This window comes from Staphylococcus sp. HMSC036D05 (genome assembly GCF_001836225.1).
In the GTDB taxonomy this organism is placed as follows: domain Bacteria; phylum Bacillota; class Bacilli; order Staphylococcales; family Staphylococcaceae; genus Staphylococcus; species Staphylococcus caprae.
This window is the reverse complement of sequence record NZ_KV827781.1, coordinates 1,049,543-1,099,401: the sequence shown is the minus strand read 5'-3', so window position 1 is coordinate 1,099,401 and position 49,859 is coordinate 1,049,543. Positions and strand designations below refer to the sequence as shown.

At 33.5% G+C, this 49,859-nt stretch carries 47 protein-coding genes and 1 riboswitch; of the genes, 30 read left to right on the top strand and 17 right to left on the bottom strand.

The window, feature by feature from the left end:
* Positions 1 to 405 precede the first annotated feature (405 nt).
* The 4 genes from HMPREF2580_RS09825 to HMPREF2580_RS09810 form a co-directional block, all read right to left on the bottom strand.
* Complete coding sequence (locus HMPREF2580_RS09825) at positions 406 to 972, bottom strand: LOG family protein (protein WP_037541529.1); 567 nt, start codon at positions 970 to 972, stop codon at positions 406 to 408.
* Between the two features lie 13 nt (positions 973 to 985).
* Positions 986 to 1,432, bottom strand: a complete 447-nt coding sequence (locus HMPREF2580_RS09820) for a YaiI/YqxD family protein (protein WP_070832480.1) — start codon at positions 1,430 to 1,432, stop codon at positions 986 to 988.
* 6 nt (positions 1,433 to 1,438) lie between these two features.
* Entirely contained in the window at positions 1,439 to 2,125 is a 687-nt protein-coding gene (locus tag HMPREF2580_RS09815) for a hypothetical protein (protein ID WP_037541167.1), read from the bottom strand.
* Positions 2,126 to 2,379: 254 nt separating this feature from the next.
* A complete protein-coding gene (locus HMPREF2580_RS09810; protein WP_070832477.1) occupies positions 2,380 to 3,252 on the bottom strand; it encodes an undecaprenyl-diphosphate phosphatase in 873 nt (290 codons plus the stop codon).
* A 226-nt stretch (positions 3,253 to 3,478) separates the two neighbouring features.
* Here HMPREF2580_RS09810 and HMPREF2580_RS09805 point away from each other — a divergent pair, with 226 nt between their 5' ends.
* Together HMPREF2580_RS09805 and cydC are read left to right on the top strand one after the other, a co-directional pair.
* A complete protein-coding gene (locus HMPREF2580_RS09805; protein ID WP_070832474.1) occupies positions 3,479 to 5,107 on the top strand; it encodes an ABC transporter ATP-binding protein/permease in 1,629 nt (542 codons plus the stop codon).
* Positions 5,108 to 5,109: 2 nt separating this feature from the next.
* Positions 5,110 to 6,807: a thiol reductant ABC exporter subunit CydC gene (cydC, locus tag HMPREF2580_RS09800; protein WP_070832471.1), complete on the top strand. Its 1,698-nt coding sequence runs from the start codon at positions 5,110 to 5,112 to the stop codon at positions 6,805 to 6,807.
* Positions 6,808 to 6,948: 141 nt separating this feature from the next.
* On the opposite strand, the gene HMPREF2580_RS09795 is transcribed toward cydC, so the two are convergent.
* Positions 6,949 to 7,392 carry a global transcriptional regulator MgrA gene (locus HMPREF2580_RS09795; protein WP_070832468.1) on the bottom strand — a complete coding sequence of 148 codons (444 nt, stop codon included), beginning with the start codon at positions 7,390 to 7,392 and terminating at the stop codon, positions 6,949 to 6,951.
* A 224-nt stretch (positions 7,393 to 7,616) separates the two neighbouring features.
* On the opposite strand from HMPREF2580_RS09795, the gene HMPREF2580_RS09790 reads away from it, so the two are divergent.
* The 5 genes from HMPREF2580_RS09790 to HMPREF2580_RS09770 all read left to right on the top strand — a co-directional run bounded on the left by HMPREF2580_RS09790 (position 7,617) and on the right by HMPREF2580_RS09770 (position 13,405).
* Positions 7,617 to 8,543 carry a CobW family GTP-binding protein gene (locus tag HMPREF2580_RS09790; protein ID WP_070832465.1) on the top strand — a complete coding sequence of 309 codons (927 nt, stop codon included), beginning with the start codon at positions 7,617 to 7,619 and terminating at the stop codon, positions 8,541 to 8,543.
* A gap of 17 nt (positions 8,544 to 8,560) precedes the next feature.
* The gene (locus HMPREF2580_RS09785; protein ID WP_002441409.1) at positions 8,561 to 8,857 is read left to right on the top strand and encodes a hypothetical protein; all 297 of its coding nucleotides are present in this window, start codon (positions 8,561 to 8,563) and stop codon (positions 8,855 to 8,857) included.
* 135 nt (positions 8,858 to 8,992) lie between these two features.
* A complete protein-coding gene (mdh, locus tag HMPREF2580_RS09780) occupies positions 8,993 to 9,934 on the top strand; it encodes a malate dehydrogenase (protein WP_070832462.1) in 942 nt (313 codons plus the stop codon).
* A 203-nt stretch (positions 9,935 to 10,137) separates the two neighbouring features.
* Entirely contained in the window at positions 10,138 to 11,688 is a 1,551-nt protein-coding gene (locus tag HMPREF2580_RS09775; protein WP_070832460.1) for an SLC13 family permease, read from the top strand.
* 343 nt (positions 11,689 to 12,031) lie between these two features.
* Positions 12,032 to 13,405: a cryptochrome/photolyase family protein gene (locus HMPREF2580_RS09770; RefSeq protein ID WP_070832457.1), complete on the top strand. Its 1,374-nt coding sequence runs from the start codon at positions 12,032 to 12,034 to the stop codon at positions 13,403 to 13,405.
* A 76-nt stretch (positions 13,406 to 13,481) separates the two neighbouring features.
* Here HMPREF2580_RS09770 and HMPREF2580_RS09765 read toward each other — a convergent pair whose 3' ends face one another.
* The 3 genes from HMPREF2580_RS09765 to HMPREF2580_RS09755 all read right to left on the bottom strand — a co-directional run bounded on the left by HMPREF2580_RS09765 (position 13,482) and on the right by HMPREF2580_RS09755 (position 14,938).
* A complete protein-coding gene (locus tag HMPREF2580_RS09765; protein WP_002441417.1) occupies positions 13,482 to 13,760 on the bottom strand; it encodes a hypothetical protein in 279 nt (92 codons plus the stop codon).
* Complete coding sequence (locus HMPREF2580_RS09760; RefSeq protein ID WP_070832644.1) at positions 13,757 to 14,374, bottom strand: DUF1361 domain-containing protein; 618 nt, start codon at positions 14,372 to 14,374, stop codon at positions 13,757 to 13,759. The genes HMPREF2580_RS09765 and HMPREF2580_RS09760 overlap by 4 nt, the downstream gene beginning before the upstream one ends.
* 141 nt (positions 14,375 to 14,515) lie before the next feature.
* On the bottom strand, positions 14,516 to 14,938 hold the full coding sequence (locus HMPREF2580_RS09755) for a PPC domain-containing DNA-binding protein (RefSeq protein WP_070832454.1): 423 nt from the start codon (positions 14,936 to 14,938) through the stop codon (positions 14,516 to 14,518).
* A 246-nt stretch (positions 14,939 to 15,184) separates the two neighbouring features.
* Between HMPREF2580_RS09755 and norA the strand changes: the two genes are divergently transcribed.
* The 10 genes from norA to HMPREF2580_RS09705 all read left to right on the top strand — a co-directional run bounded on the left by norA (position 15,185) and on the right by HMPREF2580_RS09705 (position 27,076).
* Positions 15,185 to 16,354 (top strand): multidrug efflux MFS transporter NorA, encoded by a 1,170-nt coding sequence (gene norA / locus HMPREF2580_RS09750; RefSeq protein WP_002441422.1) that lies wholly within the window; start codon positions 15,185 to 15,187, stop codon positions 16,352 to 16,354.
* Between the two features lie 293 nt (positions 16,355 to 16,647).
* The gene (locus HMPREF2580_RS09745; protein ID WP_070832451.1) at positions 16,648 to 17,127 is read left to right on the top strand and encodes a hypothetical protein; all 480 of its coding nucleotides are present in this window, start codon (positions 16,648 to 16,650) and stop codon (positions 17,125 to 17,127) included.
* A 151-nt stretch (positions 17,128 to 17,278) separates the two neighbouring features.
* Positions 17,279 to 17,761 (top strand): Cys-tRNA(Pro) deacylase, encoded by a 483-nt coding sequence (gene ybaK, locus HMPREF2580_RS09740; protein ID WP_070832448.1) that lies wholly within the window; start codon positions 17,279 to 17,281, stop codon positions 17,759 to 17,761.
* Between the two features lie 215 nt (positions 17,762 to 17,976).
* On the top strand, positions 17,977 to 18,735 hold the full coding sequence (locus HMPREF2580_RS09735; RefSeq protein WP_070832445.1) for a DeoR/GlpR family DNA-binding transcription regulator: 759 nt from the start codon (positions 17,977 to 17,979) through the stop codon (positions 18,733 to 18,735).
* Positions 18,732 to 19,652: a 1-phosphofructokinase gene (gene pfkB / locus HMPREF2580_RS09730; protein WP_070832442.1), complete on the top strand. Its 921-nt coding sequence runs from the start codon at positions 18,732 to 18,734 to the stop codon at positions 19,650 to 19,652. Before HMPREF2580_RS09735 ends, pfkB begins: the two co-directional genes overlap by 4 nt.
* 5 nt (positions 19,653 to 19,657) lie before the next feature.
* The gene (locus HMPREF2580_RS09725; RefSeq protein WP_070832439.1) at positions 19,658 to 21,631 is read left to right on the top strand and encodes a PTS fructose transporter subunit IIABC; all 1,974 of its coding nucleotides are present in this window, start codon (positions 19,658 to 19,660) and stop codon (positions 21,629 to 21,631) included.
* A gap of 209 nt (positions 21,632 to 21,840) precedes the next feature.
* A complete protein-coding gene (nagA, locus tag HMPREF2580_RS09720) occupies positions 21,841 to 23,016 on the top strand; it encodes an N-acetylglucosamine-6-phosphate deacetylase (protein ID WP_070832436.1) in 1,176 nt (391 codons plus the stop codon).
* Between the two features lie 234 nt (positions 23,017 to 23,250).
* Complete coding sequence (locus tag HMPREF2580_RS09715) at positions 23,251 to 24,603, top strand: hemolysin family protein (RefSeq protein WP_070832433.1); 1,353 nt, start codon at positions 23,251 to 23,253, stop codon at positions 24,601 to 24,603.
* A gap of 304 nt (positions 24,604 to 24,907) precedes the next feature.
* Positions 24,908 to 25,747: an aldo/keto reductase gene (locus HMPREF2580_RS09710; protein ID WP_070832430.1), complete on the top strand. Its 840-nt coding sequence runs from the start codon at positions 24,908 to 24,910 to the stop codon at positions 25,745 to 25,747.
* Positions 25,748 to 25,966: 219 nt separating this feature from the next.
* A complete protein-coding gene (locus HMPREF2580_RS09705; protein ID WP_070832427.1) occupies positions 25,967 to 27,076 on the top strand; it encodes a glycosyltransferase family 2 protein in 1,110 nt (369 codons plus the stop codon).
* Positions 27,077 to 27,145: 69 nt separating this feature from the next.
* Here HMPREF2580_RS09705 and HMPREF2580_RS09700 read toward each other — a convergent pair whose 3' ends face one another.
* From HMPREF2580_RS09700 to queC, 8 genes are all read right to left on the bottom strand, one after another.
* Entirely contained in the window at positions 27,146 to 28,201 is a 1,056-nt protein-coding gene (locus HMPREF2580_RS09700; RefSeq protein WP_070832424.1) for a sensor histidine kinase, read from the bottom strand.
* Positions 28,202 to 28,203: 2 nt separating this feature from the next.
* On the bottom strand, positions 28,204 to 28,893 hold the full coding sequence (gene saeR / locus HMPREF2580_RS09695; protein ID WP_002441446.1) for a response regulator transcription factor SaeR: 690 nt from the start codon (positions 28,891 to 28,893) through the stop codon (positions 28,204 to 28,206).
* Positions 28,868 to 29,341 (bottom strand): DoxX family membrane protein, encoded by a 474-nt coding sequence (locus tag HMPREF2580_RS09690; RefSeq protein ID WP_070832421.1) that lies wholly within the window; start codon positions 29,339 to 29,341, stop codon positions 28,868 to 28,870. The genes saeR and HMPREF2580_RS09690 overlap by 26 nt, the downstream gene beginning before the upstream one ends.
* Positions 29,342 to 29,394: 53 nt before the next feature.
* Entirely contained in the window at positions 29,395 to 29,832 is a 438-nt protein-coding gene (locus HMPREF2580_RS09685; protein ID WP_070832418.1) for a DM13 domain-containing protein, read from the bottom strand.
* A 419-nt stretch (positions 29,833 to 30,251) separates the two neighbouring features.
* Complete coding sequence (locus tag HMPREF2580_RS09680) at positions 30,252 to 30,851, bottom strand: hypothetical protein (RefSeq protein ID WP_070832415.1); 600 nt, start codon at positions 30,849 to 30,851, stop codon at positions 30,252 to 30,254.
* A 96-nt stretch (positions 30,852 to 30,947) separates the two neighbouring features.
* On the bottom strand, positions 30,948 to 31,661 hold the full coding sequence (gene queE / locus HMPREF2580_RS09675) for a 7-carboxy-7-deazaguanine synthase QueE (protein ID WP_002441452.1): 714 nt from the start codon (positions 31,659 to 31,661) through the stop codon (positions 30,948 to 30,950).
* Positions 31,662 to 31,664: 3 nt separating this feature from the next.
* Entirely contained in the window at positions 31,665 to 32,084 is a 420-nt protein-coding gene (gene queD, locus HMPREF2580_RS09670; protein ID WP_070832412.1) for a 6-carboxytetrahydropterin synthase QueD, read from the bottom strand.
* A 1-nt stretch (position 32,085) separates the two neighbouring features.
* Positions 32,086 to 32,757, bottom strand: coding sequence for a 7-cyano-7-deazaguanine synthase QueC (queC, locus tag HMPREF2580_RS09665; protein WP_070832409.1), 672 nt, complete (start codon positions 32,755 to 32,757; stop codon positions 32,086 to 32,088).
* Positions 32,758 to 32,901: 144 nt separating this feature from the next.
* A riboswitch (PreQ1 riboswitch) is annotated at positions 32,902 to 32,948 on the bottom strand.
* A gap of 115 nt (positions 32,949 to 33,063) precedes the next feature.
* Here queC and HMPREF2580_RS09660 point away from each other — a divergent pair.
* The 7 genes from HMPREF2580_RS09660 (at position 33,064) to ltaS (ending at position 39,921) form a co-directional block, all read left to right on the top strand.
* Positions 33,064 to 33,651: an anthranilate synthase component II gene (locus tag HMPREF2580_RS09660; protein WP_070832405.1), complete on the top strand. Its 588-nt coding sequence runs from the start codon at positions 33,064 to 33,066 to the stop codon at positions 33,649 to 33,651.
* Positions 33,641 to 34,801 (top strand): aminodeoxychorismate synthase component I, encoded by a 1,161-nt coding sequence (gene pabB, locus HMPREF2580_RS09655; protein WP_070832401.1) that lies wholly within the window; start codon positions 33,641 to 33,643, stop codon positions 34,799 to 34,801. The genes HMPREF2580_RS09660 and pabB overlap by 11 nt, the downstream gene beginning before the upstream one ends.
* A 1-nt stretch (position 34,802) precedes the next feature.
* Positions 34,803 to 35,411 carry an aminotransferase class IV gene (locus HMPREF2580_RS09650; RefSeq protein ID WP_070832398.1) on the top strand — a complete coding sequence of 203 codons (609 nt, stop codon included), beginning with the start codon at positions 34,803 to 34,805 and terminating at the stop codon, positions 35,409 to 35,411.
* Between the two features lie 44 nt (positions 35,412 to 35,455).
* Positions 35,456 to 35,662: a hypothetical protein gene (locus HMPREF2580_RS12565; protein ID WP_037541174.1), complete on the top strand. Its 207-nt coding sequence runs from the start codon at positions 35,456 to 35,458 to the stop codon at positions 35,660 to 35,662.
* 18 nt (positions 35,663 to 35,680) lie between these two features.
* Complete coding sequence (locus HMPREF2580_RS09640) at positions 35,681 to 36,397, top strand: 5-oxoprolinase subunit B family protein (RefSeq protein ID WP_070832394.1); 717 nt, start codon at positions 35,681 to 35,683, stop codon at positions 36,395 to 36,397.
* Positions 36,375 to 37,379, top strand: coding sequence for a 5-oxoprolinase subunit C family protein (locus tag HMPREF2580_RS09635; protein WP_070832391.1), 1,005 nt, complete (start codon positions 36,375 to 36,377; stop codon positions 37,377 to 37,379). The genes HMPREF2580_RS09640 and HMPREF2580_RS09635 overlap by 23 nt, the downstream gene beginning before the upstream one ends.
* A gap of 601 nt (positions 37,380 to 37,980) precedes the next feature.
* On the top strand, positions 37,981 to 39,921 hold the full coding sequence (ltaS, locus tag HMPREF2580_RS09630) for a polyglycerol-phosphate lipoteichoic acid synthase LtaS (protein WP_070832388.1): 1,941 nt from the start codon (positions 37,981 to 37,983) through the stop codon (positions 39,919 to 39,921).
* A 182-nt stretch (positions 39,922 to 40,103) separates the two neighbouring features.
* Here ltaS and HMPREF2580_RS09625 read toward each other — a convergent pair whose 3' ends face one another.
* Positions 40,104 to 40,919, bottom strand: a complete 816-nt coding sequence (locus tag HMPREF2580_RS09625; RefSeq protein ID WP_070832385.1) for a ZIP family metal transporter — start codon at positions 40,917 to 40,919, stop codon at positions 40,104 to 40,106.
* A 121-nt stretch (positions 40,920 to 41,040) separates the two neighbouring features.
* Here HMPREF2580_RS09625 and HMPREF2580_RS09620 point away from each other — a divergent pair, with 121 nt between their 5' ends.
* The 6 genes from HMPREF2580_RS09620 to HMPREF2580_RS09595 all read left to right on the top strand — a co-directional run bounded on the left by HMPREF2580_RS09620 (position 41,041) and on the right by HMPREF2580_RS09595 (position 49,778).
* Positions 41,041 to 42,930: an ABC-F family ATP-binding cassette domain-containing protein gene (locus tag HMPREF2580_RS09620; RefSeq protein ID WP_176747480.1), complete on the top strand. Its 1,890-nt coding sequence runs from the start codon at positions 41,041 to 41,043 to the stop codon at positions 42,928 to 42,930.
* Between the two features lie 10 nt (positions 42,931 to 42,940).
* Complete coding sequence (recQ, locus tag HMPREF2580_RS09615; protein WP_141756876.1) at positions 42,941 to 44,722, top strand: DNA helicase RecQ; 1,782 nt, start codon at positions 42,941 to 42,943, stop codon at positions 44,720 to 44,722.
* A 305-nt stretch (positions 44,723 to 45,027) separates the two neighbouring features.
* Positions 45,028 to 46,005, top strand: coding sequence for an ABC transporter ATP-binding protein (locus HMPREF2580_RS09610; RefSeq protein ID WP_070832375.1), 978 nt, complete (start codon positions 45,028 to 45,030; stop codon positions 46,003 to 46,005).
* Complete coding sequence (locus HMPREF2580_RS09605; protein ID WP_002441471.1) at positions 45,998 to 47,512, top strand: ABC transporter permease/substrate-binding protein; 1,515 nt, start codon at positions 45,998 to 46,000, stop codon at positions 47,510 to 47,512. Before HMPREF2580_RS09610 ends, HMPREF2580_RS09605 begins: the two co-directional genes overlap by 8 nt.
* A gap of 142 nt (positions 47,513 to 47,654) precedes the next feature.
* A complete protein-coding gene (gene hisC, locus HMPREF2580_RS09600; protein ID WP_070832372.1) occupies positions 47,655 to 48,710 on the top strand; it encodes a histidinol-phosphate transaminase in 1,056 nt (351 codons plus the stop codon).
* 534 nt (positions 48,711 to 49,244) lie between these two features.
* On the top strand, positions 49,245 to 49,778 hold the full coding sequence (locus tag HMPREF2580_RS09595) for a 5' nucleotidase, NT5C type (RefSeq protein ID WP_070832369.1): 534 nt from the start codon (positions 49,245 to 49,247) through the stop codon (positions 49,776 to 49,778).
* Positions 49,779 to 49,859: the final 81 nt, after the last annotated feature.

The window sequence follows — 49,859 nt, the reverse complement described above, 5'->3', positions numbered from 1 at the left end:
ATACAGAATTCTAGAATTTAAGAATTCGTAGTATCGCCCCGGCAAGGATGACTAGAGTTGAAGAAAGCTTAGCATAAGCGCATTTTCAATTCAGACATCTACTGCCTATATAACCAACTCGTATAGAGATAAGGCTGGTATATTAATACTTCGTATTGTTTAGCTCCCTTGCCGCGGGCATGGCTTGAGCCTGTAGTCTCAAGACGCATGCTATTCCTGCAGGCGTGTCGCTCTCAATACTCCGTATTTTTCATGTGTAAAATCTTCACATACATGAACTCATTTGAGAAAATACGGCTTCTCGATAGATTAGAAGTTTCAAGCAATCTTTATATTTCGATTTACTCATATCTATATAAATAACGCATCTATAAGCGTGTTCAATTGCTTATAGATGCGTTTCATTTAATCGTATGTACGTACACCAAGAGGTTTATAGTTGTGTAAACCTTCTATCAATGCTTCTTTAGTATCAAACAGTGGTGCTAATTTTTTATATTTTTTATCAATAAATCCTTCTTTAATCATATGTTCAATTAAAGCTTGTAACGGTTCAAAGAAACCATTGAGATTGAAAACTCCGATAGGTTTTTGGTGAATGCCAATTTGTGCCCAACTATACATTTCAAAGAACTCTTCTAAAGAACCAGCACCGCCTGGAGCCATCACAAATGCATCTGCTAATTCTGTCATCTTATTTTTACGTTCATGCATGGAATCTACTAAAATGAGTTCACTCACTTTTTGACTGGTAATTTCTCGTTCATCTAACATCTTAGGCATGACACCTATAGCCTTACCGCCATGATCAAGTACGCCATCTTGAATAGCGCCCATAATACCAACTGATCCAGCACCAAAGACAAGTTCATAACCTTGTTCAGCCATATATTTACCTAATTCATAAGCCTCTTTAACATATGATGGATCATTTCCTTTGCTTGCACCACAATAAACTGCGATTCTTCTTATCATGTTTTACCTCCTAAAGTTGTTTAATAATTTTCGAAAATGCTTGTTCAAATTTTAATCTATCTTCTCTTGTGAAAGGTGGAGGACCTTTATGACGGCCACCTTGCTTTCTAATTTGTGCGTTAAGATAACGTTGGTCTAACAAACTTTGAATATTATCTGAACGATATATACTTCCTTTATGATGCATGACTACACGTACTTTGTCTATAAGTAAACTTGCCAAACCATAATCTTGAGTAATGACAATGTCCTCACTTGTCGCTATTTGTACAATTTTATAATCGACAGCATCAGGTCCATCATCAACATACACAGTTTTAACATGTTCAGGTTGGATTTGATGTGAAAAGTGGCTGAAACTCCTCAACACCGTAACAAAAATGCCTGTCCCTTCGGTCAATTCAATCACTGAATTAACAACAGGACAAGCATCTCCATCTACGATTACTTTTGTCATCGCAATTTAGGCCTTCGAATCATCAGATTCTTTATTCTGTTTTACGACACTGTCAGCCACGTAATCATCATATTTTTTAAATTCTTTTTTTCTAGCTTTTTTAGCTTCTTCGCGTTGTTTTTCTTCTTTTTTGTGACGTTTTTCAATATTCTTTTGAAGCTTTTTATCTAATTTCTTCACATCTTTACGATTATCTTTTTCTAATTTTTCGCCTTTTTTCTCAGTTTTATCATCTAATTTACCAGGAGTTAAGCCGACTTTTTCTTCATACTTTTGAGATTTTTTCATATCTTTAATACGTTGTTTTTGATTTTCTTCACGTTGTTTGTCTTCTTCTTTGTGTCGTTTCTCAATATTTTTCTGAAGCTTTTTATCCATTTTGTCAGCTTCTTTACGATTTTTCTTGGCTAATTTTTCGCCTTTTTTCTCGATGTATTCAGGATCATTTTCTTTCGCAATTTTCTTCAATTCACGTTTGTTGTCATATTCTTGTTTTTTATCGCCAACATATTCTTTTACATCAGAAGCTTTATTTGAAATCGCAGATGTTGCCTTTGATGTTGCTTTAGACGTAGCATCAGTAGCTTTACGCACGTCGGGATGCTCTTTAATACGTTTACGTTCAACGACTAACGGTACGATCACGATAGGTAGTACATTGATTAAAGTCTTAATGAGTTTCTTATTGTCCATACTCGTTGCCTCCATTAATTTTTACTATTCTTATTCATACCCTATGATACATGATAGTAAACGAGAGTGACCAGTCGTTATATACATTTAACCTATAAGGCTTATTTTGAAAATGAAATAAAAAAACACTTACGAGTTCGAATTTAACTCGCAAGTGTATATCAAAGGTACTTCTATAAAGGATTACAATGGACTGGTGTCCATTGCATAAGAAGTACTAAGAAAATAACAAGTTATTTTCAAGTACTTCTTTATTAAATTCCTTTGCCGATGCCGAAACCGAAGTATAGAATTGCAATGATAACAACTAAGATGATTCGGTAAATCGCAAATGGAATCAATTTGACTTTACTAATTAAATGTAAGAATGTCTTAATCGCAATTAAGCCAACAATGAATGCTGCTAAGAATCCTAATAAATAGAATGGAATATGTGCTAAGTGAATGTATTCATAATGTTTTAATAAAGATAATCCACTCGCTGCTAACATAATTGGAACAGACATAATAAATGTAAAATCAGATGCTGCTTTATGATTTAATTTCATAAATACACCAGTAGAAATTGTAGAACCAGATCTACTGAAACCAGGCCACATGGCAATGGCTTGTGAAATACCGATGACAAATGCTTGGAAGTAATTAATTTGATCTACAGTTTGAGGATGTTGCACCTTTTCAGAATATTTATCAGCTAATATCATGTAAATTGCACCTAGGAATAAACCAATCATTACAGTAGGTACACTGAATAAATATTTTTCAATTAAATCATCAAATAAGAAACCTAGAATACCGGCTGGAATCATACCAACCAATACATGCATTAAATTTAAACGTTTAGGTTGAGAACGACGTTGTACAGATGCTTGATTATCAGGTTTGTGATGCCCGATATGTAATATTTCTAAGAAACGGTCACGGAAAACCCATGCCGCTGCGAATACAGAACCTAATTGGATAACCACTTTAAAGGTGAAGGCAGACTGCTCACCTAAAAATTTAGTGGACTTTAACCACATATCATCTACAAGTATCATGTGTCCGGTAGATGACACAGGGGCAAACTCTGTCAGACCCTCAACGATACCCAAGATGATGCCTTTTATCAATTCAATTAAAAACATAATTGACCCACTTTCATCAAACTTTTATATAGTCTTTCATTCACTAAAATTACCATATCATCATAGCACATTAAAGAAAAATAGTGGTAGCCTAATCCCATAAAACTAGACCAAAGTCTTATAAACAATTTATTTTGATATTTAAAATAAAATCTTCAAAAAATCAATGAGCGTATTAATTTATATTTACAACAAACCTTTTATAATGAAAGTAGGTGAAGTTATTGTGAAAAAACTAACAAATTTAGTATTTAAATATAAAATATATCCAGTTCTGATGTGTATCGTGAGCATTTTTTTATCCATCACAGTTGTCATACAAAATATCTCAATTGCACGTTTTTTAAATCTTGTACTTTACAATCATAAGCAACCATTAATATATCTATTTATAGTCATTATTGTAGTACTAATTGCACGTGCAACATTTAATATGTTGAATCAACGCATTGGTGACCACTTGGCTTATAAAGTGAAAACTGATTTGCGTCGACAAGTTATAAATAAAAACAGTCCTCGAGCCATAGGAGAACAAATGAACATATTAACCGAAAGTATTGATGGCATTGCACCATTCTTTCAAAGTTATTTACCTCAAGTGTTTAAATCAATGATGATTCCAGTTGCCATTATTATAGCGATGTGTTTTGTTCATTTACCAACTGCATTAATCATGATGGTTACTGCGCCGTTTATTCCCATGTTCTATATCATTTTTGGACTTAAAACCAGAGACGAATCGAAAGATCAAATGACATATCTTAATCAATTTAGTCAGCGCTTCTTGAATACTGCTAAAGGGCTAATTACGCTCAAATTATTAAATCGAACAAAGCAAACTAAAGCACATTTATATGAAGATAGTACTCGATTTAGAGATTTAACGATGCGTATTTTAAAAAGTGCCTTCTTATCAGGCTTAATGCTCGAATTTATCAGTATGTTAGGCATTGGTTTGGTAGCACTTGAAGTAGCACTTAGTCTCGTGGTATTTAATTCAATCAGCTTTGTAACAGCTGCCATTGCTATCATTCTTGCGCCAGAATTTTATAATGCGATAAAAGATTTAGGACAAGCCTTTCACACGGGTAAACAAAGTGAAGGTTCAAGCGATGTTGTGTTCGACTTTTTAGAAGCTGAAGATAAAGCCCCATCTCTTATTCCCAAAATTAATAACAACCAGGAACCACAAATAAAGGTTGAAAATGTGTCATATCGTTATCCAGGCAGTGAGCAATACGCTTTAAGAAACATTAATATAACAATTTATCAGAGAGATAAAATTGCAATTGTTGGACCGAGTGGTGCCGGTAAAACAACGCTAGCGCATATTTTAAGTCAATCTGTAAAACCTTCTGACGGTGAAGTGATATTTAATATGGAAGAAACACGGATTGGCTTTTTAAGTCAGAACCCCTATATTTTCACAGATACAATAAAAAACAATATTGCAATGTATGATTATGAGATTTCTGATGAAGACATTATTCAAGTATTAAACGAAGTAGGACTTAAAGACAAAGTACTTACACTTAAGGACGGTATTCATACACGAATCGGTGAAGGTGGGGAAATGTTGTCAGGTGGTCAGATGAGACGTCTTGAATTGAGCCGTCTACTACTTATGAAACCTGAATTAGTCATATTCGATGAACCAGCTACAGGTTTAGATATTGAAACTGAACGTACGATTCAAGCAGTACTTCAAGACCATTTTAAAGAGACCACAATGCTTATTATTGCTCATCGTGACACTACGATTAATCAAGCTGAACGACGTATTTATCTTGAAAATGGTCAACTCATCAAAGATGATGCAACGATATCTGTATCTCAAAGTGAGGTGAATCGTTAGAGATGAAACCACATATTCATTTTCGTATAGATAAAGATTTAATATTAGCGATTTTAGTAGGTGTACTCGGAGGCCTTGTCGCATTGGCAATGTTCTTCTTAAGTGGGTACATGGTAACTCAAAGCGCACTTGGGGCGCCCTTATATGCCTTAATGGTGCTTGTCGTCTCAGTCAAAATGTTTGGGTTCTTAAGAGCCATTACACGCTACATTGAAAGACTACTTTCTCACAAAACAACTTTTACGATGTTAAGAGATGTTAGAGTTCAATTTCTTGAAAAATTAATTCCTGTAGTTCCTGATGTGTATCGTAAATTCAATTCAAGCGATTTAATTTCTCGTATGATTAGTCGAGTTGAAGCCTTACAAAACATCTATTTAAGAGTGTATTATCCACCCGTAGTTATCGGTCTAACTGCCATTGTGTCAATCATCACATTTATTTTCTTTACGCCGATGCATGCATTATTGATAGCTGTAAGTATGATATTAACGTTATGGATCGTGCCATGGTTGAGTGCGAAAAGGGCACGGACACTAAAACAACAAGTCGCTCTACAGCAAAGTGATTTTCTTCAACGTTTTTATGACTATAAAGAGGGAAACGAGGAGTTAAAACGTTTTAAACAAACCCATACGTTTAAAACAGATGTGCTCAACCACCTTGAGCAATTTGATGCCTTGCAAGCAAGAGAACGACGTTTCTTATCTTTATATGATTATATGCTTAATTTAATATCCATGATTTCAATCTTTCTAAGTTTAGTCATCGGTGCACAACAAGTACATGCAGGTCATCTAGATGTCGTATATTTAACTAGTATTGTTTTAATGGTACTCACTTTATTTGAGCAAGCAGTACCAATGAGTAATGTTGCATACTACAAAGCTGATACCGATCAAGCACTTGCTGAAATTAATGAAGTTATAGATGTGTCTGAATCTCGTGATGCTGCTCATTTTGAAAGTGAAAAAATGAAAACTGAACTATTTGAGGTAGAACATGTCACATTCAAATATTGGAATCAACAAACACCAGTACTCCATGATATCAATCTAACGATAAAGAAAGGTGAAAAAGTCGCAATCATAGGTCCTTCCGGTTCAGGTAAAAGTACTTTACTCCAAGTGATGCTAGGACTTTATCAAATTGAACAAGGACATGTCACATTGAATGGTCAAGTTGTAACAGATATTGATAATGAGGAAAAATATCGTTATACCAACGGCATGTTACAGTCTCAGCATATGTTTGACGGAACAGTGCGAGATAATTTATTTTCAGATAAAGAAGATGCTGAATTAGAAGGCGTGCTTCAATCTGTTGGTCTAGGATACCTAGATTTAGATAGAAATGTGAGTTTAAATGGTGAGAATCTATCAGGGGGCGAGGTACAACGATTAAGTTTAGCCCGATTATTGTTAAGAGATGATGCACGTATTTGGGTATTAGATGAACCGACCACAGCATTAGATATAGATAATACTAAGAAAGTAATGAATTTAATTGAAGAAGCTTCTGAAACATTAATTGTGGCAACTCATGATTTAGATGTACTGTCTCGCTTTGACAAAATTGTGGTCATGTTAGATGGAAAAATGAAAGAGATGGGATCATATGAAAGATTATTAAACGAGAATAGCTATTTACATCAAATGCTTAAATTAAATAACAAGACGAGCCATTCAGTTACAGATTAAATTGAGTTTACTAAGAAAGGGAATAGCTAACGAACTAGAGATAAAAAACTCGTACCCAAAAGCGGTACGAGTTTTTCATGTTTCATTTTAAAATGTATATCAATTTCTAAGCTTTAACTTTAATTTCATGACAGAAACTTACTATTTTTCTTTCGCTTCAGTAAATGCATCGATCACTTTGCCTAATAAACGGTTAAGTTCTTGAACTTCTTCTTTAGATAATGAAGAAGCTGTTGCGACTTTTTCCGATGCACTACTTAATTCAGGTCTAATCATTTCGCTTTTGTCAGTTAAGTGAATAAATACTTCGCGTTGATCCACTTCTGAACGTTCGCGTTTGATTAAATCAACTTGTTCCATTCGTTTAAGTAATGGCGATACAGTCCCTGTATCAAGTGCTAATTCTGTAACAACCTTTTTGACATTCACAGGTGACTCATCCCATAATATTGTTAATACAAGAAATTGTGGGTAAGTTAGATTGTACTTTTTAAAGACTTTGTTAGAGTAGTAGCGATTAACTTGTCTTTGAGCATTGTACAAACTAAAGCATAGCTGCTCTTTTAAATTGTGTTGATCAGACATTAAAGTTCTCCTCCAGACATTCTATCCGTGTTTTCTCTTTTTCGGATTGGAATCCGTCTATGTTGTGCAAAATTTAATTCGCGCAACACTTTGATTCAATGCCATGCTAAAATTAAAGTATGCTTAAATTTTAGAAGATATCTTACATTAAATCAAGTAAAAAGATAATTAAATATTTATGTTATCATTTTCAAAAATGCTTGTAATAGAAAAGGAAATATAAAATGAGAAATAATAAAGATGAAAAAATATCAATTTCTATCATTAGCGGTTTTTTGGGTAGTGGAAAAACTACTTTACTGACACATTATATGAGCGAATTATTAAAAATTGATGAGAAAATATCAGTAATTATGAATGAATTTGGCTCTTTCGATGTAGATGGTAATCATTTAACCAATATGGTAGAAGTGTATTCTATATTAAACGGTTGTGTATGTTGTGATTTGAAGTTAGATTTAGTGAATCAATTAGAAGTGCTCATCAATGAAAAAGATGTAAATCATATCATCATTGAAGCAACGGGTATTGCGCATCCTATTGAAATTATTATGGCATGCCAAGACCCTAGAATAGTTCAATATGTCCACCAACCACAAGTAATTGGTGTCGTTGATGCTGAACGCTTTTTAAATAGGGAGCAGTATACTGAATCTACAAAAAGATTGATGGAAGAACAACTTGAAGTGAGCAATGTGTTAATTGTGAATAAAATAGATCTTATCTCTGAAGAAGAACAACAACATTTAGAAGAGGCACTTAACCGCATCAATGCCAATGTTCCGCATATCTTAACGACTTATGGAAAGGTAGATGTCTCCAAATTATCACAATTTCGTGACGAAGTTGTTACACAACACACACATTCTCATCATCATGGTATAAATAGTATGCAATATACGTTTAGTGGGCCAATCGATCGTCAACTTTTTTATCAATTTATTTTACGTTTGCCCGATGAGGTCTTACGTTTGAAAGGTTACGTTCAGTTTCGAGATCATCCGAATGCTACATACGAATTCCAGTATGCATACGGGCTTCCCGATTATGGCGTCATAGATAAGGTGTTGCCATTAACGATAGTTATCATAGGAGAGCAACTAGACGTGAATAGACTAAGAAATAAACTTGATATGTTACAATTTTCATAATTAAGGAGAGTCAAAAGATGAACAATGAAGATAAACGCGAAAAGCAAATCAAATTCGAACGAAATTTGATTACTTTTCCATATTTAGGATTTGCCATCGTCGTACTATTATTTAATATATTTTATCCAGATATTAAAGTTACAATGGCGTTATTTGGTATATTTTTTGCATATAATTTAGGTATGCTCTTTATAGCATTTATTAGACATTTTAAGCGCACGCTTATCTTAACACTTATTTTAACGATCTTAAGTGGTGCAGCTTTCTTCACATTATTATATGTGTTCGGTCTAAGACACGATATATTTGGCTAGTCAGTTGGTCGCATCGAATTTATAGCTGAATAAGGATATTTGAAAAGCTTTGTTATTTCAATGTTATAATTATATTGAAATAGCAAGGCTTTTTAATTTTTAGATAGATAAATTTTATTTAGGAGGCTATTGTTAATGAGTACAAGAAGAAAGATTTCAATTATCGGCGCAGGTAACACTGGATCAACGTTGGCTTTTATTTTAGCTCAAAAAGAATTAGCAGATATAGTAATGATTGACCGTCCTCAATCAGAAGGGTTCGTTAAAGGTAAAGCGTTAGATATTTTAGAAAGTGGCCCTATATTTGGATTTGATACTCAGGTTCAAGGGTCTGTTCAAATTGAAGATATCCAAGATTCAGATATTGTTGTGATGACAGCTGGAATTCCTAGAAAGCCAGGAATGACAAGAGATGATTTAGTACAAACAAATGAAGAAATTGTGCATCAAACTTCCCGTAACATTGCTAAATATGCCCCGCAAGCGACGATTATAGTATTAACAAATCCAGTTGATGCGATGACGTATACCGCGCTGAAAGCTTCAGGTTTTCCTAAAGAACGTGTGATAGGCCAATCAGGTGTTCTCGATACCGCACGCTATCAAAGTTTTATAGCAGAAGAATTGCAAGTATCTGTGAAAGATATTAATGGACTTGTGCTTGGTGGACATGGAGACACGATGGTTCCACTTGTTGAATCAACTCAAGTAAATGGTGTACCAGTAAAAGATCTTATTTCTAAGGAAATCTTAGAACGTATTGTTGAACGTACGAGAAAAGGTGGCGCTGAAATCGTTGAATTATTAGGAAAAGGTTCAGCATATTACGCACCTGCGACTGCAATATATGAAATGATAGAAGCTATTTTAAAAGATCAAAAACGTTTACTACCTAGTATTGCTTATTTAGATGGTGAATATGGATTCTCAGATATTTGTTTAGGTGTGCCAACAATTCTTGGTAATCATGGTATTGAGAAAATCGTTGAAGTAAATCTGAATGATAAAGAGCAAGAACAATTGCAACACTCCGCTCAATCAGTTGAAAATGTTAAAAATGCTTTGAAAAATAATTAAATAATAATTTACTGATATAACCTACTTTATAGTTGTCAAAAACTATAGAGTAGGTTTTTAAATTCATTCATATTATTTAAGTATTCAAATATTTTAATTGTGAAAATATTTGATGATTATATGTACTTTCTTACGAAATCGCCATTTTAAAGCGCTTTCTTGATATAATTTAAGTGTAAATTTAGGTCAAGGAGATGATAGTGATGACTAAAGGGAATCATGAAGCTCAAACGCAAAGTCAACATTCACAAAGTAAAAAGGCATACAAGCCATTATGGATTATCATCAGTTTTGCTTTATTAATAGGCATTTTATTATTACCAACGCCTGCAGGATTACCTATTATGGCGAAAGCAGCACTCGCTATCTTAGCATTTGCAGTTATTATGTGGGTGACTGAAGCAGTTTCTTATCCTGTTTCAGCTGTACTTATTCTTGGATTGATTATTTTATTATTAGGTTTAAGTCCAGTTCAGAATTTAAGTGAAAAGCTAGGCAACCCTAAAAGTGGCGATGCAATATTAAAAGGTAGTGAGTTGCTAGGTACTAATAACGCTCTTTCACATGCATTTAGTGGTTTTTCAACTTCTGCAGTGGCATTAGTCGCAGCTGCATTATTCCTTGCAACAGCAATGCAAGAGACCAATTTACATAAGCGATTAGCACTACTCGTACTCTCTATAGTTGGAAATAAAACGAGAAATATAGTTATCGGAGCTATTTTAGTATCTATCGTTTTAGCTTTCTTTGTACCCTCAGCAACGGCACGTGCTGGCGCAGTTGTACCTATACTACTTGGTATGATTGCAGCGTTTAATATGAGTAAAGAGAGTAAGTTAGCATCCTTGCTCATTATTACCTCAGTTCAAGCTGTTTCAATTTGGAATATCGGTATTAAAACAGCTGCCGCTCAAAATATTGTAGCTATCAATTTCATTAATCAGAATTTAGGCCATGATGTATCATGGGGAGAGTGGTTCTTATACGCAGCGCCATGGTCAATATTAATGTCAATTGCTTTATACTTCATCATGATTAAAGTGATGCCACCTGAAAGAGATGCTATAGAAGGTGGGAAGGAATTAATTAAAAAAGAATTGAAAGACTTAGGTCCCGTTAGAGCAAGAGAGTGGCGTTTGATAGTCATCTCAATTTTGTTGTTACTCTTTTGGTCTACTGAAAAAGTACTTCATCCAATTGATTCTGCCTCGATCACATTAATTGCGCTAGGCGTTATGTTAATGCCAAAAGTCGGTGTAATTACTTGGAAAGGTGTAGAAAAGAAAATCCCTTGGGGAACAATTATCGTCTTTGGTGTTGGAATTTCACTTGGTAATGTACTATTAAAAACAGGAGCAGCCCAATGGTTAAGTGACCAAACTTTCGGTTTAATGGGGCTGAAAGGTCTCCCTATTATTGCAACGATTGCGTTAATTACGCTATTTAATATATTAATTCATTTGGGATTCGCAAGTGCCACAAGTTTATCTTCCGCACTTATTCCAGTATTTATTTCATTAACATCAACATTGCATTTAGGAGATCATGCGATAGGATTTGTATTAATTCAACAATTTGTAATTAGTTTCGGATTCTTATTACCTGTAAGTGCGCCTCAAAATATGCTCGCATACGGAACAGGTACATTTACTGTAAAAGATTTCTTAAAAGCTGGTATTCCATTAACCATAGTCGGTTACATTCTAGTCATTATATTTAGTTTAACCTATTGGAAATGGTTAGGACTAGTTTAGAAAGATTTGCATACTATCTTATGTTTTGAATAGGAGGTTGTGACATCATTGATGATCTCAGCCTCCTTTAACATATTGGCAGTAGAGGCCTGAATTGAAAATGCGCTTAAATAAAGGTCCTATCATTACTAGCCATCTTTGTCGTAAGGATTCCAACATAGTAAAGTTCTTTTTTTAGAAATTCTGTAGACATGCGCGTTGGGGGCAGGACAACGAAATTAATTTTGTTAAAGTGTATTTCCGCTCCTATTTGTTGTCTATTTCATAGGAAAATTGTGTAGTATTGGAGACTTCATTTTAGGGTATAAAGATAAAAAGATCTTAATGTTAGGTGGTAGCAACGATGACAGTAGGTGTCATTTTAAATAGAGTGTTTAGACTTGAAAATAACCCATTGTTTGAGTACATCTCTCAAAATAAGGAAGATATAGATCAATGCTATTTCATCATTCCTCAAGAAAAATTTGATAAAGAAGCGGAAATGAAGGCAAATTATTATTATGGTACATTGCAAAAGTTTGTGGATACTTTGCATGACTACGATATTCAACCGTTTCTTGTAGATTATGATGAACTCACTCATTTTTTCAAAGATAAAGGGATATCCGAGGTTGTCTTGGCAGGAGATATTATGAGTTACCATGAAGAAAAGTATGATATTTTACATCAAAGTGCGTCCTTTAAAAATGAAGGCATATCTGTGGTTACGGTTAGAGCGAATCATTATTTTAAACCGAGTAAAACACGCAATAATAAAGGAGAACCATATAAAGTATTCACAAGTTTTTATAAAAAATGGCGTCCTTATTTAATGAAAAGATCAGTATTTAACTATAATATTAAAGATATCGCAAAAATGGGTGTCAAATCACAACAAAAGGTAAAAGGTGACTATAGTCAATACGGTATAAGTGAGGCAGATGCTCAGTATCGATGGTCTGACTTTTTAGATAAAGATATTGAAAACTATAATACTAATCGAGAATATTTGCCTGAAGTGCTCACAAGTCAGTTAAGTATTTATTTAGCTTACGGCGTTTTGGATATTATTCAAATATTCAACGATTTGCTTGAGAATTATGACAAGGATGAACAGAATTACGAATCTTTTATTCGTGAGTTAATTTTTAGAGAATTTTATTATGTATTAATGACGTATTACCCTGAAACAGCGCATCAATCATTTAAAGACAAATATCGTGATTTGCAGTGGTCATATAATAAAGAAAATTTCAATTTATGGAAAGAAGGGAAAACAGGATTTCCTATTATTGATGCGGCTATGGGAGAACTTAATACGACAGGTTATATGCATAATCGTATGAGAATGGTCGTTTCTCAATTTCTCACTAAAGATTTATTTATCGATTGGACATGGGGTGAGGAGTACTTTAGACAAAAACTCATTGATTATGATTCTGCTTCAAATGTGCACGGTTGGCAATGGTCGGCTTCAACTGGCACAGATGCGGTGCCTTATTTTAGAATGTTTAATCCAGTGAGACAAAGTGAACGCTTTGATAAGGATGCTTTATATATTAAAAAGTTCGTACAAACATTGAATGATATCGATGCAAAATATTTACATGATACACATAAATACGAACGACAAATCAAAGAACAAGGGATAGAACTAGGTAAGGATTATCCAAAACAAATCGTCAATCACAGTGAAAGCAGAACACACGTGATGTCAGAATTTAAGGCGTTAGAATAAAGAAAATTATGCCCCTCCATTATAGTGATCGATAATGGAAGGGCATAATTTATATTTTGATTGCTATGCTTTTAAATTATTTTAATATGAAAAGACAAATATATACTGCTACGTACTCCAATAAAGTAAGAATATACATATATTTAAGTCTTAATTTAATGTTAAGTGGCACTTCCCAGTTCGGATAACGTCTTTCGTAATAAAAGACTTGCATAAGAAATAAACCGATACCTAAAGGCAAGCACATTAATAAGATGCTTTGAGTATAACTAAAACCTATATCATGCCAAAAATGCCCGACGATAAGCTGTAGAACGATGAGAATAATGATTAAAAGCGTAATATTGAAAATCATTTTTGTAATCTCACCCCTTTAACAATTAAGGCCAGTACAGCTTGCATCAAGACCATTAAAAGTACAAACATGAAAGTTTTTAAACTAAATACTGAGAGTACTTCTGTCACGATTTTTAGTGGTTCATTAATTAAATAAACCGTATGAAGTCTTAAAAATCGGCCTATATAAATACCTAATCCATTTAAGAACATAAGTACAACAATTAGTGTGCGGTTCAACCATACATGAGATGTAAAATGTTCTATCTCCATAAATATGAGAATCATGACATACATTGCTAAAAAGACACCTAGCATAAGATATGTGAAGAATATCCATTCAGTAAGATTCAATCCCACTAGAAAGTTAAATTGAAATTGGTTTAAATGTATTAAATCAGTAATCATATAAAAGGTATTAGGTACTAATAGTAAGAATACAAGTCCGAAAATAATAAATAACGGCCACTCGAATGCTTTTTTAGGTTTAAAGAGCTTTAAAAGTAAACATAATTCAAAAGGAATATATGCTAAAAATAAATTAAGCGTCATAAAGTTGAAGACTCTCGTTTCTGCTAACGAGATGGTAAATAAAATAATAAAGTATATCCTTGCAATATAACGTGGTTGCACTGTCATGCACTACTTTCCTAAAGTTTTAAAAAATTTGATAGTCGGATTTTAATGATAACTTTTAACCTAAGGCATATCAAATAATATGAGTATCGAATGATTTACAGTCTATCATTATTAAATGAAAGGTTAAGAAAATAGTTATGAAGGGTCTAATAAATTTAAACCTATCTCTTTGTTATGGATGCGATTGATATCGAGTGAAGTCATTGTAATGATAATTTCAGCAGTAGCAGAAACAATTGCTTTAGTCAGATGACCGCTGAGGGTTTCATATTGTTGAGTTCCAAATGTAGCGTGTAAATGTGCAAATGGTTTATCATCAATGTGTGAGATATTGCCTAGTAAGCTTATTAATTCTAATGGTTCTTTAATGTCTTTCGCTTCATATTCTTGTGTATTTAAGTTATAGAAATTTAAAGTTACAGCATCACATGCACCAATGCCACTTACTGAACCGAATTTACCATTATATTGTTGTGCGATTTTTGTGACTGAGTCTATAATGTCTTCCCCTTTTTCTAATACAAGTACAATTGTGTTGCCTTCAGTTTGATATTTCATAACATAACCCCCTTTGTTTGATAACTTTTATAAGTAAAAGTATACAGTGAAAAAAGGTGAAATGCTTAAATTTTAATGATGAGCTATTGTAATATGATATTGAAATAGTATACAATGTAGAAACTTTTAGTTACTTAAGTAATGAAACTACGTTTATTTAACTATTTAAAAATATAAAGAATTAGCTAAAACTAAGATTTAATATGAAATATCTTCAGAAAATTTATATAGAGAGGAGGTCACTTTATGAAAAAACAATTATTTACACTCTACTTCAATATTTTCCTTATATTTTTAGGAATAGGTCTTGTGATTCCAGTGTTACCCGTTTATTTAAAAGATTTAGGATTAAAAGGTAGTGATTTAGGTTTACTAGTTGCTGCATTTGCTTTGTCTCAAATGATTATTTCACCATTCGGCGGAACATTGGCAGATAAATTAGGAAAGAAACTCATTATTTGTATTGGACTCGTTTTATTCTCAATATCTGAATTTATGTTTGCTGCAGGACAAACATTTACAATATTAATCATCTCTCGTGTACTAGGGGGATTTAGTGCAGGAATGGTAATGCCTGGTGTCACAGGAATGATTGCTGACATCTCTCCAGGTGCAGATAAAGCGAAGAATTTTGGCTATATGTCTGCAATTATTAATTCAGGATTTATTTTAGGTCCTGGATTTGGCGGTTTCTTAGCTGAATTTTCTCATAGACTTCCGTTCTATTTTGCCGGAACTTTAGGTGCCATCGCGTTTATCATGTCTCTTGTTTTAATTCATAATCCTAAAAAAGAAACGACAGATGGTTTCCATCAATATCAACCTGAATTACTCACTAAAATCAATTGGAAAGTCTTTATCACGCCTGTCATTTTAACGTTAGTATTAGCCTTTGGTTTATCAGCATTTGAAACATTGTTCTCTTTATATACATCAGATAAAGCTAACTATACGCCTCAAGACATTTCTATTGCGATTACAGGCGGTGGAATATTTGGCGCATTATTCCAAGTATTCTTCTTTGATAAATTTATGAAGTATTTATCAGAGCTTAACTTCATTGCCTGGTCATTATTATATTCAGCAATTGTTCTTGTTATGCTCGTTGTTGCTAATGGTTACTGGACGATTATGGTTATCAGTTTTATTGTGTTTATTGGATTCGATATGATACGTCCTGCACTAACCAATTATTTCTCTAATATAGCAGGAGATCGACAAGGTTTTGCAGGTGGACTTAACTCGACATTCACGAGTATGGGGAATTTCGTCGGGCCGCTTGTAGCAGGTGCATTATTCGATATTAACTTAGAATTTCCGATTTACATGGCCATTGCAGTGTCTTTATGTGGAATTGTAATTATCTTTATTGAAAAGGGCCTAAGATCAAAGCGTAAGAAAACACAGCAATCATAATAATGAAGTATTTTAATCTCAAAGAAACAAGATTTAAGTTTTCTTTGGGATTTTTTAATACGTTTGCGATTGAGGAACATTTATAATGATTTCTACATATTTTATAGTCAAAAACCGAAAAATTAAATTTGATTAAGCATGCTTAATGCGTCTTTTATGTAACAAAAATAACAACTTCAGTAAAATTCATGTTACAAATATTACAATCTATTTAAATTGCAACCTACATATCTTTTTATGAAAATTATTATGTTAAGATAGATGAAAATCTCAAGAGAAATGTGGGTAAGGAGATGAATTTGAAAAATTTATTATTAAGTATTGTAGCAGTTATACTATCTATTTGTTTAGTAGGATTAATCTTCCTAGCTACAAATCAAAATGCTTTAGCAAAAGTACACCAAACGATATGTACATTTTCAAAAGCAAATAAAGTTTCTTACATCGAAGATACATTTAATTTACATTCAAACTATACTGCAAAAGCATCAGAAAAAGGCGAAAACGACAATAGTAAGCAAATCAATAATAAAAACTACAATAAAAAAGTTGATAACGGTCAAACTTCTTATGATTTCACACCACAAGAGTGTAATGTTATTGCTTTGAATTATGCAAACAATCATTTGAACACGAATTACGAAATTGACCATATGCACAGTCAATCACCAACTTCAGAATATGCTTTTACAGATATGCATGGTAAACATGAAACAGATATTACTGTCGATAAAAATGGTCACGTGAATACTAAAAAATTGTACACACATTAACAATCACTCTTTCAAATTCAACAGGAAGAGTGATTTTTATTATGTGAATGTCCAATGCATAGTTGTAATGACTGTATGATTGGTTAAATGATTCTTCCATTACATGATAAAATAGTTATCGAATGAAGTTATAATATTGAAGGTGAAAAAGATGGCTAAAACGAAAAAGACCAATGCGATGCGTATGCTAGATCGTGCAAAAATTGATTACGAAACTAACACTTATGAAGTAACCGAGAAACATCAACACGGTGAGCAAATTGCCAAAATGGTAGGGGCAAATGTTGAAGAAGTTTATAAAACGCTTGTATTAGAAAATGCGAATCATGAACACTTTGTCTTTGTTATTCCAGACAATGCATCATTAGATATGAAACAGGCCGCGCACGTAGTTAACGAGAAAAAGCTTAATTTAATGCCACTAGATCAATTAAAACAAGTTACTGGATACGTAAGAGGCGGATGTTCGCCAATTGGGATGAAACATTTATTCAAGACCACTATTGATCGTTCTGCTCAAAATTTGGATAAAATTTATGTGAGTGGTGGTCAACGTGGTATGCAGATTATCATTAAAGTCGAAGATTTAATTAAAATGACAGAAGCACAAGTTGCACATATTACACACGATTAACTTGTAAAATATAATATTGTGATTGATTTTGAAAGTATGAATCACAACCATTTAAATGGTTTAAACCTTGATATTACAGTCAGAAATAAAAACACCTCATAAAAAGGGTGTTTTTTATTTTTTCACAAAATGAATGTTTTTGATTGTTTTTGGAAATTTATGATTGAAAAATGTAAGCGTACTCATTATAATAATGATTGAGATGGGGTGACAAGATGATTTCAGAAAAACGTCATGATTTGATATTACAAGAATTAGCTAAAAAAGACTTTTTAACACTCCAAGAATTAATTGATCGCACGGATTGTAGTGCCTCAACGATTAGAAGAGATTTATCTAAACTACAAAAGATTGGGAAATTACAACGTGTTCATGGTGGTGCAACGCTCAATCAAAATCGAGTAGTAGAACCTGGCTTATCTGAAAAATTGACTCAGAATTTACGTGAAAAGCAAGAAATAGGTAAACGTGCTGCGCAAGAGATACAAGATAATGAATGTATCTTTTTAGATGCAGGGTCTTCAACTTTTGAAATGATTCAATATTTAGATGCCAAAGATATCATCGTTGTAACAAATGGTATGACGCATGTTGAGCAACTTTTGAAATATGGGATAAAAACACTAATGATAGGCGGACAAGTGAAAGAAACGACCATGGCAACAGTTGGTGCAAATGCATTGGAAACGTTAAGAAGATATTGTTTTGATCGCGCATTTATCGGAATGAATGGTATTGATTTGAAATACGGATTTACCACTCCGGATGAACAAGAAGCGTTAATTAAAGAAACGGCAATGAAACTTTCAAATGATAAGTACATATTAGTAGATCAAACGAAATTTAACCAAGTGTACTTTGCAAGAGTACCTAAGTCAGAAGGGATTAAAATCATTACATCTCATAAGGCATTTAAAAATAAAGTGACAGAGGAATATCTAAGTGAATATCACTTTGTAGGAGGTAAGTCATGATTTATACAGTAACATTTAATCCTTCCATCGATTACATCATGTTTACGGATGGGTTTAATTTAAAAGGATTAAATAGAGCAACCGCAACATATAAATTTGCAGGAGGTAAGGGTATCAATGTCTCAAGAGTACTTAAAACTTTAGATGTTGATTCTACTGCATTAGGTTTTGCTGGAGGATTTCCAGGAGAATTTATTTCTAAAACATTAGAAGATAGTCAAATCCAAACAGATTTTATTCAAGTAGATGAAGATACGCGTATTAATGTGAAACTTAAATCAGGTCAAGAGACCGAAATCAATGCACCAGGACCTAAAGTCACTGATGAACAATTTCAAGCGCTTCTAACAAAGATTAGAAATACAACAAGTGACGATACAGTCATTGTAGCGGGTAGCGTACCCAATAGTATTCCAAGTGATGCATATGCTCAAATAGCTGAAATTACTAAAGATACTGGCGCTAAACTTGTTGTAGATGCGGAAAAGGATTTAGTCGAAACAGTATTACCTTATCAACCATTTTTCATTAAACCAAATAAAGATGAACTCGAAGTGATGTTTAATACAACGGTAACGAGTGATGAAGACGTTGTTAAATATGGTAAGGAAATTCTTAAAATGGGTGCTCAATCCGTCATTATCTCGTTAGGTGGCGATGGTGCAATTTATGTAGATAAAAAGCAAAGTATTAAAGCCGTGAACCCTCAAGGGCAAGTAGTCAATACTGTTGGTTCTGGCGATAGTACAGTTGCAGGGATGGTTGCTGGCTTAGCCTCAGGTTTATCTATCCAAGACGCTTTCAAACAAGCAGTCGCTTCAGGAACAGCTACTGCATTTGATGAAGATTTAGCAACGAGGGATGCTATAGAAAAAATTAAATCTCAAGTTACAATTTCTGTACTTGATGGGGAGTGAAATAAATGAGAATCACAGAACTATTAACAAAAGACACAATCGCAATGGATTTATCTGCCTCAGATAAAAATGGTGTCATCGATGAGCTTGTAAATCAATTAGATAAAGCAGGAAAACTAAGTGATGTAGCGTCATTCAAAGAAGCAATTCACAATCGTGAATCACAAAGTACAACAGGTATTGGGGAAGGGATTGCTATTCCTCATGCCAAGGTAGCAGCGGTTAAATCACCAGCAATTGCCTTTGGGAAGTCTAAAGAAGGCGTGGATTACCAAAGTTTAGATATGCAACCCGCACACTTATTCTTTATGATTGCTGCACCAGAAGGTGGCGCTCAAACACATTTAGATGCACTAGCTAAACTTTCAGGCATTTTAATGGATGAAAATGTTCGCGAAAGATTAATACATGCTGAATCACCTGAAAAAGTATTGCAAATTATTGATGAAGCGGATGATGAAGCAACAAAAGAGGAAGAAGCAGAGGCGCAAGAGAATGAATCAAATGCAGGAGGAGCTACTGCTGGAAGTACAGAGTCAGGTCAAAGCGATGAGCCATATGTATTAGCTGTAACGGCTTGTCCAACAGGTATTGCACATACGTATATGGCACGCGATGCTTTGAAAAAACAAGCCGAAAAAATGGGTGTCAAAATAAAAGTAGAAACTAACGGTTCAAGTGGTGTTAAAAATCACTTAACAGAGCAAGACATTGAACGTGCTACAGGAATTATCGTAGCAGCTGATGTTCATGTTGAGACAGATCGTTTCAATGGAAAAAATGTGGTAGAAGTTCCAGTTGCGGACGGAATTAAACGTCCAGAAGAATTAATTAACACAGCATTAGACACAAACCGTAAACCATTTGTTGCTCGTGGCGATAGTGCTAGAGACAATAAAGATGAAAACGAAGAAAAACTGAGCCCTGGTAAAGCATTTTACAAACACTTAATGAATGGTGTTTCAAATATGTTACCACTTGTTATCGCTGGTGGTATTTTAATGGCAATTGTGTTCTTATTCGGAGCAAACTCTTTCGATCCTAAAAGTTCAGAACATAATGCGTTTGCTGAACAATTATGGAATATTGGTAAAAATAGTGCCTTCGCATTGATTATCCCAGTATTAGCAGGTTTCATCTCTCGTAGTATTTCAGATAAACCAGGTTTTGCTGCAGGTTTAGTTGGTGGTATGCTAGCTATTTCTGGCGGATCAGGATTTATTGGTGGTATTATTGCTGGTTTCCTAGCAGGTTACTTAACACAAGGAATTAAATATATTACGCGTAAATTACCTCAAGCAGTTGAAGGTTTAAAACCAACATTAATCTATCCAGTACTTTCAGTAACAATCACTGGTTTACTAATGGTATATATATTCAATCCACCCGCATCATGGCTCAATCATTTATTACTTCATGGTTTAAATAGCTTATCTGGCTCAAATATCATGTTACTAGGTTTAGTGATTGGTGCAATGATGGCTATCGATATGGGGGGACCATTTAACAAAGCAGCATATGTCTTCGCAACAGCGGCATTAACTGAAGGAAATGCTGCACCAATAACAGCAGCTATGATTGGTGGTATGATTCCACCATTAGCGATTGCGACAGCTATGTTAATCTTTAGAAAGAAATTTACGAAAGAACAAAAAGGTTCAATTGTTCCAAACTATGTGATGGGATTATCATTCATTACTGAAGGTGCTATCCCATTTGCAGCAGCCGACCCATTACGTGTAATTCCATCAATGATGGTTGGTTCAGGTGTTGCTGGTGCACTCGCCCTAAGTTTAGGTTCAAGAATTAATGCGCCACATGGCGGTATCATTGTTATACTTGCGACAGACTTTAGTCATTTTCTACAAACATTGCTTGCATTAGTTGTAGGTACATTGATTTCAGCATTATTATATGGTTTCTTAAAACCTAAAGTAACTGAAAATGAAATTCAAGCTTCTGAAGCAATGGATGAATAATAGAATTACGACAAGCTCTTGCCAAAATTAATGTAGTTGGCAGGAGCTTTTTTATATTAAATGGAACTTTATGAAACTCGATAACAATGTTAATCTTCAGAAAAAGTTGAGTAGATTCAAATAGAAATAAATGATATAGCGCGTAAAGAAAGCTATAATAAAATAGCTGAAGAATCATTAGATAATACAAAGAAAAGAAGGTTTCAATCATGTCAGAATATGTAATTACGAACGGAAAAGTATACACAGAAAATCAAGTGATCGACAAAGGATTCGTTCATATTAAAGACGGAAAAATCGCAGACGTAGGTGAAGGGCATTTTCAAGGAGTGGCCTCTCAAGAATCAATTCAACGTATTGATGCGGAGGGTCGACATATTATGCCTGGATTTATAGATATCCATATTCATGGCGGATATGGAGAGGATGCAATGGATGCGTCTTATGAAGGATTACAACATTTGGCAGAATCTTTATTATCAGAAGGGACAACGTCTTTCTTGGCAACGACGATGACACAGTCGACTGACAATATTAATCGTGCACTAAAAAATATTGTCGCATATCAAACGAAACAAGATGAACATTCTGCTGCTGAAATCGTAGGAATTCATCTCGAAGGTCCATTTATTTCTGAACATAAAGTAGGCGCACAACATCCAAAATATGTACAAAGACCTTCAGTTGAACAAATTCATGCCTTTCAAAATGTGGCTAATGGTTTAATCAAAATTATCACATTTGCACCTGAGGTAGACAATGCTAAAGAAACGTTGAATGCTATGAAAGATGATATTATTTTTTCAATAGGTCATACTGTAGCAACATTTGATGAGGCAAATGAAGCTGTTAAACACGGCGCGAAACATATCACACATTTATATAATGCAGCAACAGGATTTGCACATCGTGAACCAGGCGTGTTTGGTGCTGCTTGGTTAAACAAAGGTTTAAATACTGAAATGATTGTAGACGGTGTGCACTCACATCCTGCGTCTATAGCGCTCGCATATAAACTTAAAGGCAATGAACATTGTTATCTAATTACAGATGCGATGAGAGCTAAAGGAATGCCTGAAGGAGAGTATGATTTAGGTGGTCAAAATGTCATCGTTAAAGGTAAAGAAGCACGTCTTGCTAGTGGCGCACTAGCTGGTAGTATCTTGAAAATGAACGAAGGCCTTCAAAATTTAATGACATATACTGATGATAAACTAGAGAACTTATGGAGAGTAACAAGTTTAAATCAGGCAATTGCTTTAGGTATCGATGATGTTAAAGGAAGTATAAAAGTGGGTAAAGATGCAGATATTGTGATATTAGATGATGATTGCAATGTCATCAATACAATTAAAAATGGTGAGTGCCATCATTTTGATAAATAAAGTGTTTTATTGAATGGGGTAATTGTTTCCATTATAATGTAGCATTAGGTTTATATTTAACATTCTAGAAACGAAATATGATAAAATAGAAGAAATTACATTTTTTTCGGGGGTGTCACAATGGGAAGGTCTTAACATGTAGTCGTCGCTTGAGTATAAAAGATGATTTCAATACGTGTTACCCATGGGTGGCACATATAATATGGAGGTGAATCCCTAGAAATAGGGAATTAATTGGAAACTTCGACCATAATTAGTTTAATCACATTTTTTCTTTTGATTGCATTAACAACGGTATTCGTTGGATCAGAATTCGCACTTGTTAAAGTGAGAACGACACGAATTGAACAATTAGTTGAAGAAGGAAATAGAAGCGCTAAAATAGTAAAAAAAATGATCGCTAATCTAGACTATTATTTATCGGCATGCCAGTTAGGTATTACGGTGACTTCATTAGGTTTAGGTTGGTTAGGGGAGCCTACATTTGAAAAGTTATTGCATCCTCTATTCGATTTATTACATTTACCTGATGCGTTAACAACGACAATTTCGTTTGTTATCTCATTTATTGTAGTGACTTATTTACACGTGGTATTAGGTGAATTAGCACCTAAATCATTTGCGATTCAACACACTGAACAACTCGCATTACTTTATTCAAGACCACTTTATTACTTTGGTAATATTATGAAACCGTTAATTTGGTTAATGAATGGTTCAGCACGTGTAATTGTTAGAATGTTTGGTTTTGATCCTGATGCGCAAACCGATGCGATGTCAGAAGAAGAAATTAAAATTATTATAAATAATAGTTATAACGGCGGAGAAATCAATCAGACAGAGCTTGCATATATGCAGAATATCTTTTCATTTGATGAACGTCATGCCAAAGATATCATGGTGCCACGTACTCAAATGATCACCCTTAATGAACCATTTAACGTGGATGAATTACTTGAAACAATTAAAGAACATCAATTTACCCGCTATCCAATTACAGAGGATGGGGATAAAGACCATGTCAAAGGATTTATTAATGTTAAGGAATTTTTAACAGAATATGCTTCAGGAAAGCCTATCAAAATTGCAAATTACATTCATGAATTACCAATGATTTCTGAAACAACACGTATAAGTGATGCGCTTATTCGTATGCAAAGAGAACATGTCCATATGAGTCTAATCATTGACGAATATGGTGGTACGGCAGGTATCTTAACAATGGAAGATATCTTAGAAGAGATTGTTGGTGAAATTCGAGATGAGTTTGATGATGATGAGGTCAATGATATCGTTAAACTTGATGATTCTACCTATCAAATTAACGGTCGTGTACTACTAGACGACTTGAACGAACAATTTGGTATTGAATTTGAAGATTCCGAAGATATTGATACGATTGGCGGTTGGCTTCAATCACGTAATACCAACTTACAAAAAGATGATTACGTAGATACAGAATTTGATCGTTGGATTATTACTGAAGTCGATAATCATCAAATTATATGGATTAATTTAAAATATGAATTTAACCAATCAAGACCAACGATGGATGAAGAATCTGATGATGATCATTCTGAATCATAAAAGTAAAGCCTTAATAGGTTGAGAATTAAACTTAAATAATTATTAGCTTTTAGTCAGCTTGGCTCTAAGGTGAGTTCTTATATAGAAATCGTCTTAGAGCTTTTTCAATATTTAAGTGATGAAAATGTGCAAATAAACACTTTATTTGTGTGGTAAATAGGCCATAGGTTATGCTTATTGAGACGTACAGAACTATAGTTAAGGATGAATCATACTTATTTAGAGAAAGGTTTTCATTTTCAAGATGAATCTGCATCGGTAAGTATTTAAATGAAGATGTATAAATAAAGGAGAGATACATAGAATGGTTAATGATACGCAAGTCTTAAATAATGGGTACCCAATGCCCTCGATCGGATTAGGTGTATACAAGATCACTGATGAAGAAATGGACAATGTAGTAAAAACTGCATTAGACGCTGGTTATCGTGCATTCGACACAGCATATTTCTATGGAAATGAAGTGGCTTTAGGTAAAGCTTTAAACAATTCTGAGATGAATCGCGACGAATTATTTATCACTTCAAAGTTATGGAATGATTATCAAGGTTATGACAGTACCATTGAATACTTTAATCGCTCACTAGAGAACTTGGGTTTAGATTACATTGATTTATTCTTAATTCACTGGCCTTGTGAAAAGGATGGCTTATTTATTGAATCTTATAAAGCGATGGAAAAGTTATATGAAGAAGGTAAAGTTAAAGCGATTGGTGTATGTAACTTTAAGGAACATCATTTGAAAAAGTTAATGGACGCAACGGATGTTGTACCTCAAGTTAATCAGATTGAATTGCATCCTTATTTTAACCAAAAAGAGGTGCAAGAATTCTGTGATGAACATGATATTAAAGTCACTGCGTGGATGCCTTTAATGAGAAATAGAGGTCTCTTAGATCATCCAACCATTGTAGATATTGCACAACGTCATGGTAAAACACCTGCCCAAGTTGTATTACGTTGGCATTTGGCACATGATCGTATCATTATTCCAAAGTCTAAGACGCCAGAACGTATTCGAGAAAACTTTGATATTTTAGACTTTAATTTAGAACTTACAGAGGTAGCGGAGATTGATAGTTTAAACAAAAATGCACGTCAGGGTAAAGATCCTGATGACGTAAGTATTGGCGATTTAAAGTAGTTGGATAGGTAAGTCTTTTTAGTAATGAGGTTAAGGTTAAAAACTTTTATTAATTACATTATTTTTTGAAGTGAAAACGTCTATTATTTAATAATAATGAACAATTACAAATATTGAGCTAAAGTTAAGATTATGTAAATGAATAGTTTTGGCTAGAATATACTATTAAGAAATTGATAAAATATTATTAAATAACTTTATAGAAAAGGATGTAATTAAATGAAAATCAGAGTCATCGTTCCGTGTTATAACGAAGGCGAAGTCGTATTAAAGACATATGACAAGTTGACTGAAATTATGACAGAAGATAGTTTAGTCAAAAATTATGAATACGATTTACTGTTTATTGACGATGGTAGCAAGGATAATACAATCGATCATTTACAAAATCTTGCTGCTTATGATTCTCATGTCAAATTCCTTTCATTTAGTAGAAATTTCGGTAAAGAAGCCGCGATGATAGCTGGTTATCAAAATAGTATCAATCATGATGCAGTCGTAATGATTGATGGTGATTTACAACATCCTCCAGAATATATTCCTCACATGATTGAAGGGTTTATAGAAGGATATGATCAAGTTATTGCTAAAAGAGATCGTGAAGGTGAGAACTTCGCACGTAAATCCATGTCTCGATTATATTATAAAATAATCAACGCTTTCGTGGAGGACGTTCAATTCGAAGATGGCGTGGGTGACTTTAGATTACTCAGTCAACGAGCAGTTCAAGCACTGACATCACTTGATGAATATAATCGATTTTCAAAAGGATTGTTCGAATGGATAGGATATAATACTAAAGTCTTTACCTATGAGAATGTGACGCGTGAAGCAGGTGAGTCAAAGTGGACGTTTAGAAAGCTTTTAAATTATGGTATTGATGGATTAATATCATTCAATAATAAACCTTTACGTATGATGATTTACTTAGGTATGTTTACATTTTCAATTAGTATCTTATACATTATCTATCTATTAATTAATATTATAATCTCAGGTATCAATATTCCAGGATATTTCACTACAATTGCTGCAATACTCTTACTGGGAGGAATACAACTGATATCTATTGGTGTGATAGGTGAATATATCGGTCGTATTTATTATGAAGTTAAACGCAGACCGAAATATATTGTTCAGGCGACAAACCTTAAACCATCTGATAATGAAAATAAAACTAAAGAAGAACGTTCTGACGCTCAAACATCTCATTTTAAAGCTAAAGATGATTACTATCAATTTAGTGATTATCATAAAGATAGTGCACTTAAACAATCAAGTCATCAAGCTAATAATGAAGAAGAACAATATAAAGAACATGTCCATTAAAATAATGAAAAGGACAAAAATATTAATAGCGATAAGACGGTTTCAAATAGAAATCATCTTATCGCTATTTTAATGTGATGAAATATCAAATTTCTTTAACTTGAGTGTCATTGTAGTTCCCACATTAAGTTCACTTTCAACAATGATTGATCCATCAATTTGTTGAGCAAGTTCATTAGCAATGTACAATCCTAATCCTGAACCACCTGTTTTAGTATTTCTTGAGTCTTCTACTCTAAAAGTCCGCTCAAAAATACGAGATTGAAGTTCAGGTACAATTCCAATACCTTCATCTTTAATTGCGATGTTGATACAATCGTTTTCTTCATTTTCAGAAATAATAATATCGATGCGACTACCGTAATTAGAAAACTTTAAAGCGTTCTCTAATAAATTAGTCAAAATACGTTCTAATGGAGGTCGATATTGGTAGAATGCATCAATATTGTTACTGAAATTGACCTCTAGTGTTCGATTCTCTTGCTTAATTCGTTGTTCATAAGTTTGAAGAATAGTGACTAGTAATTGGTCGAGTTGAATTAATTCCAAAGGATAAGAACGACCAGTGTTAAGTGAAATCACGTGCGTCATGTCATCGAATAATGTAGAAAGACGATTTGCTTGTTTAATGAGTACGTCATAAGCAGCGTGAACTTCTTGTTTCTCACTAATGACCCCGTCGCGTAATCCTTCTGTATATGAGAGAATCCCTGCGAGTGGCGTTTTTAAATCATGGGCAAGATTTTGAATAATTTCCGTTTTTTCCTGTTGCTCGTTTTTAATCATGTCCATTTGTTTAGTGATTGCATCTGCCATCTTGTTAAATGAATCATTAAGTTCTTTAATTTCTCTTGGAGATTGAAATGTATCATCGTCAATTAAATGCTCGTCGTTAACGAATTGTTTTGTCTTGATGTTGAATTGTTTAATTTTCTGGATTAATGGCGTAATAAAAATACTACAAATTGAAAGTGTTAAACAACTTGTTATCATTGTCGTAATGGTTAATGTTAAGGTCATATGACCGTTGAACCACATCAGTTTGTATGCAATGACAAGTATAATGGTAGTTAAGAGTACACTTGAAATGACGCCGATGGTAATTTGGCTACGAATAGAGAACATGCTTATCGGCTCCTTTCAAATTTATATCCTAACCCCCATACCGTTGTGATTGTATATGTGATGAAATGATGTTTCTCTAATTTTTCACGTATTCTATGGATATGAACGTTGACAGTATTGGCGTCTTCATAATAGTCATATCCCCAAACCTTTTCTAAAAGTTCGGATTTAGATATGACATCATTTTCTCGCGAAGCCAGATACCATAGTAATTCAAATTCTTTTATACGCATAGGAATTTCTTGATTATCTATAGTTAATGTTTTACTTGAATTATTTAATATTAATCCATTAAATTCGAGTTGTTCTATTCTATTAGAAGATTGATATTTACTAATTCGCGTGAGTAGGTTATTTGTTCGTAATACGAGTTCTCTAGGACTAAACGGTTTCTTAACATAATCATCTGCGCCTAGTGTAAGTGCATAGATTGTGTCGTGTTCCTGTGTTTTAGCCGTTAAGTAAATAAAAGGAATATCAAGTTGCTTTGCTTTCATTTCTTTAACAATATCGTAACCAGAAACTTCAGGCATCATGATATCTAAAATCATGACATCGATGTCTGATGATAATAATTGGATTGCTTCTTTTCCATTCGTTGTCGTAGTGACTTGATAGCCCTCATATTCAAAGTATGTTTGGCATATATCTACAATGTCTTGCTCATCATCCACGATCAGTAAGTGTGTCATGCTTGTCTTCACCTCGGTTGTTACGTTCTCTCAAATGAGTGATAACTTCTTTAAGTGAAACTTTATTTAGTAATGAGTGACTCATCAATAAAATAATAAAGAAAGCTAATTGTAGAGGGTACGTAAAAATCATATCTGCTAAGATATAATTTATCATAACAAAGGCGCCAAAGAAACTTGCAGCATATGCGAAGACGCCTAAGATGAGTCCTAAACCGATGGCCATTTCTCCTAACGGAATGATAAAATTAAATAAACCTGTTGAATGTGAGACGATATTTTCAAAGAACCATTTATACCATTGAGGTGAATCGGTATTATCACGAATGACAGGCACTAATCCATTTAAAGTAAAATCTCCCGTAAATTTTTCCAAGCCTTGTCTGAAAATCACAATACCTGAAATAATACGAATGATAATAATGATTAATAAACTTAATTTCTTCATAGTTAATCCTCTCTCTTTCTCTAGTTGCAAACGTATGAATAAGCTAATTTAAGTTATTTCAATTTCGCTCCACCGAAAATAACATGTGCCTTTTCGCAATAAATTGTAACTTCATTGTATTTATTTAAATCGACATTTTTTAAATTAAAAGTTTGTTTTGATTTATTGTAATCTACAGTTGAGATTTTCTTACCTGATTTGATATCACCGTCTTTAGTTAAGAAGACATATAAATCTGGACCTTTAGATGACTTATAATTTTCTAACATTAATTTACCATTTTCAATTTTAGCCGTGCCTTCTACTTTTTCACCATTTTTGGATTTAAACGTACCGGATAGTTTTTTCGTTTTATCAGTTTTAACTTTACTTTCTTCTTGTTGCTTATCTTTGTGTTGAGAATGTTCTTGATCAGAATTAGAATTTCCACACGCACCTAATGTAAGTGATGTGACAATTGCGCCGACTGCAAATAAATATTTTGTATTCATGATGTATTCCTCTTTTCTATATGTATTTAAGATTAGTTTAAGCGGGATAACATTTTTAAACCATTAACTATTTCTTAACTACATTTAAAAAAGAATTAAATCAAAATTCTTTTTATTTATACTTTTGATAATGAATGTATAAATAGTGTGATGGTAGATAGAGGGGATTAAAAGAAGAAAAAATATATCTGCTTAAATATCAAGCAACAGTTTATTAGGAAATTTGTGTCTTTAAAGAGATTAAAACGAACAATGATATAAAATAAGCTCTAAGACAATTTCTATCAGGTAGTGAGCACCATAAAGTTAAATTTTAAACTAACTTTTGGATTGCCCACCAAATTAGAAATGATCTTAGAGCTAAGTATTTTGGGATTGATAACCCAATCTGAGTAATTTATTTAGAATAAATATGGGTGCTATTGTTTTCTTTTTACGAAGAAAATGCCTTGCCATAAAATAAATGCTATGAATAGGAAGTAAACAATCACGTATACATACCAAAACGGAGTTAAAATCATCATTATTATAAAAGATAAGATGATGACAAGGGTTCCGGTAGTAATAGGTCTTTTAACTTTGGTTAACAAAGAGATGTGTTCAATTTCAGACATCTTAAAGGTCCCGATAAATACTAACACTGCACCGAAGATAAATATTGCTGGTGCTAAATATGGTATAGACATGTATACAGATTGTTCACTAGAAATATCAGTGATAAATTGGGAAAGGCTTATAACAATAGCAAAGATTGTAGCTATAAATTTTTGTTCTGTAATCTGAAATGGATATAATTTTTTATTTAAATATATTTGTAAAAATGTCCATATTAAAAATAACAATACAGTAGATAAAGTAATGAAATTAAACTTATCTATCACATAAATATCAATAATACTGTTAAGCGATATCGCTAATAATATGGAGCTAAACTTAAGTTGATTGAATTGATGCCGATAAAGGTCAAAGCCAACAATAAGCAAGACGACGGCTATATTAACTAATATATATATAATCATGTTGAACTCCTATCCACAATTCTTCATTTCAACATTATATCAATTAACATAAACTTAATCATTACAAAACACTCAATAAGTCTTAACTTAATTATTTTAAACGCCTTTTTTATTACTCCACAATAATGTATGTAATTGTGGAAGTACATATACATGATTCATATCACTACTTTCCATGACACGGTCAACTAATTTTTCATATCTCTCTAGTAGTTTGTAAGTATGATGCTCGACGTCATCCTCTAAATAAGGATTACCCACTTGAAGATAAAATGGAATAGATGGGTAACGATGGTGAATCATTTTCGCAAATTCATAATCTTCTTCATTAAATATGACAACTTTGAGATTGAGGGTATGGTGTACACATTGTTCTATTACTGAATCTAAAATATCTAAATTAGGTTTCATTGTGGAACTTGGTGGTTTAGGACTGATCGTTAAATCATTAATTTGTGTCATCCACGGTTGGAATTTACTGCCTTGCGTTTCTAGAGCTGTATAAATATTCTTTTCCTCGAATAAGTCGACTAAATCTTGAATACCTTTAATCAAGGCAGGATTTCCACCTGAAATCGTGACATGGTTAAAATTATCTCCACCAACTTCGCGTAATTCTTCATATATTTCTTCGGCAGAGAGAAGGCGTATATCTTCTTTAGCGCTTCCATCCCAAGTGAAAGCAGAATCGCACCAACTACAGCGGTAATCACAACCTGCTGTACGCACAAACATGGTTTTACGTCCGATCACACGACCTTCTCCTTGTATTGTAGGGCCGAATACTTCTAAAACAGGTATTTTAGCCATGATTTACTTCGCTTCCTTTGGTCGGTAGACAACATAACTTGTAGGAGTTTCGCGTAAATATACTTGTACACATTGAGGTTGGTTATCACGGTCACTTAAATAATCTTGTACCATATTATAAATCGTTTGTGCGACGATTTCTGTAGAAGGACTTTTTCCTTTAAAAGGTGTTAAGTCATTCAACAAGTAATGGTCAAATTGATCATGTATTAACTTTTTCAAATCACTAAAATTCACTAAAAAACCATTATGATCCAACGTATCTCCTGCAATTGTTATATTAACGAAATACGTATGGCCATGCGTTCTCATGCATTTACCAGCATCTTCACTTGGAATGTAATGTGCTGCAGAAAAGTTGAAATCTTTATTTAATTCAAATTGATAGGGATGTGTGACACTTGGATAAATTTGTTGCATCATTCTATTCAGCTCCTTTACTTTCGAGGTAATGATGTAAACCACGGGCTCTTAATTTACAAGCAGGACACTCGCCACAACCATCACCAATGATACCGTTGTAGCATGTCAGTGTATTGTAACGAATATAGTCTAATACACCTAATTCGTCACTTAATTCCCAAGTCTGGGCTTTATCCAACCACATCAGTGGTGTATGGATGACAAAATCTTTATCCATCGATAGGCTAAGCGTAACATTCATAGATTTTACGAAGCTATCTCTACAATCTGGATATCCTGAGAAGTCAGTTTCACAAACGCCAGTAATGATGTGTTTTGCGTTGATTTGATAGGCTAATGCACCTGCAAAGGATAAGAATAATAAATTGCGTGCTGGGACAAATGTATTTGGGATACCGTCTTCATTTTCTTCAATGTCTAAATCATGTTGTGTAAGTGCATTGGGTGTGAGTTGAGATAATAATGACATGTCTAAAATGTGATGTTTTAAACCTTGCTCGTTGGCAATTTTTTTCGCTACTTCAATTTCGGTGTCATGTCTTTGACCATAATTAAATGTAACGAGTTCAACTTCTTTAAAATGTTTCTTAGCATAAAACAAACATGTCGTACTATCTTGGCCGCCACTAAATACGACAATTGCTTTATCTTTGTTTAAGTCACTTTCAGTCATTAGTATAGCTCCTTATCGTTATTAATTTTGTGCATAAAAAAAGTCTATCTCTATAAAAAAGATAGACGTGAAGATGTAAGGACACATATCATTTTAATGTTATAACTAAAAGTATATGTATACTCGCATTCATAGTAGTAGAATACTTGTCTAGTTTTTTATAGAGGGTTTCTGCTAGGAACCTCTTTTTATTTATTTTTGTACGCAAAATAGAATAAACGATATACTATATAAAATCAAGTCACGTTCTGTGATAATAGAGTGACAAAAGTAAAAATGATTAAAATTTAACTACGGAGCACATTTATGATAGTAATGATAGATAACCATGATTCATTTACATATAATTTAATAGATTATCTTACAGTCCAAACAACTGATGATGTTCAGGTCATATCCGTTGATCAAGTCACGATACCAATGCTTAAACAATTAGACCCTCAGGCAATTGTTATTTCTCCTGGGCCTGGTCGTCCAAGTGATTATCCCATACTTGCAACCATACTCACGGAATATTATCGAGATGTGCCTATATTAGGGGTATGTTTGGGCTTTCAAGTCATCGTTGAACACTTTGGCGGGCAAATTATACATAATGATAAACCAGTTCACGGTCATACCACAACGTTGCATCATTCAAATGAAGGAATCTTTAAGGACCTTCCTTTGTACTTTAATGTAATGCGATACCATTCGCTTATGGCCGATCCATTACAAATACCTCATTCACTAAAGGTTACTGCTTATAATAATGAAGGAATTGTTATGGCCGTACAGCACCGCGATTTTCATGTTTATGGTGTTCAATATCATCCAGAATCTATATTAAGTGAGTATGGACACGAACAGCTTAAGTTATTTTTAAATGAGGCAGGCGTTCAATATGCATATTGAATTCAATTATCGATATTACGAAGATGAGAATCAATCTAAAGATTATCATTTAATTATGGAAGAATGTTTAGACTCTGCAATTGCTTATCACCTTGATGAAGTGGGAGAGGTTGTTAATTTTGCGGAAAATGAACAACAAAAAGGGCGTTATGTGGCATTATATATGACGTACGAAGCGGCACCTTATTTTAATGATAAAATGAGCGTCAATATAATAGAAGAAAATCAAATATTGGCAGTGGCTTATTCATTTAAAGATGTTCGGCATAAAAAAGAAAATGCTAGTGCAAGTCACAACAGAAAATTAAATTCCACAAAACAAAAGCATCATTTTAAATTTCATGAAAGTGATGATGTTATGATGAGAAAAATTAAATTAATACAACAAGCAATTGTAGAAGGGCACACCTATCAAGTGAATTATACGACACGTTTGTATTCGGCCATTCATTTTCCTATAACAGCATTATATGACAAACTAACAGCACATCAGAATGGACACTACACAGCTTTATTAGATACACCAGAGATACAAGTGGCTTCGATTTCACCAGAGTTATTCTTCCAAAAAGGAGATTTCAAAGAGCATGACAATGTCATCTTAAGTAAACCGATGAAAGGCACGATGCCAAGAGGTCGGTCAATCGAGGAAGATGAACAGTTATACTACGCTTTGAAGCATTCAGCAAAGGATAGAGCTGAAAATGTCATGATAGTAGATTTACTTCGAAATGATATTACTCGAATTTCGCAAAGTGGCACGATAAACGTTGATCAACCATTTATGATTGAATGTTATGATACCGTATTTCAAATGACGAGTATGGTGAGCGGTCAATTAAAGCCACAGACAAATTTAGTCGATATCATGCGCGCACTATTTCCATGTGGTTCTATCACTGGTGCGCCTAAATTAAGTACCATGAAGTATATTCAACAGTTGGAAACATCGCCTCGATCAATTTATTGTGGCACGATTGGTGTGTTGTTGCCAGATGGCCGTATGATATTTAATATTCCTATACGTACAATTGAATATAGAAATCAAGAGGCGATTTATGGGGTGGGCGCTGGTATTACCATTGATTCTATCCCTGAAAATGAAGTGCAAGAATTTCACGATAAAACTAAGATTTTGGAGAATTTATAAGATGCAATTATTTGAAACGATGAGACTTGAAAATGGTGATATCCCAAGATTAGATTATCATTTTAAAAGAATTCAAAAGTCTAGTGCAGATTTAAAATTTAATTTAAATACTCAAAAATGGCATGAATTAATACAATTGATAAGAGAAATATATCCAAAAGGCGAATATCGGTTAAAAGTAACTTTGGAGCGCGATGGACACTTAGATTATATTGTTGCACCTTTACCGGAAAAGACACTATTCACTGCGCGTTTAGTTCAAAGAACGCATCACGTTAATCAGAAATATTTAGTGAATAAAACTTCAGAACGGCATTATTTAGAACATAATCATGAAACAGATTTAATTCTATTATATGATGAAACAGGAAAAATATTAGAATTCGATATTGGCAATATTATGATAGGTGAGGGGAATGACTTATACACTCCAACTTATCATCAGGACATTTTACTTGGATGTATGAGACAATCTCTTCTTGATCAAGGTAGAATGATAGAGAAAGATATTTATGTTGATGATTTAAAAAAGAAGATTCAAGCAAATCAAATTAATCTCTATTTAATCAATAGTTTACGAGAGGTTGCCGATGTCAAAATTTATATATAAAATTAGAATGAAAGATAATTTTAATAATTAAAAAGAGGTAGCCTATGGCATTATTATGGTTCGTTATATTGGTAGTGCTGGTAAGTCTAAATAAATATATTATACAAAAGTTGATGGCGAAACAGAGACACCTAAGTGCAAGAATGACTGCCACTATAACTTGCCTTTGTGCGTGTGTATTGGTTTATCTTTTAATAAAATCACTGATGCCACATGTCATTGATTTAATGAATGTGTTTTATCATCACTAATATGTATGAGGTGGAAATATGAAAGTATACAGTCAAGGCGATCAAGCCATTGTTGTATCTATAGAAAAAGATGTATCTCAAAAACTTACAGAAGATTTAATAGCGCTTAGATCATACTTAATTGATAAAGCATATCCATTTATTACTGAAATTGTACCTACCGAGTCTGATTTAATGATTTGTTATGATGCGAGAGATATGATTAAACATCACAATATACAATCACCATTTCTATATATGAAGGCTTTAATTGATTCTGTGCAATTAGAAATTAAACACAACGATGAAGCCCAACAACAATTAGAAGTGCCTATTGTTTATGGAGATGAGTTTGGACCCGATTTACCTGAATTATTGAAATACCTTAAACTTAAATTATCCGATTTTATCCAGTTACATACTGGCGAACAATATTTTGTTTCAATGATGGGATATTCTCCTGGATTTCCTTATTTAACAGGAATGCATAAAAAATTACACGTGAATCACACAAGTAAACAGAAAAAGTTTATTCCTGCTGGTTCTGTGATTATTGAAGGGAAAAAATGTGGCATCGTTACAACTGATACATACAACGATTGGTTAGTGATTGGTTATACGCCACTTCAGTTATTCTTTCCTGACCGTGAAGACTTCACATTATTAAAATTAGGAGATAATGTAAAGTTCGTTGCGAAAGAGAAAAATGAAATAGAGCTAGGAGATTTTAAATATGTCGATCATAATAGAAAATAGTGGTCTATTCAGTAGCTTTCAAGATTTTGGGAGAAATGGTTATGAGCATGATGGTGTAATCCCAGGTGGTGCGCTCGACGATTTAGCACATGAGATTGCAAATCGACTTGTAGCAAATGATAAGAATGAAGCTACACTTGAGATGACGCATAAAATGGCTGAAATTCGTTTCACTGAACCTGCACTTATTGCTTTGACAGGTGGAAACTTTAAAGCCGAAACACAAAACATCACAATCTATCCTAATAAATTATATCTTATAGAAGAAGGTGAAGTACTCAAATTTAGAGAAACAAGTCGTACTTCACGAGTTTATTTAGCTGTTGGTGGGGGTTTCAAGTTAGATAACTGGCTCAATTCTACTTCGACTGATTTTAATGTGAAAATTGGTGGTTTCAAAGGAAGAAAGCTTGAAAAAGGCGATGAGATTGAACTTAAACGAGCATATTCAAAGCGACATAAAAAGTTATTTGAAAATTTAGCTGAAACACGTACGACTGATTGGGGAATAGATGGATATGCATTATCCTTCAATTATATGTCAGATGTCTTCCATATTATTAAGAATAAAGGCACAGAAGACTTTAAAAAAGATGTAATTAATCGTTTTACTCTATCCGAATATAAAGTGTCGAGTAAGACCAATCGTGTAGGGATGTTGTTAGACGGCCAAAAAATTAAAGCTTATTACGACGATATGCCAGCGCATCAGTCTGTAAAAAAGGGAACAGTGCAAGTTAAAAGAGATGGTACGCCCATTGTGTTATTGAATGATCACTATACATTGGGCAGTTACCCACAAATTGGAACCATCGCAAGCTATCATTTAACGAAGTTAGCTCAAAAGCCACAAGGTTCAAAACTGAAATTCCAATTTATAGATATTGAAACCGCAGAAAAGAATTTAGTTAAATACAGTAATTGGTTAAATCAACTATTTCATGGTATAGAATATCGCATGCAGTTGGAAATGATGAAATAAAGCGCGCATGGTTTAAACAAAATTTATTGATCACTAATAATATGCTAGTCCTAAAGTATGATGAAATGATAAACATTAATCATTATAATTAGATATTGTTTTTATAAAGAAACTAAGCAAGTTGTTTAAGGGTATAGACTCCCTTGAACTTTAAAATTACACTTTTATATCATGTTTTTGCTTGATATTTGTGTGACATTACTATATATTTATAAATTGAACTATGTATTATTATTACAATTTGGTTACAAACTTCATTATTTCTTAATAATAAGTTAACAACCTTAAAGTATAAGTGAGTTCACTCGTGTAGTGTTACTCGCTTACATTGTTGTGTTAAAAGGTTAAATAACCTAATGAACGATGATGATCACAAATAAAACTGAGCCAATGGAACATAAAATTTTGTAAAACAACCAATAAAAATTGAATTGTCCGAAAGCGACAATATATCATTTTGATAATTAAATAATCATCTCAAAGTGACGTATCAAGTTTTGTAATTAATTTTTATCTAAAAACTTTGAAACTTTTTATTTAATTACATGACATTGGGATAAATGTTCAAAATGATTTATTACTATTAACGGAGGAAACAAACATGAGTTTACCCAAAAAGAAAATTAGTCTTTTTGCGTTTTTCTTATTAACGGTATTCACCGTTACCTTAAAGACGTATTTTTCATATTATGTTGATTTTTCTTTAGGTGTTAAGGGGCTAGTACAAAACTTAATATTACTTATGAATCCTTACAGTTTAATCGCACTTACATTGAGTGTGCTATTATTCTTCAAAGGTAAGAAAGCTTTCTGGTTCATTTTTATTGGAGGATTTCTATTAACATTTTTACTTTATGCGAATGTAGTGTACTTCCGATTCTTCTCAGATTTTTTAACTTTCAGTACACTGAACCAAGCTGGTAACGTTGAGTCAATGGGTGGCGCTGTAGGTGCTTCGTTTAAATGGTATGACTTTGTTTATTTCATTGACACAATTATCTACCTTATTATTTTAATTTTTAAACGTAATTGGTTAGATACTAGAGCATTTAGTAAGAAATTTGTTCCAGTTGTTATGGCTGCATCAGTAGCTTTATTCTTCTTAAATTTAGCATTTGCTGAAACAGATAGACCAGAATTATTAACAAGAACGTTTGACCATAAATATCTTGTTAAATATTTAGGACCATACAACTTCACTGTTTATGACGGTGTAAAAACAATCGAAAATAATCAACAAAAAGCGCTTGCATCAGAAGATGATTTAACAAAAGTACTTAATTACACGAAACAAAAGCGTACTGAGCCAAATAAAGAATATTATGGTGTAGCGAAAAAGAAAAATATCATTAAAATTCACTTAGAAAGTTTCCAAACTTTCCTAATCAATAAAAAGGTAAATGGTAAAGAAGTCACACCATTCTTGAATAAATTATCAAGTGGTAAGAAAGACTTTACTTATTTCCCTAACTTCTTCCATCAAACTGGACAAGGTAAAACATCAGACGCCGAGTTTACAATGGATAATAGTATGTATGGATTACCACAAGGTTCTGCATACTCACTAAAAGGCGATAACACTTACCAATCGTTACCAGCCATTTTAGACCAAAAGCAAGGTTACACATCTAATGTTATGCACGGTGACTATAAAACATTCTGGAACCGTGATCAGGTCTATAAACACTTTGGTATTGATAAATTCTACGATGCAACATATTACGATATGTCTGACGATAATATTGTTAACCTTGGTCTTAAAGATAAACCATTCTTTAAAGCATCAGCGGATTATCAATCTAAGATGAAACAACCGTTCTACTCACATATGATTACATTAACAAATCACTATCCATTTACATTGGATGAGAAAGATGCTTCAATCGATAAACCTAATACAGGTGATGCAACAGTAGACGGTTATATTCAAACGGCACACTACCTTGACCAAGCATTAGAAGAGTACATTACTGATCTTAAGAAAAAAGGTCTTTATGACAAGTCAGTAATTATGATTTATGGTGACCACTACGGTATCTCTGAAAATCATAACAACGCAATGGAAAAATTATTAGGTGAAAAAATCACTCCAGCTAAATTCACAGACTTGAACCGTACTGGTTTCTGGTTGAAAATACCTGGTAAACCAGGTGGCGTGAATAAAGAATATGCTGGTCAAATGGATGTAATGCCGACAGTACTACATTTATTAGGTATTGATAGTAAGAATTACTTAATGTTTGGTACAGACATGTTCTCAAAACAACATAATGATGTTGTTCCATTTAGAAATGGAGATTTCATTACCAAAGATTATAAATACGTAAATGGTAAGATTTACTCTAATAAAGACAATGAATTACTCACTAAGAAACCTAAGGACTTCGACAAGAATAAGAAACAGGTTGAAAAAGATCTTGAAATGAGTGACAGTGTTCTTAACGGTGACTTGTTCAGATTCTATAAAAACCCTGACTTCAAGAAAGTAAACCCATCTAAGTATGAATACAAAGCAGGTCCTAAAGGTAACGAGAAAAAATAATAATCTAACATCAATCTGGATTGAGTCGCTTAACTAAGTTTACTCAATCCAGATTTTTCCTTTCTACACAAAAGAGGACTATCAGATCCTTCGCTATTCGCGAAACATGTTATCTGATAGTCCTCTTTTTTATATAAGCGATTTGCAATCAATGCAATATAGCAAGAATGAATCATAACCACTTAACCAAGTGCAACATCAAGAATCATCATAATCGTAAATCCAAACATGAGGCTCATTGTAGCTAAATCTGTATTGTTACCAGATTGAGAATCTGGAATAAGTTCTTCCACAACAACGAAAATCATTGCACCTGCAGCAAAGGCTAATGCATAAGGTAAAACAGGATTGACCACTAAAATAGCCGCAGCACCAATTGTTGCAAAGATAGGTTCAACAATCGCCGAAGCTTGTCCGTAATTAAACGATTTCCAGCGAGATGCACCCGCAGCTCTAATTGGCATAGAGAGTGCTGCACCTTCTGGAATATTTTGGATACCGATACCGATGGCAAGTCCAATGGCACCTAGAAATGTAGCTTGACCATTTCCTGATGCAACGCCACCAAAGGCGACCCCAATAGATAATCCTTCAGGAATGTTATGAAGCGTGATTGCTAAAACAAGCAATGCATTTTTACTGAGAGAGGTTTTAACACCTTCTCGTTGTTGGTTTTTATCCTGAGCATTTTGATGAATATGAGGAATCACATAATCTAATACTCGTATAAATATGCCTCCAAGTACAAAGCCAATAGCAGCTGGAAGCCATGGTAATGAACTTCCTTTACTTGATTCGATTGCTGGTTGTAATAATGACCAAAAACTTGCTGCAATCATAATTCCGGCTGCAAAACCCTGCATAGAATTTAAAACTTTGTCATTTACTTTCTTAAACACAAACACAGCTGCAGCTCCAAGTGCTGTAAGTAACCATGTGATGATACCAGCTATGAGTGCTTGAATGTAAGGAGGCAAGTTTTCGAAGATTTGTGCCATAAGTAGGTCTCCTTGTATCATTTAAGCTTAAAAAGGTGTATAATATATAGAACTGAATTAAGCTTAACAAAATTATTTTAAAAATTCGATAGTTGACAAAATTCGATATTTGAAAAGGAAGATAAGCATGGAAGCATACAAAATTGAACATTTAAATAAATCCTATGCAGACAAAGTGATATTCGATAATTTGAACTTATCCATTTCTGAACACGAGAGAATTGGACTTGTTGGCATCAATGGAACAGGTAAGAGTACATTGCTCAAAGTCATTGGTGGATTAGATGAAGATTTTACTGCGGATATTACACATCCCAACCATTATCGAATTCGTTATTCTTCTCAGAAGCAAGATTTAGATGGGGAATTGACTGTGTTTGAAGCGGTATTAAGTTCAGATACGCCAACTTTACGAGTGATTAAAGACTATGAGAAAGCTGTGAATGCTTACGCAATCGACCAAAGTGAAGCACAATTCAATGCGATGATGAAAGCTCAAGAAGCCATGGACCAAAGCGATGCGTGGGATTATAATGCTGAAATTAAAACGATATTATCTAAATTAGGTATTAATGATACGACTAAATATGTTCGAGAACTATCAGGTGGACAACAAAAGCGAGTAGTTCTTGCCAAGACATTGATTGAACAGCCTGATTTATTATTACTAGACGAACCGACTAACCATTTAGATTTTGAATCGATTAACTGGCTAATTAATTATGTGAAACAATACCCGCATACAGTTTTATTTGTAACTCACGATCGTTACTTTTTAAATGAAGTATCGACAAGAATTATTGAATTGGATAGAGGTAAGTTAACAGCATATCCAGGTAACTACGAGGATTACATAGCAATGCGTGCTGAAAATGAAGTGATTGAACAAAAACAACAAGAAAAACAAAAATCACTATATAAGAAAGAACTAGCATGGATGCGCGCAGGCGTTAAAGCTAGAACTACAAAGCAACAAGCACGTATCAACCGATTCAATAATCTTGAAAGTGAAGTAAAAGGTCAGCATACTCAAGATAAAGGTGAATTGAATCTCGCGTATTCTAGATTAGGTAAACAAGTTTATGAATTAGAGCATGTGACGAAATCAATCAATGATAAAGTGCTATTTAAAGACATTACGGAAATTATACAGAGTGGACAACGTATAGGTGTTGTAGGGCCAAACGGCGCAGGTAAAACGACACTACTTAATATCTTAAGCAACGAAGATCACGACTTTGAAGGTGTATTAAAGATAGGTCAAACAGTAAAAGTTGCCTATTTTAAACAAACGGAAGAAACACTGGATCGTGATATACGAATGATTGATTATCTTCGTGAAGAAAGTGAAGTGGCTAAGGAGAAAGATGGCACTTCAATTTCAATCACACAACTATTAGAGCGCTTTTTATTCCCAAGTTCAACACACGGTAAGAAAATTTATAAACTTTCAGGTGGCGAACAAAAAAGGCTCTATTTATTAAGATTGTTAGTCCATAAACCTAATGTACTTTTATTAGATGAGCCTACAAATGACCTAGATACTGAAACGTTAACAATATTAGAAGATTATATTGACGATTTCGGTGGTTCAGTTATTACTGTAAGTCACGACCGTTATTTCTTGAATAAAGTTGCACAAGAATATTGGTATATTCATGACGGTTACATGGAAAAAATTATAGGCACATTTGAAGATTATGAAAAGTATAAAAAAGAACAAGAACGTCAGGCTGCATTAGCTAAACAATCAGCACAACAGTCAAAGCAAAAAACACAAGTAAGAAAGAAAACAGGGCTTTCTTATAAAGAGAAATTAGAATACGAAACATTAATGACACGTATTGATGAAACGGAAACAAGATTAGAAGAAATTGATGAAGAAATGGTAGCAGCAAGTGCTGACTATGCAAAGATTAAAGAATTAAATGAAGAAAAAGAACAGCTTGAACAAACATATGAAACAGACATCACGAGATGGAGTGAACTTGAAGAAATAAAAGAACAATAAGGGGACTGTAATCATGCAAGAAACTTTATCGCATTATTTTGGTTACGAAACATTTAGGCCAGGACAAAAGGAGATTATAACCAAAATATTAGACCATCGTAATACACTCGGAGTACTTCCAACCGGTGGCGGTAAATCAATATGTTATCAAGTACCTGGACTCATGCTTGGTGGTACAACTATAGTCATTAGTCCACTTATTTCATTAATGAAAGACCAAGTTGATCAGCTTAAAGCAATGGGGATTGAAGCTGCATACTTGAATAGTAGTCTAACTCAGAAGCAACAAAAAGATATTGAAGATAAACTTAAGCAGGGTGACATTCAATTTTTATATGTTGCACCAGAGCGATTTGAGAACACATTCTTCTTAAATTTACTTAGAAAGATTGATATTCATCTTATTGCTTTTGATGAAGCACACTGTATTTCAAAATGGGGACATGATTTTAGACCAAGTTATCAAAGTGTGATTCATAAAGTATTCACTTTACCTCAAGATTTCACGATAGTAGCCTTAACAGCTACTGCTACTGCTGAAGTTCAACAGGATATTATGGAAAAGTTAAATATCGGCAAGTATGATGAAATTAAGACAAGTACGAAACGCCGTAATTTAATTTTCAAAGTGAATCCAACCTACCAACGTCAAAAATTTGTTGTCGACTATGTCACTAGCCATGATGGACAAGCTGGGATTATTTATTGTTCTACACGTAAACAGGTAGAGGAACTTAATGAAGCATTAGAAAATGAAAAAGTTAAAAGTACAATTTATCACGCAGGTTTAACGAATAAAGAGCGTGAGGCTACACAAAATGATTTCTTATACGATCGTGTGGATGTTGTTGTAGCAACGAATGCGTTTGGTATGGGGATTGATAAATCAAATGTGAGATACGTGATTCATTATAATATGCCTGGAGATATTGAATCATATTATCAAGAAGCGGGACGTGCTGGTCGTGATGGATTGAAGAGTGAATGTATCCTTCTTTTTAGTGAACGTGATAAGGGATTACATGAATATTTTATTACAGTTTCTCAAGCAGATGATGATTATAAAGATAAAATGGGCGAAAAACTCACAAAGATGATTCAATATACGAAAACTAAGAAATGCTTAGAAGCTACGATTGTCCATTATTTTGAACCAAATGAAAAGTTAGAAGAATGCGAACAATGTAGTAATTGCGTGCAAGAAAATAAAACATATAACATGACACGTGAAGCTAAAATGATTATTAGTTGTATTGCAAGAATGAAACAACAAGAAAGCTACAGTGTGATAATTCAAGTTTTAAGAGGCGAAATCACAGATTACATTAAATACAATGATTATGATCAACTCACAACACATGGTTTAATGAAAGATTATACAACTTCAGAATTAGCGCATCTAATTGATGAATTACGATTTAAAGGTTATCTTAACGAAAATGATGAAATACTCATCTGCGATAACTCTGTGAAAAAGCTACTTAACGATAGTACAAAAGTTTATACCACACCATTTAAACAAAAGAGTAAAGAAAAAGTATACATCAATACTGTTGAAGGCGTAGACCGAGCACTCTATGGTGAACTTGTAGCAGTGCGTAAACAGTTAAGTGATAAATTAGGCATTGCACCGGTTAGTATCTTCTCAGACTATACGCTTGAAGAGTTTGCGAAACGTAAACCCGAATCTAAACAGGAAATGATTTCTATCGATGGTGTAGGAAGTTATAAACTAAAACATTACTGCCCTAAATTTTTAGAAAAAATCCAAACCTATAAAACAAGTATTTAAAATGACGATAAAGTAAAATAAATGAACGTTTTATCAACTTATCAACGGCTAGATCTAATATATTTTAGATTCAGTCGTTGTTTTTTATTAGAGCGACTTTTAGAAACAGAAATGAACCATCTAATTTTTCACTAAAATTTGGGACTTTCCATTTGTGTTTTTATACTATTTTCAATATGTGTAGAAGATTTAGAATCTTTAATAATATAATTCACGTTAAAATGTTATTTTTTAATTAAAAGTGATTTAATAGGGAATATAGTTTAAAATTGTCTACTTTTTGTAGGACGAATGAAGGTGAAATTGTGATTGAATTTAAGAATGTTACGAAACGATATGGAGATAATATTGCAGTAGATAATGTGAGTTTTAACATAGAAGAAGGGGAATTTTTTGTATTAATTGGACCATCAGGTTGCGGAAAAACAACTACACTCAAAATGATTAATCGATTAATCCCATTAAGTGAAGGGTACATCTATTTTAAAGAGAAACCAATCAGCGATTATCCAGTTTATGAAATGCGTTGGGATATTGGTTATGTACTCCAACAAATTGCATTATTCCCACATATGACTATTAAAGAGAATATTGCTCAAGTTCCTCAGATGAAAAAATGGAAAGATAAGGATATTGAACAACGCGTCGATGAATTATTAAGTATGGTTAATTTAGAACCTGAGAAATTCAAAAATAGAAAGCCAGACGAATTATCAGGCGGTCAACGTCAACGTGTAGGTGTTGTGCGTGCATTAGCAGCTGACCCACCTGTAATTATTATGGATGAGCCTTTTAGTGCACTAGACCCTATTAGTAGAGAGAATCTACAGGATGATTTAATTGACTTACAAACAAAAATTAAAAAGACGATTGTTTTCGTGACACATGATATTCAAGAAGCAATGAAGTTGGGAGATAGAATCTGTTTGTTGAATAATGGTCATGTTGAACAAATTGATACACCACAAGGTTTTAAAGACCATCCGCAGAGTGAGTTTGTTAAACAATTTATGGGTAGTCACCTTGAACAACAGAATGGTGATTCACTTGCGCAAATTCAAATTAAAGATTTAAATGTTCACCGTTCGCTTAATGAAATGTCTGCTACTTCCAACTACCCTGAAGTAAATGAAAGTCAGAATATCGAAAGTATTTATCATTTATTAGCACAAAATGATGGTGTGATTATTTTAAATAGTGACAATCAAGCGCAGTACTTATTAAAACGTGAAGACATTTTCAATTATTTATCGGAAAGAAAGGAGCGTATCACGCATGCATGAATTTCTAAGCACGTTAAGTGATAGAAAAGGACAACTCCTTTCTACGATTATTGAACATATTCAAATATCTTTTATCGCATTACTTATTGCAACAATTATTGCGGTACCTCTAGGAATACTTTTAACAAAAACTAAAAAACTATCAGAAATCGTGATGAATATTGCTGCGGTGCTCCAAACTATACCTTCATTAGCATTATTAGGATTGATGATTCCTATATTTGGAATCGGACGTGTACCTGCAATCATCGCGTTAGTCGTTTATGCATTATTACCAATATTGCGGAATACATATACTGGTATTAAAGAGGTTGATCCGTCATTAGTCGAAGCGGCTAAAGGTATTGGTATGAAACCATTCAGAAGACTGACTAAGGTAGAATTACCTATAGCGATGCCGGTCATCATGGCAGGTATTCGCACTGCAATGGTATTAATTATTGGTACTGCTACGTTAGCAGCTTTAATTGGTGCTGGTGGTTTAGGGGACCTCATTCTATTAGGTATTGATCGTAATGATAGTTCGCTTATTTTAATTGGTGCGATTCCAGCAGCTTTATTAGCTATCATTTTCGATTTAATTCTTAGATATATGGAAAAGCTTTCTTACAAAAAACTATTAATCACACTAGGTGCGATTGTGTTAGTGATTCTATTAGCAATTGTGATTCCATTATTCGCGCAAAAGGGTGACAAAATTACCCTCGCAGGTAAACTCGGTTCAGAACCTTCAGTGATTACTAACATGTACAAAATTCTAATAGAAGAGGAAACAGATGATACTGTGGATGTTAAAGATGGAATGGGGAAAACATCGTTCCTATTCAATGCATTGAAATCTGATGATATCGATGGTTATCTCGAGTTTACTGGAACAGTTCTTGGAGAATTGACAAAAGAAGATTTAAAATCTAAAAAAGAGCCAGCCGTTTATAATCAAGCGAAAACAAGCTTAGAGAAAAAGTATAAGATGACAATGTTAAAACCAATGAAGTATAACAACACATATGCGTTAGCAGTGAAGCGTGACTTTGCTAAGAAAAATAATATTAAAACAATTGGCGATTTACAAAAAGTTGAAGATAAGCTTAAACCAGGGTTCACTCTAGAGTTTAATGATAGACCAGATGGCTTTAAAGCAGTGAAAAAAGCCTATGATCTCAACATTTCAAATGTGAAAACAATGGAACCTAAATTACGTTATACTGCTGTTGAAAAAGGCGACATTAACTTAATCGACGCTTATTCAACAGATGCTGAATTAAAACAATATGACATGGTTGTATTGAAAGATGATAAACATGTATTCCCACCATATCAAGGTGCACCAATGTTTAAAGAGAAATTCCTTAAAGAACATCCAGAAATTAAGAAACCGCTCAATCAATTAGCTGGTAAAATTACGGATGAACAAATGCAAGAAATGAATTATAAAGTAACTGTTAAAAAAGAAGATCCTTATAAAGTGGCAAAAGCTTACTTAAAAAAAGAAGGGCTTGTTAAATAATCAATTTGAAATTCCTGGCATTGAATTGTCAGGAATTTTATTTATAAATAGGTTGAATGTCATTGATTTTAAATTACTCCATTGTATATAATGGGTATTAAGTTTTTTAAAATTTCAGTCAATTCAAGGGGAGAATTCGATTATGAAGAAACAATTAGAGCAACTATCAGCTTATGAACCTGGACTTTCTCCAGAAGCATTGAAAAACAAATACGGCATTGAAGGGGAGCTATTTAAATTAGCGTCTAATGAAAATTTATACGGTCCTACGCCTAAAGTGAAAGAAGCAATTAAACAGCACCTAGACGAATTATATTATTATCCTGAGTCAGGCTCACCAGGTCTTAGAAAGGCATTGAGTGAGCATTTAAATGTTGATGAATCACGTATTCTTTTTGGAGCAGGTTTAGATGAAGTGATATTAATGATTTCAAGAGCAGTGTTAACTCCAGGTGATAAAATCGTGACAAGTGAAGCTACGTTCGGTCAATACTATCATAACGCTATTGTTGAATCCGCAGATGTAGTACAAGTTCCGCTTAAAGATGGTGGATTTGATTTAGAGGGAATTTTACAAAGCATTGATGAACATACTGCATTAGTGTGGCTATGTAATCCAAATAATCCAACTGGTACATATTTTAATCACGAAACCTTATTCCATTTCCTAGAACGTGTTCCGAGTCATATCCCAGTGTTAATTGACGAGGCTTACGTTGAATTTGTAACTGCTAAAGACTTTCCTGATACATTAAAGTTGCAGGAAACATTTGATAATGCGTTTTTATTGCGCACATTTTCTAAAGCATATGGACTTGCAGGCTTAAGAGTAGGGTACGTGGTAGCTTCTGCAGACGCTATTGAAAAGTGGAACATCATTAGACCACCATTCAATGTGACTAGACTTTCAGAGTACGCAGCTATTGCTGCTTTAGAAGACCAAGCGTATTTGAATGAAATTACTCAAAAATATGCCGAAGAACGCGAGAAATTCTATGCAATCCCTCAAAGTGAACACTTTTTACCAAGTCAAACTAATTTTATCTTTGTGAAAACGACGAATAGTAAGGCGCTATATGATGAATTGTTAGAAGTAGGGTGTATTACACGTCCATTTCCTACTGGAGTAAGAATTACTATCGGTTTCCCTGAACAAAATCAAAAAATGATAGAAGTACTTCAAAACTTTAATTATTAGAAGAATTAAACTTTACTATTTATTTTAAAACGAAGTAGTATAGTCAAATTAGAGGCATATTTTAGACTGTTAACTCTGTAAAAAAGCATTTTCACATTGAGATAAAAATACATTATATGTGAATCCATTCAAATAATATCAATACTGCGTATTGCTTAGCTCCCTTGCCGCGGGCATGGCTTGGGAGTGATACAGAATTCTAGAATTTAAGAATTCGTATTATCACCCCCGCAAGGATGATTAGATGTTGAGCCTACATTAGCTCAACATCAATCAGCTACTGCGTAGCCTGTCTTTTAAAAAATCAACTGACTTACAAGTAGTCTCAAGACGCATGCTATTCCTGCAGGCGTGTCGCTATCAATACTACGTTAAGCAAATTCGAATACTCGGTTAATAAGGGTTTTCTATCAGTCTAATTCATTATTTCCTTTATAAACATTTTCTGAATTTGTTATTTCTGTGCTTAGCTTTAATTTTTGCTATACTAATATCTAAATTGAATTTTTATTATCAATAGGGAGTGCAAATGGAATGACGCGAGAAAAAATTGCGATAGATATGGATGAAGTCTTAGCTGATACACTAGGTGAAATCATTGATGCAGTAAATGAACGAGCTAATCTAGGGATTACTATCGAGGCTCTAAAAGGTAAAAAATTAAAACACATGATGCCTGAACATGAAGGATTGGTAACTGAAGTATTAAGAGAACCGGGCTTCTTTAGACGTTTAAAAGTGATGCCACATGCTCAAGAAGTAGTTAAGAAATTAAACGAGCATTATGATATTTATATTGCTACAGCAGCAATGGACGTCCCAACATCATTTCATGACAAATATGAATGGCTTTTAGAATTTTTCCCATTTTTAAATCCTCAACATTTTGTATTTTGTGGTAGAAAAAATATTGTCAATGCCGATTATCTCATCGACGATAACCCTAGACAACTTGAAATCTTTGAAGGTAAACCCGTTATGTTTACAGCATCTCATAATATTAATGATCATAGATTTGATCGAGTAAGCGGTTGGAGAGACGTAGAGAATTATTTCCTAGGAAATTAAGTAGGGACATTCAATGTGATATACGACACCCTTATAGAGCTTGGAATATCGTTCCAAAAATAATAGCAGTAAGATGATTTC

What these genes read in the sequence shown, in the direction of transcription:
- pabB (WP_070832401.1), top strand. Translation starts at nt 33,641, where the DNA reads ATGCATATTGAATTCAATTATCGATATTACGAAGATGAGAATCAATCT.
- mdh (WP_070832462.1), top strand. Translation starts at nt 8,993, where the DNA reads ATGAGTACAAGAAGAAAGATTTCAATTATCGGCGCAGGTAACACTGGA.
- queC (WP_070832409.1), bottom strand. Translation starts at nt 32,757, where the DNA reads ATGACTGAAAGTGACTTAAACAAAGATAAAGCAATTGTCGTATTTAGT.
- HMPREF2580_RS09685 (WP_070832418.1), bottom strand. Translation starts at nt 29,832, where the DNA reads ATGAATACAAAATATTTATTTGCAGTCGGCGCAATTGTCACATCACTT.
- queD (WP_070832412.1), bottom strand. Translation starts at nt 32,084, where the DNA reads ATGATGCAACAAATTTATCCAAGTGTCACACATCCCTATCAATTTGAA.
- HMPREF2580_RS09790 (WP_070832465.1), top strand. Translation starts at nt 7,617, where the DNA reads ATGAGAAATAATAAAGATGAAAAAATATCAATTTCTATCATTAGCGGT.
- HMPREF2580_RS09775 (WP_070832460.1), top strand. Translation starts at nt 10,138, where the DNA reads ATGACTAAAGGGAATCATGAAGCTCAAACGCAAAGTCAACATTCACAA.
- HMPREF2580_RS09765 (WP_002441417.1), bottom strand. Translation starts at nt 13,760, where the DNA reads ATGATTTTCAATATTACGCTTTTAATCATTATTCTCATCGTTCTACAG.
- HMPREF2580_RS09735 (WP_070832445.1), top strand. Translation starts at nt 17,977, where the DNA reads ATGATTTCAGAAAAACGTCATGATTTGATATTACAAGAATTAGCTAAA.
- HMPREF2580_RS09705 (WP_070832427.1), top strand. Translation starts at nt 25,967, where the DNA reads ATGAAAATCAGAGTCATCGTTCCGTGTTATAACGAAGGCGAAGTCGTA.
- HMPREF2580_RS09710 (WP_070832430.1), top strand. Translation starts at nt 24,908, where the DNA reads ATGGTTAATGATACGCAAGTCTTAAATAATGGGTACCCAATGCCCTCG.
- HMPREF2580_RS09795 (WP_070832468.1), bottom strand. Translation starts at nt 7,392, where the DNA reads ATGTCTGATCAACACAATTTAAAAGAGCAGCTATGCTTTAGTTTGTAC.
- HMPREF2580_RS09625 (WP_070832385.1), bottom strand. Translation starts at nt 40,919, where the DNA reads ATGGCACAAATCTTCGAAAACTTGCCTCCTTACATTCAAGCACTCATA.
- HMPREF2580_RS09650 (WP_070832398.1), top strand. Translation starts at nt 34,803, where the DNA reads ATGCAATTATTTGAAACGATGAGACTTGAAAATGGTGATATCCCAAGA.
- HMPREF2580_RS09660 (WP_070832405.1), top strand. Translation starts at nt 33,064, where the DNA reads ATGATAGTAATGATAGATAACCATGATTCATTTACATATAATTTAATA.
- cydC (WP_070832471.1), top strand. Translation starts at nt 5,110, where the DNA reads ATGAAACCACATATTCATTTTCGTATAGATAAAGATTTAATATTAGCG.
- saeR (WP_002441446.1), bottom strand. Translation starts at nt 28,893, where the DNA reads ATGACACACTTACTGATCGTGGATGATGAGCAAGACATTGTAGATATA.
- ybaK (WP_070832448.1), top strand. Translation starts at nt 17,279, where the DNA reads ATGGCTAAAACGAAAAAGACCAATGCGATGCGTATGCTAGATCGTGCA.
- HMPREF2580_RS09770 (WP_070832457.1), top strand. Translation starts at nt 12,032, where the DNA reads ATGACAGTAGGTGTCATTTTAAATAGAGTGTTTAGACTTGAAAATAAC.
- HMPREF2580_RS09785 (WP_002441409.1), top strand. Translation starts at nt 8,561, where the DNA reads ATGAACAATGAAGATAAACGCGAAAAGCAAATCAAATTCGAACGAAAT.
- HMPREF2580_RS09820 (WP_070832480.1), bottom strand. Translation starts at nt 1,432, where the DNA reads ATGACAAAAGTAATCGTAGATGGAGATGCTTGTCCTGTTGTTAATTCA.
- HMPREF2580_RS09810 (WP_070832477.1), bottom strand. Translation starts at nt 3,252, where the DNA reads ATGTTTTTAATTGAATTGATAAAAGGCATCATCTTGGGTATCGTTGAG.
- HMPREF2580_RS12565 (WP_037541174.1), top strand. Translation starts at nt 35,456, where the DNA reads ATGGCATTATTATGGTTCGTTATATTGGTAGTGCTGGTAAGTCTAAAT.
- pfkB (WP_070832442.1), top strand. Translation starts at nt 18,732, where the DNA reads ATGATTTATACAGTAACATTTAATCCTTCCATCGATTACATCATGTTT.
- HMPREF2580_RS09815 (WP_037541167.1), bottom strand. Translation starts at nt 2,125, where the DNA reads ATGGACAATAAGAAACTCATTAAGACTTTAATCAATGTACTACCTATC.
- hisC (WP_070832372.1), top strand. Translation starts at nt 47,655, where the DNA reads ATGAAGAAACAATTAGAGCAACTATCAGCTTATGAACCTGGACTTTCT.
- HMPREF2580_RS09755 (WP_070832454.1), bottom strand. Translation starts at nt 14,938, where the DNA reads ATGAAATATCAAACTGAAGGCAACACAATTGTACTTGTATTAGAAAAA.
- HMPREF2580_RS09700 (WP_070832424.1), bottom strand. Translation starts at nt 28,201, where the DNA reads ATGTTCTCTATTCGTAGCCAAATTACCATCGGCGTCATTTCAAGTGTA.
- norA (WP_002441422.1), top strand. Translation starts at nt 15,185, where the DNA reads ATGAAAAAACAATTATTTACACTCTACTTCAATATTTTCCTTATATTT.
- nagA (WP_070832436.1), top strand. Translation starts at nt 21,841, where the DNA reads ATGTCAGAATATGTAATTACGAACGGAAAAGTATACACAGAAAATCAA.
- HMPREF2580_RS09680 (WP_070832415.1), bottom strand. Translation starts at nt 30,851, where the DNA reads ATGATTATATATATATTAGTTAATATAGCCGTCGTCTTGCTTATTGTT.
- ltaS (WP_070832388.1), top strand. Translation starts at nt 37,981, where the DNA reads ATGAGTTTACCCAAAAAGAAAATTAGTCTTTTTGCGTTTTTCTTATTA.
- HMPREF2580_RS09635 (WP_070832391.1), top strand. Translation starts at nt 36,375, where the DNA reads ATGTCGATCATAATAGAAAATAGTGGTCTATTCAGTAGCTTTCAAGAT.
- HMPREF2580_RS09690 (WP_070832421.1), bottom strand. Translation starts at nt 29,341, where the DNA reads ATGAAGAAATTAAGTTTATTAATCATTATTATCATTCGTATTATTTCA.
- queE (WP_002441452.1), bottom strand. Translation starts at nt 31,661, where the DNA reads ATGGCTAAAATACCTGTTTTAGAAGTATTCGGCCCTACAATACAAGGA.
- HMPREF2580_RS09745 (WP_070832451.1), top strand. Translation starts at nt 16,648, where the DNA reads ATGAATTTGAAAAATTTATTATTAAGTATTGTAGCAGTTATACTATCT.
- HMPREF2580_RS09640 (WP_070832394.1), top strand. Translation starts at nt 35,681, where the DNA reads ATGAAAGTATACAGTCAAGGCGATCAAGCCATTGTTGTATCTATAGAA.
- HMPREF2580_RS09595 (WP_070832369.1), top strand. Translation starts at nt 49,245, where the DNA reads ATGACGCGAGAAAAAATTGCGATAGATATGGATGAAGTCTTAGCTGAT.
- HMPREF2580_RS09605 (WP_002441471.1), top strand. Translation starts at nt 45,998, where the DNA reads ATGCATGAATTTCTAAGCACGTTAAGTGATAGAAAAGGACAACTCCTT.
- HMPREF2580_RS09725 (WP_070832439.1), top strand. Translation starts at nt 19,658, where the DNA reads ATGAGAATCACAGAACTATTAACAAAAGACACAATCGCAATGGATTTA.